The sequence below is a fragment of the Microbacterium sp. ARD31 genome (assembly GCF_031844425.1).
The window spans coordinates 55,537-110,747 of record NZ_JAUZVE010000024.1 but is presented as its reverse complement, the minus strand read 5'-3'; the positions used below and the strand labels follow the sequence as shown (position 1 = coordinate 110,747).

Here is a 55,211-nt window from a genome sequence, read left to right as displayed (position 1 = left end):
CCTGTCGACCACGTCGGAGTACTTCGCGTTGACCACCCGCCGCTTGAGCTTGAGGGTCGGGGTGAGCTCCTCGGACTCCGCCGTCCACTCGTGGGGGAGCAGCTCCCACGCCTTGACCTGCTCGGGGCGCGAGAGCCGCTCGTTGGCGGCGTCGACGGCCGCCTGCGCCATGGCGCGGATCTGGGGCTTGGTGGACAGGTCGGCGAGGTCGGTGAACTCGATGCCCATCTTGGCCGCCACGAGCGGGGCGATCTCCCCGTCCAGGGTGAGGATCGCGACGACGTAGGCCTGGTTGTCGCCGATCGCCATCGCGTGGCCGACGATCGGGGACTCCTTGAGGTAGTTCTCGATGTTCGACGGCGCGATGTTCTTGCCCGCGGAGGTGATGATCAGCTCCTTCTTGCGGTCGACCACGGAGTAGAAGCCGTCCTCGTCGACCGTGCCGATGTCGCCGGTGTGGATCCACCCGTCGTCGTCGATCAGCGCGCGCGTGGCGGACTCCTGGCGGTGGTAGCCGGGGGTGTTCACCGGTCCGCGGCACAGGATCTCGTTGTCCTCGCCGAGGCGCACCTCGATGCCGGGGTTGGGCCGCCCGACGGTGCCGAGCTTGAAGTGGCCGGGACCGTTGGAGGTGAAGGCGCCGGTCGTCTCGGTCATGCCGTAGACGTCGTAGACCTGCAGGCCGAGCCCGCCCATGAACTTGGCGACCTCGACGGGCATCGGCGCGGCCGCGCTCGCGGCCCACGTCACCTGGTCGAGGCCGAGCAGCAGCCGCAGGAAACCGAGGATCGCCTCGTCGGCCCTGGCATAGGCCTCCTCCACCTCCGGCGTCATCTCGTTGCCGTACTCGTGCGCCTGGGTCCAGGCCAGACCGGCCGCCATGGCGTCCTGGACGAGCTTGTGGTTGGCCGGGTCCGGGTCCTCGGCCAACTTCGCGGAGATGCCGGTCTTGATCTTCTCCCACACCCGCGGGACGCCGAAGAAGGCGGTCGGGTGGACCTCGCCGAGCGCGCCGAGCAGCCCCGCCGGGTCGGGGATCGCGTGCACGTGGTTGCCCAGGAACGGCGGACCGTACGTCGCCAGCACCCGCTCGGCGATGTGTGCCAGGGGAAGGTAGCTGATCGTGCGCTGCTGGCCGCGCAGCCCGGCCGCGTCGAGCGTGGACACCGCTTCGTACATGACGTTGTGGTGGGTCAGCACGACACCCTTGGGGTTGCCGGTCGTGCCGGAGGTGTAGAGGTAGGTGGCCGGCAGGTCGGGGGTGATCTGCTCCATGCGCGCCTCGACGCCGGAGGTGTCGGACCCCCGGGCGAGGAAGTCCTCCCACGTCATCGCGCGCCCGTCGTCGACGCGGTCGGCGTCGGTGAACATCACGACGTGGCGGATCGAGTCGACCTCGGCCAGCGCGCGCTCCCAGCGGCGGTAGCGGTCGTGGTCCTCGAGGATCACCACGACCGGGCGGGACTCGCCGGCGATGAACGCGACCTGGTCCTGCGCGAGGGTGTTGTAGATCGACATCGGCACCGCAGCGGCCGCCATCGAGCCGTAGTCGGCGAGCGTGTGCGCGGTGCGGTTGGACGCCATCAGCGCCACCGGGTCGCCCTTCTCCACGCCGAGGTCGATCAGCGCGGCCGCGACCTGCTGGGTGCGCTCCCACGTCTCGGCCCAGGTGATCGTCGACCAGGTCTCGCCCTCGGGCACGTCGAAGCGGTCGGAGAAGGCGGGATGGTCGCCGAACCTCTCGGCCGCCTGCCGCACGGTCGCCGGCATGTGCAGGCCGAGGATGCGGGCCTCGTACTCCTCGCGTGCTGCCGCGACCTCGGCAGGGATCTCGTACGCCATCTGGGGTCTCCTACCTCTTCGCCCATGCTCGGTCATGTGGCGGGGGTCACATCATGGCGGCGCGGGGGACCGATGGCTAGGTCCGCCGCGCGCAACCCGGCACGCGTGGGGTGGCTAGGGTCGGAGCGTGTACAGCGACTACGAGAAGTGCGCGGTGTGCGGCTCCGAGGTCCGGCTGCGGCCCCACCCGGGCACGTCGGGCGTCACCGACGGGCCGGCCGGACCGGCGGACGGCGTCCTGGGCGGGGGCGACCCGACCGTCGACCTGCGCGAGTGCACCAACGACGACTGCCCCACGCGGCAGCCCGGCGGACCCGAGGCCTGACGCCCGGGCACCTAGCCCCGGGGCGGGAGGCGGTGCAGGGTGACGTCGTGCACCGCGCCGTCGTACGTCGTCGCGGTCATGTAGGTGCAGTGCGGCTGCCGCCGGCGATCGGTGGGCGAGCCGGGGTTCAGCAGCCGGAGGCCCGAGCCGGCCGTGGTGTCCCACGGGATGTGGCTGTGGCCGAACACCAGCACGTCGAGGTCCGGGTACGCCGCGGCCATCCGCTCCTCCCGACCCTTCGCCTGGCCCGTCTCGTGCACCACGCCGATCCGCACGCCGTCGAGCTCGACCCGCGCGACCTCGGGCAGCCGCTCTCGCAGGGCGCCGTGGTCGTTGTTGCCGTGCACGCCGACCAGCCGCTGTGACCGCGACTCGAGCTCGTCGAGGAGCCGGACGTCGACCCAGTCCCCGGCGTGGACGACGACGTCGGCCTCCTCGACCGCCGCCCACACCTCCGCGGGCAGGTCCTTGGCCCGCTTGGGCAGGTGCGTGTCGGCCAGGAGGAGCAGGCGGGTCGGCATGGGGGCCAGTCAACTCCACGGCCGCGAGCCGGTGTCGCGCGACTTCGGTCGATCCCGGCTCGTGCCGGGTCCGCCGGTGCCACACTGGCCCGGCACCGGGCCGACCGTCCCAGAAGGAGCCGACCATGCCGCTGCCCGCCGACGAGGTCCACCTCCACGACCTCGCCCACGTCGCGTGGCTGCAGGAGCACGGCGACGCCGAGCTGTGGCACGTCGCGGCGATGAGCGCGTTGACGTACGGCGACCCGCACGGCTTCGCCCTCTGGGTCGTCCAGCAGGACGACGTCGACCGGGCGACTGCGGGCTACCTCTTCCTGGGCAGGTACGGCCCGGAGTGGCTGAGCGGCCGCCCGGTGCTCGGTGGCGAGGGCCTCGCCGGCGACGACCTCGTCGCGGTGTTCGAGGCGATCTGCCGCGGCAGCGCGACCCGTGGCTTCACACGGGACGAGCTCGGGCTCGACCCGGGCTTCGAGACGCCACGGCGGGAGTGCCTCGCGGTGGTCGACGAGGGAAGGATGGCCCCGGGGATGGTGGCTCCCACCGCTCTGGTGGCCACGCCCTTCCCCGCACCGCGTCAGCTGGGCTACTCCATCGAGGACGGCGCCATCTTCGAGGCCTGAGGCTCGCCGCGTAGGTTCGGGGCATGGCCCCTGACGAGCACACGACCGACGACATGGTCGCCGAGGCGTCCCTCCAGCTGTGGGCGGCGGCCCAGACCGACTTCGACCCGTTCGAGGTGCCGTCCGAGGAGTGGCCGGCCGAGACCGTGCCGGTGCGTGACGCCGACATCGCCGTCGACACGCGCCTGGACCTCGACGACGTCCGCGCCTCGCTCGACCGGCTCGACGGCGTGAAGGTCGTCGTCGGACGTGAGGCCGGCACGTGGAGCGTGCTCCGCACGATCCCCGACGACACGCCGCTCTAGGAGGAGAGCGCCGCCAGGTCGCGCTCGGCGTAGAGCCGGTGCTCCCACTCCTCGTTGAGGACGACCTTCAGGCAGTCGGCGACGGTCAGCGAGTCAGCCTCCGCCATGAACGGCGTCGCGCTGGTGACGTGGCGGTCCAGCCCGTCGTCGTCGAGGTCGGCCAGCACCTCGGCGACGGTCGCCCGGCGGCGGGCCCGCAGCTCGAGCACCTCGTCGAGGGTGGGACGTACGTCGCGGTCCCACGGCACGCCGTCGACGGCCGGCGCCTCGTCCCACGGCAGGTCCAGCGGGTGCCACGGCGACGGGTCGGCGAGCACGACCCCGGAGACCCAGCAGGCGTGGGCGAAGCCGAGGTGGCGCAGGGTCTCGATGAAGGACCACTCGCCGTCGACCTGCTCGTGCAGCCTGGCGGCCGGCAGCTCGCGGGCGCGGGCGACCGTGGACCCCCACAACCGATCGACGGTCTCGAACGCCGTCCGGAAGCCGTCGGCGTCGCTCGGCCGCATGAGGGCACGCTCGGGATGGCGACGGTCGAGCTCGGCCTCGACGAGGGGCACCACGTCGACGCCGTTGACCACGACCCGCCCGAGCTCGCCGTGGATCTCGAGGTCGGGCGCCTCCACACCGGTCATCCGCACGCCGTCGAGCCAGGCGGCCCGCACCCGCAGCCCGCTGAGGTCGGCGTCGTGGATCGTGGCGTCGCGGAGCCGGACCCGCCGGAACGTCGACCCGCTGAGGTCCTGCTCGATGAAGTCGGTCATGGAGCCCACCGTAGGGACGGTTGCGGACGATCCGCGACCGCTTCGCGCCTCACCAGGTGAGCTCGATCTCCACCTCGTTGGAGTCGCCCAGCTCGACCTCGACCTTGAGAGCGACCTGCTCGGGCACCGCGACCGTGATGCGGCCGCCGTCGCGCACGAACTCGACGGAGTTGTGCTTGGCCAGCGAGTCGGCGAGGGCGCGCAGCCGGGCGGCGGCCTCCTCGCGGCTCATCGTGCGGGTCTCGTCCATCTCGAAGAGGTCCATGGAGTCTCCTGGTCGGGGATCGGCCGCGGCTGCGTCCGCGCCTCGAACCTAGCCAGCGGCTGGGAATCGGGGGCTGCCCACTGTCGGCCGCCCGTGGGACGCTGGCCGCGTGACCGACACCCACCGCCACACCCTCGACGTCCCGGGGGCGACGCTCAGCTATGCGGTCCGCGGCGACCTCTCCGCCGCCACGGCCGGCTCCCCGCCGCTCGTGCTGTGCGGCTCGCCCATGGACAGCACCGGCTTCGCCAGCCTCGCCGACCGCATCCCCGACCGGGTGCTGGTGCTGGTCGACCCGCGCAACACCGGGCACAGCCTGCGCCAGGACCCCACGGCGGCGGTGACGCCCGAGGAGCACGCCGCCGACCTGCATGCCCTCGTGGAGGCGCTCGGGTCCGGCCCGGTCGACGTCTTCGCGTCGTCCGGCGCGGCCGTGAACTTCCTCTTCCTCGTCGCCGCGCACCCCGGCGACGTACGCACGCTGGTGGCGCACGAGCCACCGATGGCCGGGCTGCTGCCCGACGCCGACGCGATCGCCGCCGTCTGCGACGAGATGGTCGCGACCTACGACGCATCCGGCGTCGGTCCGGCGATGGCGCGCTTCATCGGCCTGGTGATGCACCGCGGCCCGGTGGGCGACGAGTACCGCGCCGCACCGCCTCCCGACCCGGCGATGTTCGGCATGCCGACGGGGGACGACGGCTCCCGCGAGGACCCGCTCATGGCCAACCTCCGCGGCGGCGGCGTCACCCGCGTCCCGGACCTCGACGCCGTGCGCGCCGCCCCCACCCGCGTGGTGGTCGGGGTCGGCGAGGAGTCCGGCGGCCCGGAGGACGGCGAGATAGCCGGCCGCGCGGCACACGCGGTCGCGGCCGCGCTCGGGCAGCAGCCGGTCGTGTTCCCCGGCGGACACAACGGCTTCCTCGGCGGCGAGTTCGGCCAGACCGGGAAGCCCGACGAGTTCGCCCAGCGACTGCTCGCGGTGCTGGTCGGTTGATCAGAGACCGAGCATCCGGCCGATGATCTCCTTCTGGATCTCGGTGGTGCCGCCGTAGATCGTCTGGATCCGCGAGTCCGTGTACGCCTTGGAGATGGGGTACTCGTTCATGTAGCCGTAGCCGCCGTGCAGCTGCACGCCCGCGTCGACCACGCGCTTCTGCAGCTCGGTGGTCCACCACTTCGCCATCGACGCCAGCGCGGTGTCGACCTCGCCGGCGTTGAGCCGCAGCACGCAGTCGTTGATGAAGACGCGGGCGATGTGGGCCTCGGTCGCCATCTCGGCGAGCACGAAGCGGTTGTGCTGGAACTTCCCGATCGGCCTGCCGAAGGCCTCGCGCTCCTTGGCGTACGCCAGGCACAGGTCGAGGACGTGCTCGACCGCCGCGACGGCGATGCAGCCGATGGAGATCCGCTCCTGGGGCAGGTTCTCCATCAGCGAGATGAAGCCGGAGCCCTCGGCGCCGAGCAGGTTCTCCTTCGGGACCCGGACGTCGGTGAACGACAGCTCGGCGGTGTCCTGGGCGTGCAGGCCCATCTTGTCGAGGTTGCGGCCGCGCTCGAAGCCCTCCATCCCGCGCTCGACGACGAGCAGCGAGATGCCCTGGTGGCCCGCCTCCGGGTTCGTCCGGCAGACCACGATGACCAGGTCGGACAGGATGCCGTTGGAGATGAAGGTCTTCGAGCCGTTGAGGACGTAGTGGTCGCCGGCGTCGACCGCGGTCGTCCGGATGCCCTGGAGGTCCGACCCGGCGCCCGGCTCGGTCATCGCGATGGCGGTGACGATGTCGCCCGACACGCAGCCGGGGAGCCACCGCTGCTTCTGCTCCTCGGTGCCGAGGGAGGAGATGTAGGGGACGATGATGTCGGTGTGCACGGCGAACCCGGGGCCCGAGGCGCCCGCGCGGGCGGACTCCTCGGCGAGCACCATGTTGTAGCGGAAGTCCTTGATGCCCGGCCCCCCGTAGGCCTCGTCGACGTCGAAGCACAGCAGCCCGCGCTCGCCGGCCTTGCGCCAGATCTCGCGGTCGACGATCCCGTCGGCCTCCCACTTCTCGTGGTAGGGCGCGACCTCCTTGTCGAAGAAGGCGCGGGCGACGGCGCGGAAGTCCTCGTGCTCCTGCTCGAGGATGCTGGGGCGCTCAGGCATGGGGTCGGCTCCTGTCGACGGGGTGGTCCCGTGGGGTGAGGTGGCGCGCCGGTGTCGCACCTACCGTGGATGGATGGGTCTGATCAGCACGTCCGTCCGCGCGACGCACCTCGTCACCAACGCTGCCTGGTTCGGCGGCTCGCTGTTCGGCGCCGTCGGGTTGAACCCGGCGTCGCGCGAGCCCGACACCGAGCGTGAGCGGGTCGAGGTCTCGGGCACGGGGTGGGAGCGCTGGGGTCCGGTGCAGGGTGCGGCCATCGCGCTGCACCTGCTCAGCGGCCTCGCGATCACCGCCGACAACCGCAACCGGGTGGCGGGCCACGCGCCGACGACGGCCACCACGGTGGCCAAGACGCTCCTGACCGGCGCGGCCGTCGCGTCCAGCGCGGCGGCGTACGCCTACGGCCAGCGGCTCGGCGACGCCTCCGGCGAGGACGGTCATCCGAAGAACCCCCAGGTCGCCGAGGACGCCCGCAGCAAGCTGGCCTGGCTGCAGTGGGCCACCCCGGCGCTCACGGGAGCCGTCCTCGTGCTGGACGCGCAGCTCGGCGAGCAGCAGCGCGGCGCCGCCGGCCTGCTCGACCGCCCCTGGTGACCGCTCAGGCATGGTGCCTCTTCTCCGTGCTGGGACGGGCGCGCGCCACGGCCCGCGCCGCGACGTAGGCGGGCTCGCGGAGGGCGGCGACGAAGGGGTACTGCTCGACCCCCGCCAGTGGACGGGCGACGGGGTCGAAGCGGTCGAGGGTGTCGGCCTCGGACCAGACGACGTCGAGCCGGCCGAGCCGCTCCCACGGGCCGGCGCCGCGCGAGACCTCGACGGCGTACGACGTCGGGGGCAGGCCGTCCGCCCCGCCGTCCAGCGGGCTCAGGCCGAAGGTCACTGCGCGGCCACGGGCCCGCACGGGCAGGAGCGTCGTCAGCCGGCCGAAGCGGCGCGGCGGGCGCAGGGTGAGCAGGTAACGGCTCCAGGGGTGCTCGCCCGTGCTGGCGAACAGCAGGTCGGCGTCGTCGCCGTCCGGGGCGGCGGCCGGCAGGCGGAGGGCGAGCCCCTCGATGTCGGGCCATCCCTGCGGCAGTCCCATCGCGCGCGACCAGCGGACCCGGCACGGCTGCGGACCGGGCGTGTCGAGCGCGGGGACGCCGAGGCCGGGCGCGTGCTCGGACAGGGTGAGCCGACCGGCGCCGTGGTGGCCGTCGGGGTGGAGCGCCTTGTCGCGGCGCAGCAACCCGGTCACCGCCGCTGCTGCGGCGAGGGCCAGCCCGGGAGCGAGACCGGTGAGGCGGCGGACGGGGACGAGGTGCGGGGTCATGGTCTCCACTACCCCGTCGCCTCCCGCGGCACACGGTTGAGCGCGTCGAGCATCGACTCGGGTCCGAGGTCCTCGAGCCGGTAGCCGTGGGGGTAGGTCGTCGGCCGGTGCCGGTACGCCGTGCGGCGCGGTGGCGTGAACAGCAGGAGCCGGCCACGCAGGCGCAGGCCGGCCCGGACCGCGCGCACGAACCACGCGGGCTGCCTCGGCAGGCCGAGCGCCTCGCGCAACGGCTCGTCCATCACGGCGATGGTGACCCGGCGCACCAGCGGTCGCAGCGGGGGAGGGGCGACCTCCTCGGCGATGCGGATCGACGACTCGGCGAGCCGGGTGGCGGCCGGGGTGTGGGCGAAGTGCCGACGTTCGTGGTCGACGAGCAGCGCGAGGTAGCCGTCGTACGTCGTAGGGAGGTCCTTGAGGCCCATCAGCTCGCCGAACCGCGTGGTCACCTTCGCGATCGCGGCCAGCTCGTGGGGGTCGAGCCGGCGCCAGCCGTAGGCCTCGATCCAGCGGACCGGGCCGACGATCGTGGTGGCCAGGACGTAGGCGAAGTCCTCGGCGGCGATGTCGTAGTGGCCGTGGATGCGGTTGAGCCGGCGCACGGCCGCGTGCGAGCGCGGCGAGTCGATGCCGTCGAGCGTCGCCTCGTCGCCGATGAGGATGGTGTCGTCGTAGCGCTTGACACCGTGGTCGGCGAACTCCTGGGTGCGATCGAGCAGCTCGGCGATGGAGGGCACGCCGTAGTCGCGCATGAAGGCGATGCCGGTGCCCTGGACGTAGTCCCAGGGGAACTCGTGGCGCGCGGTCAGCCGGAGGATCTCGTCGTGGTCGACCTCCGGGTCCAGCGACTGGATCCGGCGCAGGTTGGCGAAGCGACCCGGCGCGTGCACGAGGCTCAGGACACCCATTCCCTGACCTGCGCCACGGTGGCTGCGGGGTCCTCGGACACGGGCGTGATGTTGAGGTCGGTGACGCCGGCCTCGCGGAAGGCCGCGATGCGCTCCTTGACGTACGACGCCGGGCCCACGAGGTTGGCGGCCTCCAGCCACTCGGTCGGGACGAGCGCCTCGGCCTCCTTCTTCTTGCCGGAGAGGTAGAGGTCCTGGATCTCCTCGGCCTCCTTCTCGTAGCCGTAGGCGCGGGCCACGTCGTTGTAGAAGTTCTTGCCCTTGGCGCCCATGCCGCCGACGTAGAGCGCGAAGATCGGCCGCGCGAAGTCGAGCAGCGCCTTCGTGTCGGGGCCCTCGCCGATCGCGACCATGCCGCCGGCCATCACCTGGAGCGGCTCGAGGCCCTCCTGCCGCTTGGCGTTGCCCGTCGCGAGCGCGTCGCCCCACACGAGGTGGGCCCGCTCGGGGTGGAAGAGGTGCGGGATCCAGCCGTCGGCGATCTCGGCGGTCTGCTCGACGTTCTTCGGGCCGAGGGCGGCGATCCAGATCGGGATGGTGTCGCGCTCCGGCTTCGTCAGCAGCTTCAGCGGCTTCCCCAGTCCGGTGACCGCCCCGTCGTCCTTCGTCAGCGGGAGGTGGAAGACCCCGTCGGCCGACAGCGGCTCGCGCTTGAGACCGCTGCGGATGATCTCGACGACCTCGGCGGTGCGGGCCATCGGCTTGGAGTAGGGGACGCCGTGGAAGCCCTCGATCACCTGCGGGCCGCTGACGCCGATGCCGAGGATCGCGCGGCCGCCGCTGACGTTGTCGAGGCCGGCCGCGGTCTGCAGCAGCGCGCCGGGCGTGCGGGAGTAGATGTTGAGGATCCCCGAACCGATCTTCACGGTCTCGGTCTTCGCCGCGAGGTAGCCCATCAGCGTGGGGGAGTCGAAGCCGTACGCCTCCGCGACCCACACGCTGTCGAGGCCCGCCTTCTCCAGGGCGACCACCTGGTCGGCCGCGTTGCGGGGGTTGCCGTCGTACATCAGCAGGGTGGCGAGACGCATGCCGCAATCGTGACAGTTTCACTGTCACGATGGCAAGAGGCCCAGATCGCGTCGGCGTCGTCGGCCGACAGCTCGAAGAAGCCGAAGCGGATCCTGCTGGTCGGCAGATGGTCCTTCACCTCGGCCAGGGGGATCGGCTCGACCTCGCGCAGCTCCGCGGCCCGCCGCCACCCGCCCTCGATCACGGCGCTGGGTTCCGGCTCCTCCCCGGACACCTCCCCGGCGAACGTGATCGCGCGAAGCGGCTCGCCCTTCGGGTACGTGGTGGTGGGGGAGTAGACCAGCACCCGGTCGCCGGCCGACATCCGCGCCACGGGCGCCCGCTTGCCGTGGTTGGCCATCACGAACCCCTCAGCCTGCCCTCGGCGGGCGTGGTCACGAGAGGCGACGAGGACCCAGGTGCGTGTCATGCCTCCGACGCTAGGGCGGGGGTGCGACAACACGTGTCCGCGACGTACCCCCGTCTCGTCACGCGCCGAGCATGTAGCCCCGGGGGCAGCGACGGAAGACTCGCCACCGAACCGTGCGGCTACTCGACCGCCTTCGCGGCCCCGTGCCAGGACTCCCAGAGCGCGGCGTAGGAGCCGCCGGCGGCGACGAGGTCATCGTGCGAGCCGAGCTCGGAGATCACGCCGTCCTCGACGACCGCCACGCGGTCGGCGTCGTGGGCGGAGAACAGCCGGTGCGCGATGGCGATGACCGTCCGCCCCTCCAGCACGGCCGCGAGCGAGCGCTCGAGGTGCCGGGCGGCGCGCGGGTCGATGAGCGAGGTGGCCTCGTCGAGCACCAGGGTGTGCGGGTCGGCCAGCACGAGGCGGGCGAGCGCGACCTGCTGTGCTTGGGCGGGCGTGAGCGAGCGGCCGCCGGAGCCGACGACCGTGTCGAGCCCCTCGGGCAGCGCGTCCACCCACTCGAGCGCGTCGACGGCCGCTAGGGCGGAGCGGACCGCGTCGTCCGACGAGCCCGGTCGGGCCAGCACGACGTTCTCCCGCAGGCTGCCGACGAAGACGTGGTGCTCCTGCGTGACGAGCGCGACGTGCCCGCGCAGGTCGTCGAGGGGCAGCTCGACCAGGCCGACGTCGCCGACCGTGACCCGTCCCGTGCGCGGCGGGTGGATGCCGGCGAGGAGGCGGCCGAGCGTCGACTTGCCGGCGCCGGACGGGCCGACCATGGCGATCCGCTCCCCGACGCCGACGTCGAGGTCCACCCCGTGCAGCACGTCGCGGCCCTCGACGTAGGAGAACCGGACGTCCTCGGCGTCGAGCTTCTCGTCGACCGGCACCGCGCCGCTGACCGAACGGTCGTCCGCGACCTCTGCCACGCCGAGCAGCCGCGCCAGCGAGGCCGCGCCCATCTGCAGCTCGTCGAGGATCGACACGATGCGGTCGACGGGGTCGATGAGCATCTGGACGTAGAGCGTCGCCGCGGTCACCTCGGCCAGCGACACGTCGCCGCGGGTGTAGAGCCAGCCGCCGAACAGCAGCGTCCCCACCACCGGCAGCAGGTAGGCGACCTCCATCGAGGGGAAGAACACCGTGCGCAGCCGCAGCGTGTAGCGCTCCGCCTCGAAGGACGCGCGGCAGTCGGCGTCGGAGCGGGCCACCCGGTCGCTGCCGAGGCCCAGCGCCTCGACCGTGCGGGCGCCCTCGACGGTCTCCGCGAGCGTGGTCGTGATCTGGCTGTACGACGCCGACTCGCGCTCGTAGCCCGGCCGGGCCCGGCGGAGGTACCAGCGCAGGCCGGTGACCAGGGGCGGCAGTGCGAGCAGGCACGGGAGGAACACCCACCAGCCGACCGACAGCGCGGCTGCGAAGACCAGCACGGCGGTGACCACGGCGATCGTCCACTCGGGCAGCGCCCAGCGCACCGACCAGCTGAGCTGGTCGACGTCGCGGCTGGTGCGGGTCAGCAGGTCGCCGGACCCGGCCGACTCGACCGTCCCGACCGGGAGCGCGAGCGCGTTGCCGACGAAGTCCTCGCGCAGCTCCGCCAGCACCTCCTCGCCGAGGGCCTGCGAGAGGTAGCGCGCGTAGCGGGTCAGCACCGTCTGGAGGAGCAGGAAGCCCGCCAGCGCGATCGCCGTGCGGTCGACGTGGGAGACGCTGGTGCCGTCCTCGACCGCCTGCACCAGGCCGCCGAGCAGGCGTGGCGCGGCGAGGCCGGCCGTGGCGGCCAGGACGTGGAGGGCGAGCGCGGACCAGAGCATCCGCGGGTGGCGACGGGCGAGGTCGCGGGCGTAGCGGCGTACGGCGGCGGGGCCCGCGACGGGCAGGCGCGTGGTGCTCACGTCGCTCACGAGGCCTCCTCGACGTCACGGGTGACCACGGCCCGGTAGCCGGCGTGGGTCTCGAGCAGCTCGGCGTGCGTGCCGGTCGCGACGACCGACCCGTCGACCAGTAGCGCGACCTCGTCGACCGCGTCGAGCAGGAGCGGGCTGACGGTGGTGAGGACGGTCGTCCGTCCCGCCCGGTGGGCGCGCAGGCGTGCGGCGATGCGGGCCTCGGTGTGGGCATCGACCGCGGACGTGGGCTCCACCAGCACCAGGACCTCCGGGTCGCTGGTCAGCACGCGGGCCAGCACCAGGCGCTGGCGCTGGCCGCCGGAGAACGACCGCCCGCGCTCGGCCACGACCGTGTCGAGGCCGTCGGGCAGCCCCTCCAGGACGTCCTCGGCGGAGGCGGTGTGCAGGGCCTCCCGCACCCCGCCGCGGCGACCGACGTCGAGTCCCGCGCCGAGCGGGCCGCTGAAGAGCAGGCTGCTCGTGTCGGACACCACGATCCGGCGTCGCACCTCGTCCAGCGGCAGCGCCGTGAGGGGTACGCCGCCGAGGGTGACGTCGTCGTCGACCGAGGCCGCGGCGAGGCCGAGGCGGTCGGCGAGCAGCGCCGAGTCGTCGGGCCGGTCGCTGACGATCGCCACCATCCGGCCGGGCTCGACCCGCAGGCCGGATCGGGCGTCGGCGAGGACGCTGCCGGCGGGAGGAGGTGCCTGCGGGTGCGGGGGATCGGTGACGTCGGGCTCCAGGGCGAGCACCAGGCACACCCGCCGGGCCGCGACCTGGGCCCGGATGGCCTTGTTGGCGAACTCGGTCGCCGTGCGCAGCGGCATCATCAGGAAGGCGGCGTAGCCGTAGAACGCGACCAGCTCGCCGGGCGTGATCGCGCCGGACACGGCGGCCCGGGCGCCGAGCCACACCACGAGCACCACGAAGATGCCGGGGAGCAGCACCTGGAGCGCGTCGAGCACGGACTGGATGCGGGCCACGCGCACGCCCGCGGTCCGGGTGCTCTGCGACTCGCGGCGGTAGCGGTCGAGGAAGACCTGCTCGCCGCCGATGCCGCGCAGCACGCGAAGCCCGCCGACGATGTCGCTGGCGGTGTTGGCCAGCTCGCCCATCAGGTGGCGCTGGTGGGCGCTGCGCGCCTGCAGGGGCTTGAGCAGCGGGCCGACGGCGAGCACCAGCAGCGGCACGCCGACGAGCACCACCAAGCCGAGGGTCACCGACGTGGTCAGCAGCAGCACCGCGACCATCAGGAACGAGACGATCGCGCCGGTGAAGCGGGCCGTGATGTCCATCAGGCCGCCGAGGTGCGACAGGTCGCTGGTGCCGATCGCCACCACCTCGCCGGTCGACACCTTGCGCGGCAGCGTGCCGCCCAGGCGAACGGTCTGGCGGGTCACCAGCTGGACGGTGCGGTAGGCCGCGATGAGCCAGTTGGTGACCGCGAAGCGGTGGCGCATGATCCCGCTGACCGCCTGGACGAGTCCGACGGCGAGCATGACGCCCGTCCAGAGCACCAGCTGGGAGGTGTCCTTGGCGGCGACGCCGAGGTCGATCGCGCGTCCGAGGACGGCCGGCATCACCGCCTGTGCGGCGCCCCACAGGATGCCGAAGGCCATGCCCCCGGCGAGCGTGCGCCACTGCTGCCGGGCCATCCAGAGCAGGAAGCGGCGGGGTGTGCGGTGGTCCGCCACTCCGGGATCGGGGACGGGGAGGCTGCGCACCGGGTGATCCTAGGTTCGGCCCGCGGGCGCGACGAATCCTTTTCGGACGGCTGCTCACCGGCCGAGGCCGGGCACCACCTCGGCGCCGGGCACGTCGGCCAGCAGGCGGCCCGGCACCAGCAGCTTCGACCGGCGCACACCGCTGCCGACCACGACGACGGGCTCGTCGAGCAGCGCGTCGTGGACCAGCACCCGCCAACCCGACGGCAGGCCGAACGGGGTGATCCCGCCGTGCTCCATGCCGGTCTCGTCGACCGCTCGGTCCATCGGCAGGAACGAGCACTTGCGGACGTCGAGCATCCGGCGCACGAGCGTGTTCACGTCCGCGCGGGTGTCGGCGCGCACGACGCACGCCGCGACCCGCTCCTCGCCCGCCCGCGTGCCGGCGACGACCACGCAGTTGCCGCCCGCGGTCATCGGGACGTCGTAGGCCTCGCTCATCGCCGCCGTGTCGGCGAGGGCCGGATCGATCTCGACGACCGCGACCTCCGCCGCGCCCGGCCACGACGCCAGTGCGGCGGCGACCGGGGGCGCGACCTTGTCGGGGTGCTCGGTCGCGGGCAGCGAGGTCAGCGAGGGGAAGGAGGGGAGCGTCACGCGGCCATCATGCGCCATTCACCGAGGTGTCACCCCGCGGTCCCGCGGGCCGTGCACGGTGGGGTCATGACGGTGACCCGCGAGGCGCTGGGCACGGCCCCGTCGTTGGTCCTCACGCCCGCCGTGGTTGCGCACCGCGGCGCCAGCGGGCACCGTCCCGAGCACACCCTCGAGGCCTACCGGACCGCCATCCGGATGGGCGTCGACGACATCGAGCTGGACCTCGTCTCCACGCGCGACGGGGTCCTCGTGGCCCGGCACGACCTCGAGCTCAGCACGACGACCGACGTGGCGTCGCGTGCCGGGCTCGGCCACCTCCGCCGCACCCGCACCGTCGACGGGGTGGCCCAGTGCGGGTGGTTCGTGCAGGACCTCACGCTGTCCGAGCTGAAGACCCTCGCCACCCGCGAGCGGATGCCGGTCACCCGTCCCGGCAACACGGCGTACGACGGTGCCGAGGGCGTCCCGACGCTCACCGAGGTGCTGGCCATGGTCGGCGCCGAGTCTCTCCGGCGGGGCCGTCCGGTCGGTGTGCTGCTCGAGCTCAAGCACGCCGCCCACCACGACGCCGCCGGCCTGCCGCTCGACGTCCCGCTCCTGCGCGACCTGGCCCGCCACGGCCTCGACCACCCGTGGGCGCGCGTGGTCCTCATGTCGTTCGAGGCCCCGGTCCTGCGGCGGCTGGCCGCGCGCACCCGCCTGCCGATCATGCAGCTGCTCGAGGCGGGCGAGCGGGTCACCGACGAGCTGCTGGACGGGATCGACGAGTACGCCGACGGCATCGGCCCCCACAAGTCCCTCGTGCTGCCCCGCGACGCGGGCGGAGCCATCGGCGAGCCCTCGGCGCTGGTCCGTGCGGCGCACCGGCGCGGCCTCACCGTGCACGCCTGGACGGTGCGCGCGGAAAACCGCTACCTGCCGAGCAACCTCCGCCACGGCGAGGCCCCCGACGCGCTCGGGGACATGGCGGCGGAGGTCCGCGCGCTGCTCGCTGCCGGCGTCGACGGGGTCATCACCGACCACCCGGAGGCGGCGCTCGCGGCGCTGCGCGAGGTGCGCCCTTCCGGATGACAGGCGCGGCCGCGCACCGGCGTACGCTCGGCCCGTGACGCACGCCACGGACCGCTCGCACGCCCTCCTCGCCCGCATCCGCGCGTCCGTGATCGGCGACGACCAGGTGATGCAGGGCCCCTACGGCCCGCGCCGGGTGACGTACGCCGACTACACCGCATCGGGCCGCAGCCTCACCTTCATCGAGGACTTCATCCGCGCCGAGGTGCTCCCGGCCTACGCCAACACCCACACCGAGGCCAGCGGCACCGGCCTCCAGACCACCCGGCTGCGCGAGGACGCCCGACGGATCATCCGCGACGCCGTGGGCGGCGACGAGGAGACCGTCGTGGTGTTCTGCGGCTCCGGCAGCACGGCCGCGATCGACAAGCTGATCGGCATCCTCGGCCTGCGGGTGCCGTGCGCCCTCGAGGACCGCTACCACCTGACCTCGCTGATCCCGGCGGACCAGCGGCCGGTGGTGTTCATCGGTCCCTTCGAGCACCACTCCAACGAGGTCAGCTGGCGCGAGACCATCGCCGACGTCGTCACCATCCACGAGGACGCCGACGGCCGGGTCTCCCTCGACCACTTGCGCGAGGAGCTCGAGCGCCACGCCGACCGGCCGCTGAAGATCGGCTCGTTCTCCGCGGCCTCCAACGTCACCGGCATCGTCACCGACACCGAGGGCGTGGCCGACCTGCTCCACGAGCACGGCGCCCTCAGCTTTTGGGACTTCGCCGCGTGCGCGCCCTACGTCGACATCGAGATGTACGGCCCGGGCCGCTCGCACAAGGACGCCATCTTCATCAGCCCGCACAAGTTCATCGGTGGCCCCGGCACGCCGGGCGTGCTCGTCGTGCGCCGCGAGCTGATGGCCAACCGGGTGCCGGTCGTGCCCGGCGGCGGCACGGTGATGTACGTCAACCCCACCGAGCACCGCTACCTCGACGACCGGGCCCACCGCGAGGAGGGCGGCACGCCGGCGATCGTGGAGTCGATCCGCGCCGGGCTGGTCTTCCAGCTCAAGCAGGCCGTCGGCGTGGAGACCATCCAGGCCCACGAGGAGGAGCTGCTCCAGCGGGCGGTGGCGGCCTGGGTCGCCGAGCCCACCATCCAGATCCTCGGCAACCTCGACTCCCAGAGGCTCTCGATCGTCTCCTTCGTCGTGAAGGCGCCCGACGGGACCTACCTCCACCACAACTTCGTGGTCGCGCTGCTCAACGACCTCTTCGGCATCCAGACCCGCGGCGGCTGCTCCTGCGCCGGGCCCTACGGCCACCGGCTGCTCGACATCGACCTCGACCGCAGCCACCAGTTCGAGGCGCAGATCGCGACCGGGTGCGAAGGCATCAAGCCCGGCTGGGTGCGGGTGAACTTCAACTACTTCGTCGACGAGGAGGTCTTCACCTACGTCGTGGAGGCGGTCCGCCTCGTCGCCCGCGAGGGCTGGCGGCTGCTCGGCGACTACCGCTTCGACCCGCTGACCGGGCTGTGGCACCACCGCACCGGCCCGGTGGAGCCGCCGCTGCGCCTCGCCGACGTGTCGTACGCCGACGACGGTGCGATGACCTACCCCCGGCACCCGACGACGGCCCCCGTCTCGGTGCTCCGGGAGCACCTCGACGAGGCCCGCGCGATCATGGCCGCGGCCACGCCGCCGGACTGGTCCGACGCCGCGCACCTCGACGCCGACTTCGACGAGCTCCGCTGGTTCGCGCTGCCGGCCGGCTCGCTCAGCAGCTAGCGGGCGGTCCGGCGCGAGGGCCACACCGTGGCCGCGAGCCCGGCGGCTCCCGCGGCGAGCCACGGGATCGGCAGCAGCCAGCGCAGCTCGTCGGTCTCGACGACGTCGCCCTGGACCAGCGCCCACACCAGCACCATGCCGGCGAAGGCGACGCCCATCACGAGCTGGCCGATGTTGACCGGGTGGAGGCCGGACGGCTTCTCCGGCGCGTCCAGCGGCCCGACCATCGACTCGTCGTAGTGGGTGACCGTGTCGTCGGGCCCGTAGATGTCGGTGTCCCAGCCGGGATCCCGGTCGGTGTCGCGGGTGCTGTCGTAGGTGTTGTCGTTCTCGCTCATCGGGGGCTCCTCAGGCGGCTTCGCGGACGATGACCTCGCCCGCGACCAGGTCGATGTTGATGGACATGTCGGGCGCGCCGGCGCCGCCGTCGCGGAAGCCGTCGACGGTGATGTCGAAGCCGTCGCCGCGCTGGTCGAAGACCCGGCTGTCGCCGGCCACGACCTCGGTCGTGACGTCGACGTCCATGCCGTCGGGGACGACGACCTCCACCCGTCCGCCGACGCCGTCGATGCGGACCTCGCGGCCGTCCAGGTCGTCGACGTCGGTCACCGCGGACAGGTCGAGGCGGAACTCGCCGCCCCCGAAGTCGTAGGTGTCCTCGACCGCGGCGGCGGAGGTCGGGACGAACGTGTGGTGGTCCTCGGGGAACTGGTCGCCGATGGTGGCGCCCGCCGTGGCCAGGGCGGCCACCAGGCCGAGGGCGATCAGGCCGCCGGCGCGGCCCCAGAACGAGCCGACGACCAGCATCAGCGCGATGATCCCGAGCGCGAGCGCCGGGTAGGCGCTGTCGGTCACCGAGGCGCCCGCCAGGTCGACGACGCCGAGCACGCCCTCGGCGAGCGCGACCAGGGCCAGGGTGAAGAAGAACAGGAGCGGGCCGCGCTTGCGGGGGTTGCGCGGCCGGCGCGGCTCCCGGGTGTAGCTCGTGGGCGGCGCCCAGCCCTGCATGGTGTGACCGTAGGACTGCTCGTAGGACTGCTCGTAGGACTGGTCGACCGGCGGGACGTCGGTGACGCCCGGACCGGGGACGGGACCGGCGTACCCGTAGCCGCTCGTGGGGGCCGACTTCTGCTTGCGGTTGAGGAACCACACGACCAGCGCGGCGAGGACGGCCAGCGGCCACGGGAACCAGAAGGCGCCGGCCCAGTCGCCGAACGCGCAGAGCACGGCGAGGACGCCGACACCGGCGAGGGCGAGCGTCCGGCTGCGCTCGTCGAGCCCGAGCGGCTCGTCGTTCGTGCCCTCCTCGGGCACCAGCACCCAGGCGCCGACGTAGGCCAGCAGCCCGGCGCCGCCGAAGAACACCGCGACCACCAGCGCGACCCGCACGATGATCGGGTCGATGTCGAAGTGGCGGGCGAGCCCGCCGGCGACGCCGGCGATGTGGCGGTCGGTCACGCTGCGACGGAGGCGGCCGAGGTCCTTCATCTCCTCACGGCTGACGCGGGGACCGGGAGCACCGCTCGGCGGCGGGGGCTGCTCGGTGGGGGTGGAGGGGCTGGGGTTGTCCATGGCTCCACTCTCGTCCGCCGCGGGCCTCCGGACCATCGGGGACAGCCCTGATTCGCCTCCGCGGCGCAGGGGAGCGGCTCAGGGTCGGGTCGGGGTCGATCCTCATGGTCCGGCGCGTGCCTGCCTGCGACGATGGAGGCACGATGAGCGACACCACCCCCCGCGCCACCCCCGCGCCGGCTCCCGCCCCGACCTGGCGTGCCGCCCAGCCGCGGCGCGCCTACCGCGACCTCTCCGCACCGGTCGCAGGCGGCGTCGCGTCCGGGCTCGCGGCGCACCTCGCGGTGCCGGTGCTGTGGGTGCGGGTGTTCTTCGTCGCCACCGCCCTGCTGGGTGGCTTCGGGCTCATGCTCTACGCCGGGCTGTGGGTCTTCCTGCCCGCCGACCAGGGCTTCGAGGTCAGCGCCCCCGGCCTGGAGAGCGCCACCCGCACCGGAAAGCGTCCCGGACGCCGGTCTCGGCTGCGCGACGCCGGGCCGGCGATCGCCATCGGCGCGCTGCTGTTCGGCGTCGTGCTCGGCTTCGAGGGCATCTTCGGCCAGGGCGCGCTCTTCTGGCCCGTCGTCCTCGGCATCGCCGGCATCGGCCTGCTGTGGCGGCAGGCCGACGAGGCGCAGCGCGAGCGCTGGATCGACTCCTCGGGCCGCATCGACCCCTTCCGCGCGGTCTTCGGCAACGGTGGCTGGGCGGCGTACACCCGCTTCGCGGCGGGTCTCGGGCTGATCCTGACCGCCCTGATCGTCTTCGCGGTCGCGGCGGGGAAGGCGACGTTCGCGGTGCCGGTGCTGGTCGCCGGGCTGCTCGGCCTGGTCGGCCTGGCGATCGTCGTGGGCCCGTGGGCGATGCGGCTGATCGACGACCTCGGCGCCGAGCGCGCCGAGCGGGTCCGCACCCAGGAGCGGGCCGACATGGCCGCCCACCTGCACGACTCGGTGCTGCAGACGCTCGCGCTGATCCAGAAGAACGCGCACGACTCGACCACCGTCGCCCGGCTCGCGCGGTCGCAGGAGCGCGACCTGCGGCAGTGGCTGTTCGAGGCCGACACCGCCGACGCGACGACGCTCGCCGGCGCCCTGAAGGAGATGGCCGCCGACGTCGAGGCCCAGCACCCCGTCGTGGTCGACGTGGTCACCGTCGGCGACTGCGACCTCGACGAGTCGCTGCGGCCCGTGGTGCTCGCCGCCCGGGAGGCGGTGGTGAACGTCGCCAAGCATGCCGGCACCCAGCGCGCCGACGTCTACGCCGAGACGACCGCCGGGGCCGTCGACGTCTTCGTCCGCGACCGGGGCGAAGGCTTCGACGTCGCCGGCGTCGCCGCCGACCGGCAGGGCGTCCGGAGCAGCATCGTGGACCGGATGGCCCGCCACGGCGGCAGTGCGGACGTACGCTCTGCTCCCGGCGAGGGCACCGAGGTGCGCCTCCACATGCCCCGAAGCCAGGCACGATCCCACTCGCAGACCCCCGACGAGGAGAACCGATGAGCCAGACGAGTCCGAGCGGCGCCGTGCGGGTCGTCCTGGTGGACGACCACGCCATGTTCCGGGCCGGTGTCCGGGCCGAGCTGGCGGCCAGCGGTGCCGGGGTGGTCGAGGTCGTGGGTGAAGCCGCCGACGCCGACGCCGCCGTCACCGTCGTCCACGAGCTCCAGCCGCAGGTCGTCCTCCTCGACGTGCACCTGCCCGGCGGCGGCGGCGTCGAGGTGATGCGCCGCCACCCCTCGCCCGACACGCTCTACCTCGCCCTGTCGGTCTCCGACGCCGCCGAGGACGTCATCGGCACCATCCGCGGCGGCGCCCGCGGCTACGTCACCAAGACGATCACCGGGCCTGAGCTGGTCGACGCCATCACCCGCGTCGCGGGCGGGGACGCGGTGTTCTCGCCCCGGCTCGCCGGCTTCGTGCTCGACGCGTTCGCCGGGTCGATCGACGTCGCCGCCGTCGACGAGGACCTCGACCGGCTGACCGAGCGCGAGCGCGAGGTGATGCGCCTGATCGCCCGCGGCTACGCCTACAAGGAGGTCGCCAAGGAGCTCTTCATCTCGGTGAAGACGGTGGAGACCCACATGTCGTCCGTGCTCCGCAAGCTCCAGCTCTCCAGCCGCCACGAGCTGACGAAGTGGGCCTCGGACCGCCGCCTGCTCTGACGCGATCGTTCCTCCCATTCCCCCCAGGGGTGGTGGTTGTTTGACAACTCCCCGGGCCAGACGGTGGGGTCGGGGGATGGCTGACACCGCGACCGTCCCCCGTCCGGACGAGGAGGACAGCGAGCTCAAGCGGTCCATCACCGGCGGCCTCCTCTTCTTCTACACCCTCGGCGACGTGCTCGGCTCGGGCATCTACGTCCTCATCGGGCTCGTCGCCGCCGCAGTCGGCGGTGCCTTCTGGCTCGCCTTCGCACTCGGCGTGACGGTCGCCGCGATCACCGGAGCGGCGTACGCCGAGCTGGTGACGAAGTACCCCCGCGCCGCCGGTGCCTCGCTCTACGTCAACAAGGCCTTCGGCAACCGCGCGCTGACCTTCCTGGTCACCGTGTCGTTCCTCGCGGCCAGCATGGCGGCCTCCGGCTCCCTCGCGACCGGCTTCGCGTCGTACTTCGCCGAGCTGTGGTCCGGTCCGCCGGCGTTGCTCGTGTCGCTCGTCTTCGTCGCCCTGCTCGTCGTCGTCAACTACGTCGGCATCACCGAGTCGGTCGTCATGAACATGCTGATGACCTTCGTCGAGGCCGCCGGCCTCGTCATCATCATGGTGATCGGCATCGTCCACGTCGCCAACGGTGACGCGGACTTCGGCGTGCTCACCAGCATCGACACCGGCGGCGACTACAGCAGCCCCGCGCTCGCGGTCCTGGCCGGCATCTCCTTCTCCTTCTTCGCGATGACGGGCTTCGAGAACACCGTGAACGTCGCCGAGGAGACCGTCGACCCCTACAAGGCGTTCCCGCGGTCCCTCGTCGGCGGCATGCTCGTCGCCGGCCTGGTCTACGTCCTGGTGTCCATGGCGGCCGCCCTCACCGTGCCCACCGACACGCTCGCGGAGTCCGACGCCGCGCTGCTCGAGGTCGTCAAGGCCGGGATCCTGCCGTTCTCCACCGACCTGATGACGACGCTGTTCTCGATCATCGCGCTGGTCGCCATCACCAACACCACGCTCGTCACGATCGTCACCCAGCCGCGGATCCTCTACGGCATGGCCCGTGAGGACGTCGTGCCGGGCGTCTTCGCCAAGATCCACGCGACCCGGCGCAGCCCGTGGGTCGGGCTGCTCTTCAGCGGCACGGTCGTCGGCCTGCTGCTGGTCGTCGGCACCCTGCTCACCGAGGCCGGCGGCGGCATCGACCTCGTCGGCCGGCTCGCCACCGTCACGGTCGTGCTCCTGCTCGCCATCTACGCCCTCGTGATCGTGGCGTGCCTGATGCTGCGCGGGCACGACGAGCACGACGAGATCTTCCGTGCGAACACCCCGCTGCTGCTGGTGGGCCTGGTCGGCAACCTCGCGATCCTCGGGTTCACGGTCTTCGACGACCCCACCTCGCTGCTGTGGTGCGCGGCGCTGCTCGCGATCGGCGGCCTGCTCTTCCTGGCGGAGTACTTCTTCGGCAACAAGGGCACCGGGGACCGCACGCCCGACCTCGACGACACGACCACCACCGGATCCCAGGAGGCCTGATGCACGTCATCGTCGCCACGGACGGCTCGCGGCAGTCGCTGGCCGCGGCCAAGCACCTCAAGTCCTTCGCCGACCCCGCCAAGATCACCGAGGTCTCGGTGGTGGCGGTCATCCGCCCCCTCGCCTCCGTGGCCTTCGCCGACGACCTGTCGGAGGGCAGGCTCGACGGCTCCTTCCGCGACGCGGCCCAGGGCGCGGTGGACACCATCGCAGCGGTCTTCGAGGGCTGGGGTCCCAAGGTCAACAAGCGCATCCGCAGCGGCTCGGCGGCCAACGAGATCATCAAGGCCGCCAAGCAGTACGACGCCGGGCTGGTCGTCGTGGCCGCCGGCGGCCGCGGGCTCAGCGACAGCGTGCTGGTGGGCAGCACCGCCCAGCGGGTGCAGCACTACGCACCCTGCCCGGTGCTCGTCGTACGACCGGCGCCGCGCAAGTCGCGCAAGGGCTGAGCCCGGCCGTCCGCAGCGGGTCACTAGGGTGTCCGCCATGGAGACCCTGCGGCTGGTGCTGCTGTTCGTACACATCCTCGGCTACGCCGCCCTGCTCGGCGGCCTGCTGGTCCAGGTGCGCGACGAGACCAAGGCGGTCAACCCGCTGATGCGCGACGGCAGCGGCACGGCGTTCCTCGCCGGCCTGCTGCTCGTCGGCGTGCTCGAGAGCCTGGGGTCGCCCGACCACGCAAAGATCGGCGTGAAGTTCGCCATCGGCCTGGTCATCCTGGTGCTGGTGATGGCGAACATGCGCAAGCCCAGCATCCCGCAGGGCCTCTACCTCGGCCTGCTCGTGCTGACGGTGGCCAACATCGCGGTGGCCGTGTTCTGGTCGCCGGTCCACGCCTGAGCGCCGCCTGATCCACAGCCGACGGCGGCCGTGCCCGCTGTCGCACCCGCCGCATAGGCTGGGGCCGACATGAGTCCCACAGATGCACCGGCCGACCAGGCCCTCTTCGAGCACCACGACAGCCCTCTCCTCGAGGGCCTCAACGAGCCCCAGCGCGCGGCCGTGACCCACGCCGGCCCGCCGCTGCTGGTCGTCGCGGGCGCCGGCTCCGGCAAGACCCGCGTGCTCACCCGCCGGATCGCCTGGCTGATCAACGAGCGCAAGGCCCACCCGGGGTCGATCCTCGCGATCACCTTCACCAACAAGGCCGCGGCCGAGATGAAGGAGCGTGTCGAGGAGCTCGTCGGCAAGCGGGCGCGGATCATGTGGGTCTCGACCTTCCACTCCGCCTGCGTGCGGATCCTGCGCAAGGAGATCGACCGGGTCGGCTTCAAGTCGAACTTTTCGATCTACGACGCGGCCGACTCCAAGCGGCTGATGACGATCGTGCTGCGCGACCTCGAGCTCGACCCCAAGCGGTACCAGCCCAACGCGGTGCTGCACTGGGTCTCCGACCAGAAGAACGAGCTGCGCGACCCGGAGGACGCCGCCAAGGAGGCGCGCAACTCCTTCGAGGAGGCCTACGCCAAGGCGTTCGCCAGCTACCAGCGCCGGCTGCGCGAGGCCAACGCGCTCGACTTCGACGACCTCATCATGACCACGGTGCACCTGCTCCAGGCGTTCCCCGACGTCCGCGAGAACTACCGGCGGCGGTTCCGTCACGTCCTCGTCGACGAGTACCAGGACACCAACCACGCCCAGTACAGCCTCATCCAGCAGCTGTGCGGCACGTCCTTCGAGATCGGCACCGCCGACGAGGGGCACCAGGAGGTCGAGCCGAGCGAGCTGATGGTGGTGGGTGACGCCGACCAGTCGATCTATGCGTTCCGGGGCGCCGACATCCGCAACATCCTCGACTTCGAGCAGGACTTCCCCGACGCGACGACGATCCTGCTCGAGCAGAACTACCGCTCGACCCAGACCATCCTCAGCGCGGCCAACTCCGTCATCGGCAACAACCGCGGACGCAAGCCCAAGCGGTTGTGGACCGACGCGGGGGAGGGGGAGCGGATCGTCGGCTACGTCTCCGACGACGAGCACGACGAGGCCCGGTTCGTCAGCGAGGAGATCGACAAGCTGGTCGACTCGGCCGGGATCAAGCCCGCCGACGTCGCGGTCTTCTACCGCACCAACGCCCAGTCCCGCGTCTTCGAGGAGGTGTTCATCCGCACCGGCCAGCCCTACAAGGTAGTCGGCGGGGTGCGCTTCTACGAGCGCCGCGAGGTGCGTGACGCGCTCGCCTACCTCCGGATGCTGGTGAACACCGCCGACGAGATCTCGCTGCGCCGGGTGCTGAACACCCCGAAGCGGGGCATCGGCGACCGCGCCGAGGCGTGCGTCGCGGCGCTGGCCGACCGCGACCGGATCACGTTCTGGGAGGCGCTGACGCGCGCGGCCGACGCCCCCGGCCTGGCGACCCGGAGCCTGAAGAACATCGAGGCCTTCGTCGCGATGATCCAGGAGCTCCAGTCGATGGTCGAGGCCGACGAGCGGCCCGACGTGATCCTGGAGTCGGTCCTGGAGCGCTCCGGCTACCTCGCCGAGCTCGAGGCCAGCGACGACCCCCAGGACGGCACCCGCGTGGAGAACCTCGCCGAGCTCGTCGCCGTGGCGCGCGAGTTCGCCGAGGACCCGCAGCCCGGGCCGAGCGCCGACCCGGCCGACGTCGAGGCCGGCACGGTCGCGGTCGGGCTGGGTGACTTCCTGGAGCGGGTCGCCCTGGTGGCCGACGCCGACCAGATCCCCGACGCACCCGACGGCGACGACTCGGGCGTGGTCACCTTGATGACCCTCCACACCGCCAAGGGCCTCGAGTTCCCGGTGGTCTTCCTGACCGGTCTCGAGGACGGCGTCTTCCCGCACCAGCGCTCACTGGGCGACCAGCCCGAGCTCGAGGAGGAGCGCCGGCTCGCCTACGTCGGCCTCACCCGCGCCCAGCAGCGGCTCTACGTCTCCCGCGCGCTCGTCCGCTCCGCCTGGGGGGCGCCCGCCCACAACCCCGCCAGCCGCTTCCTCGACGAGCTGCCGGTCGACCTCGTCGACTGGCGTCGTACGGCGGCCGAGCAGACCCGCTGGGGACGGGCCGACCTCACCGGTGGTGGGTCGTCGCGCCTGGGCACCCCCACCGAGGCCGGCCGACGCAACTTCACCTCGGCGGCGATGCGCGCCGACGCCGCGGCGAAGGCGAAGCCGGCCCGCGAGATCCCGAGCCTGGCCCCCGGCGACCGGGTGGTGCACGACTCGTTCGGCATGGGCACCGTGGTCGCCGTCGACGGGGTGGCGGAGAAGTCGGTCGCCTCGATCGACTTCGGCTCCGAGGGCGTCAAGCGGCTGCTCCTGCGCTACGCCCCGGTCGAGAAGCTGTAGCAGGGGCCGGCCGACGCGCTCCGCGCGTCGGTCAGGGAACGATGCCGTGCTCGACGAAGGCCTGGAACGGGTCGACCGGGCCGGCGCCGCCGGGACGGACCTCGAGGTGGAGGTGCGAGCCGGTGACGTTGCCGGTGGCGCCGACGGTGCCGATGACCTCGCCGCCGGTGACGCGGTCGCCGACGGAGACGTAGATGTTGGTCTGGTGGCAGAACCAGATCTCGGTGCCGTCGTCGAGGGTGACCACGGTCTTGTTGCCGTAGGCGCCGTCGTACCCGGTGGAGGTCACGGTGCCGTTGGCGACCGCCATGATCGGGTCACCGCTGTTGGCGTTGAAGTCGAGACCGGTGTGGTAGCTGGCCCAGAGGCCGTACTGGCCGAAGGTCGCGGTGATGCCGTAGCTGGCGAGGGGGAGAACCCACTTGTTCTCCTTGATCTTCGCCGCCTGCTTCTCCGCGGCCTTGCGCATCTCCTCGAGCTTGGCGGCGCGCTCGGCCATCTGCTTCTCGGCCAGCGCGACGAGCTCGGGGTCGGTCTCCTCCGCGCTGACGTCGGAGTCGCGGGAGTAGTCCCGGCTGACGACCTCACCGCGGCGCGCCAGGGCGGTGCCGGCGGCGCCGACGGCCCGGCTGGCGTCGAGGGATGCACCGGAGGAGGTCAGGGCGGTCGCCCCGGCGCCGGCGGTCACGGCGCCACCAGCGGAGATCGCGAGGACGGCGACACCTGCCACGAGGGGCAGCGACGGCAGGCTGCTGGCCACCGAGCGGCGCGGGGGCGGGGTGGCCCGACGCTTGCCGGTCGTGGGTGCAGCCGGTGCCGAGGTGGTGCGACGCCGAGGAGCGCGCTCCGCTCGGTGGTTGCCCATAGGGGTAGTTACCAATCTGCCGGGTCAGGGGGGTCGGGTCGGCAAGACCGCGCACGACTGTAACGGAAAGATCACGGGAAAGTGCAACCCTCGATCAAATTCGTCGTGGAAGCGCGGCCATTGGTCGTTATCCGGACGTCACCCGCGTGCCGCCTGGTAGCGGTCGAGCGCCTCGCGCCGCTCGTCGGCGTGGTCGACGATGCGAAGCGGGTAGTCCTGCTCGTAGCCGGTCTCGGACTTCCACGGCTCGTGCGCGGCCTTGCCCGGCAGGTGGGCGAGCTCGGGAACCCACCGTCGGACGTAGTCGCCGTCCGGGTCGAACTTGAGGCCCTGGGTGACCGGGTTGAAGACCCGGAAGTACGGCGACGCGTCGGTGCCGGTGCCGGCGACCCACTGCCAGCCGTGGTTGTTCGAGGCCACGTCGCCGTCGATGAGCAGGTCGAGGAAGTGCCGCGCCCCGACCGGCCACCACACGTGCAGGTCCTTGGTGAGGAAGGAGGCGGTGATCATCCGGACCCGGTTGTGCATCCACCCGATCTCGCGCAGCTGCCGCATCCCGGCGTCCACGATCGGGTAGCCGGTGGTGCCGGTGCGCCACGCCTCGATCGCGTCGGCCGGGTCGTCGTAGCGCATGCCCCTCAGCGCGGGCTTGAGGTCGGCCCACGCCGACGCGGGGTGGTGCCACAGCACGTCGGCGTAGAACTCCCGCCACGCCAGCTCGGCGGCGTAGGTGGAGGAGTGGTCGATGTCGGCCAGGAGCGAGCGGGGATGCAGCACCCCGAGGTGGAGGTACGGCGACAGGCGCGACGTGCCGTCGCGGTCGGGCCGGTTGCGCTCCGAGCGGTAGGACCCCAGTCCGTGCTCGCGGAACGACCGCCAGCGCCGGCGGGCCGCGTCCTCCCCGGGGCCCGGCAGGTCCACGGGCGCGTCGGCGACCGCCTTCTCGAGCATCTCGACGGCCCTCGCCTGCGAGTCGGCGGGCTCGAGGTCGGGGGAGCGCGGCGCCGCGGCGGGCGCGGGCCAGCCGTGCTCCCGCCAGGCCCGGGCGAAGGCGCTGAAGACCTGGTAGGGCTCCCCGCTCCCGTTGCGCACGCGACCGGGCCCGACGGCGTACGGCGAGCCGGTGGCGACGAGCTCGACGGCCTCGCCCACCGCACGGTCGCGGCGCACGCCGTAGGGGGTGGTCTCGGCCGAGACGTGCACGCGGCGCTCTCCCGCCACCTGCGGCACGACCTCGCGCGGGTCCCCGTGGCGGATGGTCAGCGGGATCCGCTCGGCGAGGGCCAGCACGTTGGCTGCCAGCCACGCCCTCCGGGACGGGCCTGCGCCGTCCCACAGCACCGGGTCGACGACGAACAGCCCCTGGACGGATCCCTCCTCCAGCGCGGCGAGGAGCGCCGGGTTGTCGCGCACCCGCAGGTCGCGCCGGAACCACATCACCGCCGAAGGGGGGCTGGAGCTCGAGGGGGCACTGGAAGGCATGCTCCTCAACGTAGCGCCGGGGTGACCACCACCACGCTCACCCGACCTCGTGCGACCCCGCGGGGGAGGTCTAGGGTGCCGAGAGGGAATCCCCGCCACTGTTCGCAAGACGAAAAGGACTGGTCACCTCGTGGACCTGATGGAATTTCAGGCGAAGGAGCTCTTCGCCAAGCATGGAGTCGCAACCACGCTGGGGGTCGTCGCCGAGACGCCCGAGGCTGCTCGGGCCGCCGCGGAGGAGATGGGCGGCGTCACCGTCATCAAGGCGCAGGTCAAGGCCGGTGGCCGTGGCAAGGCCGGTGGCGTGAAGATCGCCAAGACCGCCGACGAGGCCGAGTCCTACGCCCGCGACATCATCGGCATGGAGATCAAGGGCCTGCGCGTCAACCGCGTCCTGGTCACCCCGGCGACCCCACCGGTCGAGGAGTACTACTTCTCCTTCCTACTCGACCGCTCCAACCGGTCCCACCTGTGCATCGCGTCCGTCGAGGGTGGTGTGGAGATCGAGGAGGTCGCCAAGACCAACCCCGAGGCCGTGCGCCAGATCCCGATCAACGCGATCGAGGGCGTCACCCCGGAGAAGGCCGCCGAGATCGTCGACGACGCGAAGTTCCCTGCCGCGCTGCGGGACCAGGCCATCGAGATGGTCCAGAAGCTCTGGAAGGTCTACGTCGAGGAGGACGCCACCCTCGTCGAGGTCAACCCCCTCGCCCGTCTGGAGGGCGACAAGCTCGAGGCGCTCGACGGCAAGGTCTCCCTCGACGACAACGCCTCCGAGGTCCGCCACCCCGACCATGAGGAGTTCGTGATCCGCGAGGAGGCCGACCCGCTCGAGGCGAAGGCCAAGGACAAGGGCCTCAACTACGTCAAGCTCGACGGCCAGGTCGGCATCATCGGCAACGGCGCGGGCCTCGTGATGAGCACCCTCGACGTCGTCGCGTACGCCGGCGAGGCGCACGGCGGCGTGAAGCCGGCCAACTTCCTCGACATCGGCGGCGGTGCCAACGCCCAGGTGATGGCCGACGGCCTCGACGTGATCCTCAACGACGAGCAGGTCAAGAGCGTCTTCGTCAACGTCTTCGGTGGCATCACCGCGTGCGACGAGGTCGCCAACGGCATCAAGGGAGCGCTGGAGATCCTCGGCGACGAGGCCTCCAAGCCGCTGGTCGTCCGTCTCGACGGCAACAACGTCGAGGAGGGACGCCGCATCCTCGACGAGCTCAACCACCCGCTGGTCACCCAGGTCGACACGATGGACGGCGCGGCCGACAAGGCCGCCGAGCTCGCCCACCAGGCCTGAGAGAGAGAACTGAACAGATGTCTATCTACCTGAACTCCGACTCGAAGATCATCGTCCAGGGCATGACGGGCGGGATGGGTGCCAAGCACACCACCCTCATGGTCGAGTCCGGGGCCAACATCGTCGGCGGCGTCAACGCCCGCAAGGCCGGCACCACCGTCGAGCTCGGCGGCAAGGAGCTCCCCGTCTACGGGACCGTCGAGGAGGCGATGAAGGAGACCGGCGCCAACGTGTCCGTCGCCTTCGTGCCGCCCGCGTTCACCAAGGACGCCTGCATCGAGGCGATCGACGCCGAGATCCCGCTCCTCGTCGTCATCACCGAGGGCGTCCCGGTCCTCGACACCGCCGAGGTCGTGGCCTACCTCGAGGGCAAGTCCACCCGGATGATCGGCCCCAACTGCCCCGGCATCATCACCCCGGAGGAGTCGCTGGCCGGCATCACCCCGCACACCATCGCGGGCAAGGGCCCGGTCGGCCTGGTGTCGAAGTCGGGCACGCTGACCTACCAGATGATGTACGAGCTGAAGGACTACGGCTTCACCACCGCCATCGGCATCGGCGGCGACCCGATCATCGGCACCACGCACATCGACGCGCTCGAGGCCTTCGAGAACGACCCGGAGACCAAGGCGATCGTGATGATCGGCGAGATCGGCGGCGACGCCGAGGAGCGGGCCGCGGCCTACATCAAGGAGCACGTGACCAAGCCGGTCGTCGGCTACGTCGCCGGCTTCACCGCTCCCGAGGGCAAGACCATGGGCCACGCCGGCGCCATCGTCTCGGGCTCCTCGGGCACCGCGCAGGCCAAGAAGGAGGCCCTCGAGGCCGCCGGGGTCAAGGTCGGCAAGACGCCGTCGGAGACCGCTGCGCTGATGCGCGAGGTCCTGCAGGGCCTCTGAGGTCCCCGCTCAGTCCAGGCTCGACTCACGGCCCCGCAGGTCCTCCTGCGGGGCCGTGCTGGTCCTCGGCACCTGCACGGTGCCGCGGACCGGGTTTCGGGCGCTCCAGAGCACCTGCCAGACGACGTGCGCGCCGAGGAGGCGCACCGGCGCCGCGACCGACAGGCGGCGGCGCGGCGAGGGAAGCGTGGGACAGGCTGCACTGGACAGCGTGGCTGGAATCGACATTGTTCAACACCCCGTTTTCGTGAACGCACACATCGCCGGAAGGATCTGACCGGTGGTCTCGGTGACCCCGTCGGCCTGCTCGTCGAGCGATGCGAGCGAGCCCTCACCGTACGTCCCGACCAGCAGCCGGGCCGAGCCGACCCGGGTCACCTGGAAGACCGAGCTGCCGAGGCCGTCGGAGTAGGTCAGCCCGATCGTCACCGTGTCGTAGCCGGTGTCACGGTCGAGGACCGTCCACACCAGGTTGCCCTGCTCCTGGCACTCCGCCGCGGCGCGGCGCAGCACGGCCATCGGCGCCGTGGCCCGCTCCGCGTCGTCGTGCACGAACAGCTCGCGCCACTCGTGGTACTCCGGGCCCGACACCCCGGCGACCAGGCGCCGCAGGCCACCAGAGGTCTCGCGCTGCGGCCAGACGACGCGGCCGCACATCTCCAGCTCGCCGAGCCCGTCGCCGTCCGGCGAGGGTGGCGAGACCGTGTTGTCGGTGTTGTCGGCGTCGAAGCCCACCGCCAACGGGAAGTCGTCCGGGACCTCCGGGCCACGGGGCGTCGCGGTGGCGGACGCATCGGGCGCGGGCGAGGGGCTGCCCGAGCCGGTGCCCTCGGAGCCGAACAGCTCCATCGCCGCCACCGTCTCGCGCAGGGGGTCGACCGTGGCTTCGACGGCCCGCTGGACGTCCGGCTCGTCCCACTGCGCGTACGTCGACGTGACGAGGAGGGCCGCGCCCACCGGCACGACGTGGATCACCGTCGCGCCGCTGCCGGGCTCGCCGTCGAAGGTGTAGGTCTGCACCAGCGTGGTCGCAGGAGCCGGGCCGAACGGGGAGTCCCGCACCTCGGTGAGCGTCTCCTGGTCCCCGTCGGCGGTGACGGTGGGGCAGGTCAGCGGCAGGTCGGCGAACGACCGGGAGACCTGCGTGGCCTCGTCCGGGGTGCCGAGCAGCACCAGCTCACGCGTGTTGGCGGACTCGCCGCCGCTGTTGTCGGCGACGAGCCGGTCACGGACGCCGAGGCCGCGCAGGGGAGCGGTGCCGCACAGGGAGACGTCGCGCAGGCCGGTGCCGCTGCGTGAGGTGGGGATGGTGTCCTGCGGGCCGCCCATCCCGGCGGAGAGCGGGAAGTCGTCGGGGATCGCGGTCCCGGCGGGCTCGGTGGCGGCCCGGGCGGTGTCCGCGGCGCTGGTCGCGCGGTCGGCCGCCGGGTCGTCGCCCGACGTGCCCTCGCCGCAGCCGGCCAGGGCCAGCGAGCCGGCCAGGGCAGCGGTCAGGAGGGTGGAGCGGAGCCTCATGCCACCTGAGACACCACGGGAGGCGAAAAGGTTGCGTCAGCCCCGCGCGCGAAGGGTGGCGAGGCGTTCGAGCACCCGGCGAGAGAGGGCGACGAAGTCGTCGCGCGACATCGTCATGTTGCGCTGGGGGCTGAAGCCGAGTTGCGAGACCGCGGTGCCGTCGCGCACGATCGCCATGAGGAAGGGGAACGACTGCTTGTCGTTGAGCTCCATCGACAGCGCCCACGCGTGGAGGTCGGTGTCCTTCGTCGAGGACGACGCAAGCGGCGTCACCGTGGTGCCGAGGTTGGCCTGACCGCACTGTCGCACCCGCGTGCGGACCTGGTCCACGAACGTGTCGGCGGCCTTGGGCTTCATCGAGCCGACGACCTGGGTCAGGCCCAGCTGGTCCACGTTGCGCGTCTCCGGGAAGAGGAACGTGCGCGTCCTGGCCAGCCTGATGCCCTTGCCGGTGAAGGTGGTGTTGTCGCAGCGCGTCGAGGCGAAGTTCGTCCTGCTCGCCTTCTCGGGGTCGGTGCCGACCCACGGTCCTCGTACGGCGGAGACGGGCGGGAGGTCGACCACCGACAGCAGCCCGGGCAGCGCGCCGATGTCGAGCGGGGCCGTCGTGCGCGCTTGGGCACGGCCGGCGCACGTCGCCGCCCCGTCGCTGCCGCACAGCGCGTTCACCGCGGCCGCGAGCCCCCTGAGTGAGGCGGCGTCGCCGAGCGGGCGCCCGGTCGTGCGGACCGCGGTGGTCACCACCAGGCTGCCGGTGCGGGCCGTGCCCACGGCGATGGTGGCCGGGGTCTTCCCCCACGTGCGGAGCCGGAACTGGCGCGCCTCGTCGCCCACCCGCTTCACGTCGCTGGTGCGGAGGAGCTGCGTGCGAGGGTCGGCGCAGCTGGCGAACCACAGCGACGCCGCCTCGAAGCTGTCGGCGGCCTGCTCCTCGTTGCGCGAGCGCTCGACGATCTGCACCGCCGTCGCCCGGACCCGCGTGACGCGCTGCTTGCGGGTGCGCTTGCGGTCGCCCTTGCCCACGGTCTTCCTCACCACCTCGGTGGCGGACCCCTCCCACGTGCGGGCCAGCGCGGCCAGGCCGTCGGGGTCGGAGAAGCGCTCGCGCTGGCAGGGGGCGACCAGCCCGTCGCCGGCGAGGTTGTCGCTGGTGCTGGTCTCGTCCCACTCGAGCCCGGAACCGAACCGGGCGACCTGCGCGGACGACAGCAGAGCCGCCTCGTCGATCACTGCCTCGCCGACACCGCCGGTGTCGGGGTCGCTGAGGTCGATGCCGCTGGTGGCCTTCTCCTCGCTGAGGCTGGTCGGCTGCGCACCCGACCCGCTGGCCACGAGCGAGCCGGAGACGAGCAGGGCCGTGGTGGCCACCGCCGCCCCGATCACGGTGTGCGTACGACGACGCGCCGCCCCCGATCGGCGTACGACGCTGGCGCGGGGCCAGCGGGTCTCGGCGAGCGGCTGCGCGAGGTCCTGCAGCAGGCGCTGGACCTCGGTGGTCGGCACGTCGCGGTTCAGCGAGAACTGGGAGGCGGCGGTCTGCAGCTCCCGCTCGGCGTCGGAGCGGGTGAGCCCCACGGACCGGGCGATGTCGTTGAGGCTCAGCGCCGAGAGCGCGTTCAGCACGAGCAGCTCGCGCTGGCGCGCGGACAGCTTCGACAGGGCGTCGAGGGTGCTGCGCGCCTCCGGGTCGAGCGACTTGTCGCGGTGCCAGATGCGGGCGGTGTGCCGGCGACGGGCCCGGCGGAACGCCAGCGGCCGCACGTAGGCGTCACGGTCCTCGAGGCCCTCGACCTTGCGCCAGTGGTGCCAGGCGACGACGAAGGCGTCCCGCACGGCAGCCCGGGCCGCCGGTGCGTCACCGGTCAGGGCGAAGGCCTCGTGCAGGAGACGCGTGCGGGTCTCGACGTAGTAGGCGTCGAAGGTCTCGGGGCTCCTCATGACCGCTCCACGGTACGGGAGAGCCGTGCACGGCGTACAACTTCCCCCAGGGACGGGCGACCGGCGGCGTGGGAGCGAGATCCCGGCACCGGGTCGGGTGATGATGCTCGGGCCATGACGTCGCTGCTCACCCGACCGGACCACGCCCGGGCCGATGCTGCCCGGCCGCGTCCGCTGGTGCTGATCGCGACCCTCGGCGGCGTGCTCGCCGCGCTCGGCCCGCTGGTGGTGCTGGCGGCCGTCGGCATCATCGGCTGGTTCGCCACGGACGCCGGTGTCCACGGCGCCCCCCGCGACGGCATGCGGGTCGGTGCGCTGGTCTGGCTGGCCGGCCACGGCTCCGGCTTCACCGTCCTGGGCGCGCGGGTGACGATCGTGCCCCTCGGCGTCACGGCCGTCGCCGTCTGGTCCATGTGGCGACTCGGCCACCGGGTCGGCGACTCGGTCTCCGGCCACGGCCCCGACGCCGACCGGATCTCCGACGGCGAGCGTGACTTCACCGTGCCGACCGCGATCGCGCTGTTCTTCGCCGGGTACGCCGTCGTGGCCGTCGTCGTCGCGTCCCTGGCCGCCGGCGCCACCGCCGACCCGTCGGTGCCCCGCGTGCTGGCCTGGACGTTCGTGCTGACCGCGCTCGTCGCCGCGCCGGCGATCGCCGTGGGCTCGGGGCGCGCGGCCATCTGGGCGGCGTTCACGCCGCCGACCGTGCGTGCCGGCGCGGCCGTCGCGGGTGCGGTGCTCAGCTCGTTCCTGGTGGTGTCGGCCCTGGTGTTCCTGGTGTCGTTCGCGCTGTCCTTCGACGAGGCCGCGACGATGACCTCGCGCCTGCACCCGAGCCCGTCGGAGGCCGGCCTCTACGCCCTCGCCAACGCGGCCTTCCTCCCCAACGCCGCCCTCTTCTCCGGTGCGTGGCTGCTGGGTCCCGGCTTCGCCGTGGGCGGGGCCACCCTGGTCTCGCCGGGGGCCGTGGTCCTCGGTCCGCTGCCGGTCGTGCCGCTGCTCGCCGCACTCCCGGCCGCCGGCACCCCCGCCGGCTGGGTCGGGGCCGCGATGGTGCTGCCCCCGCTGCTGTCCGCGGTCGCCGCCTTCCGTCGGCTGCGACGCCGGACCCTGCCGTGGGACCAGGTCGTCCTCGCCGGGTGCGGAGGCGGACTGGTGGCCGGCTTCGGCTTCGCCCTGCTCGCGGCGCGGGCCGGAGGTGCTGCCGGCCCGGGTCGGATGCGCTTCGTCGGCCCCTTCGTCCCCGACGTCCTGGTGCACGCCGTCACCGCCTGCGGGGTCGGTGCCCTGCTCGGCGCGTGCGCGGTGGTCCTGCTCGAGCGACGGGCGCGCCCGGTGCGCGACACCACCGCCGCAACCACCGAGGACTGAGCGTGGGCGCAGGGCATGCGCACGCGTCCGGGCCTGCCTCCCTCGGACCCGCGCCGAAGCGGCTGAGGCTGCTGGTCGCGCTGCTGGTCGTGCCCCTGGTGCTGGCGACCGTCGTCGGGCTGGTGGTCCTGTGGCCCGACGGCGACCTCGAGATCACCTCGCCCGGTGCCGACGTGCAGCGCGGCACCGCGACCGTGCAGGAGATCGTCCCGTGCCGCCGCGACGTGGCCGGGTGCCGGGCCGCGCGCGTCGACCTGCACAGCGGCCCCGGTGCGCCGGGCGAGGCCGTGGCCGTGCTGCCCTACGGCGACGGCGCGCCGGCGGTCGAGCCGGGCGACCGGATCGTGGTCACCTTTGTCGCCCAGGGCGAGGAGGGGGAGCAGTACGCCTTCCAGGACTTCGACCGCGGCCCACCGCTGCTGACGCTGACGGTGCTCTTCGCGCTCGGGGTGCTGGCGCTCTCGCGGTGGCGGGGGATCGGCTCCCTCGTGAGCCTGGCCTCCTCGCTCGTGCTGATCGCCGTGTTCACCCTGCCCGCGATCATGGAGGGCGCCCCGCCCCTGGCGGTGGCCGTCGTCAGCGCGGCGGCCATCATGGTCGTCACGCTCTACCTCTCCCACGGCTTCACGGTCCGCTCGACGGTCGCGATGCTCGGCACGCTCGTCTCCCTCACCGTCATCGCGGGGCTCGGCTGGGTCTTCACCACGGTCGGCCACTTCACCGGCCTGGTCGACGAGGGCAGCCAGTACATCTCCAGCATCGCCGCCCAGGTCGACCTCCAGGGCCTCCTGCTCGCGGGGCTGGTGATCGGCGCGCTCGGCGTGCTCGACGACGTCACCGTGACCCAGACGTGGGCGGTGTGGGAGCTCGCCGACCTGGACCCGGAGGCCAGCGCCCGGTCGCTGTTCGCGCGGGCCATGCGGATCGGCCGCTCGCACGTCGCCTCGACCGTGAACACGCTCGTGCTCGCCTACGTCGGGGCCACGTTGCCGCTGATGCTGGTCTTCTCGGCGCTCGAGCTGCCGTTCGGGATCGCGGTGAGCCAGGAGGTCGTGGCGCAGGAGGTCGTGCGCGGTCTCGTCGGTGGGCTCGGCATCATCGCCGCCGTGCCGGTGACCACCGCCATCGCGGCCCTGGTCGCCGCCCGGCTGGTGCGCGAGCGACGGACAGCGGGCGCGGCCGGGTCCCACCGCGCCTAGGATCAGGGCCGTGCCCGAGCAGTCCCGTCCCGCCCGTCTCGTCGTCCTGGTGTCCGGCTCCGGCACCAACCTGCAGGCCCTCCTCGACGCCTGCGCCGATCCGGCGTACGGCGCGCGGGTGGTCGCGGTCGGGGCGGACCGCGACGGCATCGAGGGCCTCGCGCGCGCCGATCGGGCGGGGGTCCCGACGTTCGTGCGGAAGGTGTCGGACTTCGAGACCCGCGAGGGGTGGGACACGTCCCTCGCCACGGTCGTCGAGCGCTTCGAGCCCGACCTCGTCGTCTCGGCCGGCTTCATGAAGCTCCTCTCGGACGACTTCCTCGCCCGCTTCCTCACCCTCAACACGCACCCGGCGCTCTGCCCGGCCTTCCCGGGGATGCACGGCCCGCGCGACGCCCTCGAGCACGGCGTGAAGGTCACCGGCGCCACGCTCTTCGTGGTCGACGGGGGCGTCGACACCGGTCCCATCGTGGCGCAGGTGCCCGTCGAGGTCGCCGAGGACGACGACGTCGCGTCGCTGCACGAGCGCATCAAGACCGCCGAGCGCGCGATGCTGGTCGACGCCGTGGGCCGGATCGCCCGCGAGGGGATCTCCGTCGAGGGCCGCCGGGTTCGCATCGGGGCCGTGGCTCGGTAGTCTTCGGGGCACACGACTGGCGCAGGTGGGCCACCACCGGGGAGTGACGCGCGAGGTGCATCGAACGCCTGGGTGCCCTCGACTCGAGAGCTACCGAGGAGTCCCGTGTCCCCTGCCGACCACCGCATCCCGATCCGCCGTGCCCTGGTGTCCGTCTACGACAAGGCCGGTCTTGACGACCTGGTCCGCGGCCTGCACGCGGCCGGCGTCGAGCTCGTGTCCACCGGCGGCTCCGCCGCGCTGATCGAGTCCCTCGGCCTGCCCGTCACCAAGGTGGAGGACCTCACCGGCTTCCCCGAGTGCCTCGACGGCCGGGTCAAGACGCTGCACCCGCGGGTGCACGCCGGCATCCTCGCGGACCGCCGCCTGGACTCCCACGTCCAGCAGCTGGCCGACCTCGGGGTCGAGCCGTTCGACCTGGTGGTCAGCAACCTCTACCCGTTCACCCAGACCGTGGCCTCCGGTGCGAGCCCGGACGAGTGCGTGGAGCAGATCGACATCGGCGGGCCCTCCATGGTCCGCGCCGCGGCCAAGAACCACCCGAGCGTCGCCATCGTCACCTCGCCCGCGGCGTACGACGTCGTGCTGGCCGCCGTGGCCGCGGGCGGCTTCACGCTGGCCGAGCGGCAGCGCCTCGCCGCGGAGGCGTTCGTCCACACCGCGACCTACGACGTGCACGTGGCGTCGTGGATGGGCAACGTGCTCACCGACACCGGCGACGGCACCGGCTTCCCCGCCTGGATGGGCGCGACGTGGGACAAGCAGGCGGTGCTGCGCTACGGCGAGAACCCGCACCAGGGCGCCGCCCTCTACACCAACGGCTTCCTGCCCGGCGGGCCCGGCCTCGCCCAGGCCGTGCAGCACCACGGCAAGGAGATGTCCTACAACAACTACGTCGACGCCGACGCGGCCCGCCGCGCGGCGTACGACTTCGACGAGCCCGCCGTCGCGATCATCAAGCACGCCAACCCCTGCGGCATCGCCGTCGCGACCGACGTCGCCACCGCCCACCGCAAGGCCCACGAGTGCGACCCCGTCAGCGCCTTCGGCGGCGTGATCGCCACCAACGTGCCGGTGTCGGTGGCCATGGCCGAGCAGGTGGCCGAGATCTTCACCGAGGTGATCGTGGCTCCCGGCTACGAGGACGGCGCGATCGAGGCGCTGCAGGCCAAGAAGTACATCCGCGTCCTCGAGTGCGCGCCGCTGGCCCGCGGCGGCGGCGAGACGCGCGCGGTCTCCGGTGGCCTGCTGGTGCAGGAGCGCGACGTGATCTCGGCCGAGGGCGACGACCCGTCGACCTGGACGCTCGCCACCGGCGAGGCGGCCTCCGACGACGTGCTGGCCGACCTGGCCTTCGCGTGGCGTGCGTGCCGCGCGGTGAAGTCCAACGCGATCCTGCTCGCCGCCGACGGCGCGTCCGTCGGCGTCGGCATGGGCCAGGTCAACCGGGTCGACTCCTGCCGGCTCGCCGTTGAGCGGGCGGGGGACCGGGTGACCTCCGCGGTCGCCGCGTCGGACGCCTTCTTCCCGTTCGCCGACGGCCCGCAGATCCTCATCGACGCCGGGGTGAGGGCCATCGTCCAGCCGGGCGGGTCGGTCCGCGACGCCGAGGTCGTCGCGGCCTGCGAGGCCGCCGGCGTGACGATGTACCTCACCGGCACGCGGCACTTCTTCCACTAGGAAGCGCGCCAGCGATGTTATCTTGACGTCAAGATAACTCTCAGGGGGTACGACGACGTGCGCTGGTGGCAGCGGATCCTCCCGCCGACGAAGCTCGAGCGAGACCTGGTCTGGCAGTGCGTGCTGTCGGCCTTCGCGACGGGGACGTTCCTCACCGGGACGGCCGTCTACTTCACCCAGGTCGTCGGGCTGTCCGGCGCCGAGGTCGGCCTCGGCATGTCCATCGCGGCCGGCGTCACCCTGGTCCTCCAGCTGCCCATGGGGCGGCTGGCGGACCGGGTGGGCGCCAAGCCGCTGTGGGCGCTCGCCAGCGCGGTCGAGGCCGCGCTCTACCTCGCCTGGCCGCTGATCGGCGGCATGGTCACGTTCGTGCTGATGCTGAGCGTGCTGGCGATCTTCGAGACCGCCGGGCGCAACGCCCGCAACGTCTACCGGATCGCTGTGTTCCCGCGGGACGTGCGGGTGCGGGCGCTGGCCTACATGCGCGCCGCCCGCAACGTGGGCTACACGCTGGGTGCGGGCGCGAGCGGCGTGGCCCTGGGCCTCGGCCTCGACGCCGTACGGCTCATCCCGTTCGTCACCGGCGCCCTGCTCGTGCTCAACGCGCTGCTGATCGCGATGGTGCTGCCGGTGATCGCCCGGCCGCTCCCGGTCAGCGACGGCGACGACGCGGGCACGGTCGCACCACCGGCCTGGCGCAACCCCGGCTACGTCGTGCTGAGCGTGTGCAACGGCGTGCTGTCCTCCAACCAGGTGCTGCTCAACGTCGTGGTGCCGCTGTGGCTCGTCGAGCGCACCGACGCACCGCCGGCGCTGCTGGCGTGGCTGTTCGGCACGAACACCGTGCTGGCCGTCCTCCTGCAGGTGCGGGCGAGCCGAGTGGCCGACTCGGTCGACGGGTCGTTGCGCGCCGTGCGCTGGTCGGGGTGGGCCTTCATCGTGTCCTGCGGCCTCATCGCGTGGACCCACGAGACGGTCGGCTGGGTGTCCATCGTGCTCATCTGGATCGGCCACGTGACGATCACCGGTGCCGAGCTGTGGCAGTCCGCGGCCGACTGGTGCCTCACCAGCGAGCTCTCCGACCACCGCCGCCTCGGCGACTACCAGGGCGTGTGGGGACTGGGCTACCAGATCGAGCCGATCGTCTTCCCCGCGCTCTACACCTGGCTCGCGCTCCAGGTCGGCACTCCCGGCTGGATCGTGATCGCGCTCATCGGTGTCACGGCCGCCGCGGTCGCCCACCCGGCGGCGCGCGCGGCCGAGCGGCACCTCGTGCGGATCGGGGCCCCGGTCGGCGCCTAGACTCCCTGCCGTGACGGCACAGACCCTGGACGGCGCAGCCACCCTCAACACGATCAAGTCCGAGCTCGCCCAGCGCGTGGCCGCGCTGAAGGAGCGGGGGGTGACACCGGGCCTCGGCACGGTGCTGGTCGGCGACGACCCGGGGTCGCACTGGTACGTCGGCGCCAAGCACAAGGACTGCGCGGAGATCGGCATCACCTCCCTGCGGCGCGACCTGCCGGCCACGGCCACGCAGGCCGAGGTCGAGGCCGTCATCGACGAGCTGAACGCCGACGACGCCTGCACCGGCTTCATCGTGCAGCAGCCGACCGGCCTCGACGAGTTCGCCCTGCTCTCGCGGGTCGACCCCGACAAGGACGTCGACGGGCTGCACCCCACCAACCTCGGCAAGCTGGTGCTCGGTGAGGCCGGGCCCCTGCCCTGCACCCCGGTCGGCTCGATCGAGCTGCTGCGCCGCCACGGCGTCGAGATCGCCGGCGCCGAGGTCGTGGTCGTCGGTCGCGGCATCACCGTCGGTCGCCCCCTGGGCCTGCTGCTCACCCGCCGCTCGGAGAACGCCACCGTCACCCTCTGCCACACCGGCACGGTCGACCTCGCCTCGCACGTGCGCCGGGCCGACATCGTCGTCGCGGCGGCGGGCGTCCCCGGGATCATCACCGCCGACATGGTCAAGCCCGGGGCGGCCGTCCTCGACGTGGGCGTCTCGCGGGTGGACGGCAAGGTCACCGGCGACGTCGCCGACGACGTCTGGGAGGTGGCCGGCTGGGTCTCGCCCAACCCGAAGGGCGTCGGTCCGATGACGCGCGCGATGCTGCTCACCAACATCGTGGAGATCGCCGAGAAGTCCGTCCGGTCCTGACATGAGCGAGCCGGACCCCCGGGAGGCGCCCGAGCCGCGCCCGATCGAGCCGCCGGAGTCGGTCGAGCCGGTCTCCGCCGAGCCGGTCGACCCCGACGAGCCTCGCCGCTACCCCTCGACCATCGGCGGCGCCTTCTACCTGCTGGTGCTCGGCGTCGTCGCCGTGGCCCTCGTCGTCGTGGCGCTCGACGAGTGGCGCACGGGCATCCGGCTGATGGGCGGGGCGCTGGTCTTCGCGGCCCTCGTGCGCCTGGTCCTGCGCAGCCGCGACGCCGGCATGCTCGCCGTACGCCACAAGGTGCTGGACGCCGTCGTGCTGCTGGTGCTGGGCGGGGCGCTCATCTTTCTCGCGACGTCCATCCCGGACCAGCCCGGCTTCTGAACGCACGAGAGGCCGGACCCCGCAGGGCCCGGCCTCTCGTGAGCGCGGCCTGGATCAGATCAGGCCGAGCTCCGTGACGGCCTTGCGCTCGTCGTCGAGCTCCGCGGTGGAGGCGTCGATGCGACCGCGGGAGAAGTCGTCGATGTCGAGGCCCTCGACGATCGACCAGTCGCCGTCGGCGGTGGTGACGGGGAACGAGGAGATCAGCCCCTCGGGGACGCCGTACTCGCCACGGGAGACCACGGCCATCGAGACCCAGTCGTCCTGGGCCGAGCCGAACAGCCAGTCGCGCGCCGCGTCGATCGTGGCGGACGCGGCCGAGGCGGCCGAGGATGAGCCCCGGGCGTCGATGATCGCGGCGCCGCGCTTGGCGACGGTCGGGATGAAGTCGTTCTCGAGCCAGGCCTGGTCGCCCACGAGCTCGGCGGCGTTCTGGCCCTTGACCTTCGCGTGGAACAGGTCGGGGTACTGGGTGGCCGAGTGGTTGCCCCAGATCGTCATCTGGGTGATGTCGGTGACCTTCGCCCCCGTCTTGGCCGCGAGCTGCGAGATCGCGCGGTTGTGGTCGAGGCGGGTCAGCGCGGAGAAGCGCTCCTGCGGGATGTCGGGCGCGTTGCTCATCGCGATGAGCGCGTTGGTGTTGGCCGGGTTGCCGGTCACCCCGATGCGTACGTCGTCGGCGGCCACCGCGTTGAGGGCCTTGCCCTGCGCGGTGAAGATGGCGCCGTTGGCGGAGAGCAGGTCGCCGCGCTCCATGCCGGGACCGCGCGGGCGCGCGCCCACGAGGAGGGCCAGGTTCACGCCGTCGAAGATCTTCTCCGCGTCCGCACCGATCTCGACGCCGGCGAGGTTCGGGAACGCGCAGTCGTCGAGCTCCATGACGACGCCCTCGAGCGCCTTGAGGGCGGGCTCGATCTCGAGCAGGCGCAGCTCGATGGGCCGGTCCGCGGCGAGCGCGCCGCTGGCGAGGCGGAAGAGCAGGCTGTAGCCGATCTGGCCGGCGGCGCCGGTGACGGCCACCTTGAGAGGTTCGGAGGTCACGGTGGGGTACTCCTCGTGAGGCGGGACGTGGTGTCCCGCTGACGCTAGCAGCGCCGAGATGTCGCTCGGATGGTGGTCGGCGGCTGGCATGCTGGCGCCCATGCTGCGACACCTGACGACGGCCCTCGTGCTGGTCGTCGCACTGTCGGGCTGCGCCGGCATCGGCCAGCCCCAGCCCTACGACTCGGTGGGCATCAACGGCCTGGTCATCCCCACGCCGTCGCCCGACCCCGACGACTTCGTCGACGCGGTGGACAACGCGTGGCTCGCGCTCGAGCCGGGTGCCACCGCGCACTACGACGTGAGCGACGCGGGGCGGACGGTCGGCGCGGTCGACGCCGAGGTGCTCGCCGGCACCACGACGATCGCCGGCCTCAGCGCGACCGGCGTACGCACCACGACCGAGGTCGCGGGGGAGACGACCGTGGAGACGTCGTTCTACGCCCAGGACGTCGACGGCAACGTGTGGCTGGTCGCGGTCGACGCGGAGGTCGGCGGCTGGCGGGCGGGCGAGGCCGGGGCCGAGGCGGGGCTGGCGATGCCGGCCGAGCCGCGGCTCGGTGACGGGTGGCGGGCCTACGTCGTGCCGGGGCAGCCCGAGACGGCGGTGCGGGTCGAGGACCTGTCGCGCACGATGGTGCAGCTACGGCGCGAGGCCGGCACCACCACCCGCACCGTGTACGAGAAGGGCGCCGGCCTCGTCAGCGTCGAGGACCTCGACCAGGGCTGGGTGGCGACGCGCCGCTAGTCGGGGCGGCGGACCTGCGTCCGGCCGTCGTCATCGCCGTCAGGGTTGCCCCAGTGGCCGGGGGCGCTCTGTCCGGGCTGCGTCGGCTGCTGCGGGGGAGCACCCCACTGACCGGGCTGACCGGGCTGCTGCGGCTGCTGGGGAGCCGGCTGGCCCCACTGACCGGGCTGCTGCGGCGCCGCCTGCGGGGTGCTGTAGGGGTCGGGCTGAGGCTGCGACTGCTGCGGGTAGGGCTGGGGCTGGCCCCACTGCTGCTGCGGGGGAGCGCCCCAGGCGGAGCCGGGCTGGCCCCAGCCGCCCTGCTGGCCCTGGTTCCACTGCGCCTCGTAGTTGCCGGGGACCGGCTGGGCCTTGCGGCCGCCGCCGAAGGACAGGCCCGACCCGGCGACCGGGGCGGCGCCCTGGCCGAAGAGGACGGGATAGGTGAGCCCGGCGACGGCGGCTCCGAGCAGCGGCGCGACGACGAACAGCCAGAGCTGGACGATGGCGTCGGTGCCGGCGAAGACGCCGACGCCGATCGAGCGGGCCGGGTTCACCGAGGTGCCGGTGAGCGGGATGGCGACGAAGTGGATCATGGCCAGGGCCAGGCCGATGGCGAGCGGGCCGAGCGCGACGTTGACCTCGTTGCGCTCATCGGTGACCGCGAGGATGACCCAGAGGAAGACGGCGGTGAGCAGCGTCTCGAGCAGCAGGGCGGCCCACCACGCGAAGGGCGCGCTCGGGTGCTGGTCGCCGAAGAAGTTCTGCCCCATGTTGCCCTCGGCGCTGAAGCCCTCGAAGCCGTGGCTGATGCCGAACAGCGCGGTGCCGGCGAGCAGGCCGCCGACCAGCTGCGCGGCCATGTAGAGGCCGGCCTGGTTCCACGGGAGGCGGCCACCCAGGACCGCGCCGAGCGTGACGGCGGGGTTGAAGTGACCCCCGGAGACCCGGCCCACGGCGTAGGCCATGACGACGACGGTGAGGCCGAAGGTCAGCGCGATGGCGACCACGTTGCCGCCGTTGTAGATGGCTGCGCCGCACCCGAAGAACACGAGCACGAAGGTGCCGAGCAGCTCGGCGGTGAACTTCTGACCGGTGGTCGGTGTGTCCTGGACGATGTCGCTCATGACGAGCTGCTCCTCAAGGGTCGTGGGCCGTACCCCGCGTAGGCCACCGGAACTCTAGCCGCGTGCGGATGAGGGTGCGAGGGTAGGCGAGTCGCCACGTGATCACGCGTCAGGTATCTTGACGTCAAGAGTTATGCCCCCCGATCCACCAGACGATCACCCAGGAGCTGTCCTACCCATGGCCAAGATCATCTACACCCACACCGACGAGGCGCCGCTGCTCGCGACGTACTCGTTCCTCCCGATCATCGCCGCCTACGCGAAGACGGCTGGTGTCGACGTGGAGACCCGCGACATCTCGCTGGCGGGCCGGGTCATCGCGCAGTTCCCCGAGCGCCTCACCGACGAGCAGCGGCTCGACGACGCCCTGGCCGAGCTCGGCGAGCTGGCCACGAAGCCCGAGGCCAACATCATCAAGCTGCCCAACATCTCCGCCTCGATCCCGCAGCTCAAGGCGACCATCGCCGAGCTGCAGTCGCAGGGCTACGACCTCCCCGCCTATCCCGAGAACCCGCAGACCGACGAGGAGCGCGAGGTCCGCGCCCGCTACGACAAGGTCAAGGGCTCGGCGGTCAACCCGGTGCTGCGCGAGGGCAACTCCGACCGCCGCGCCCCCGCCTCGGTGAAGAACTACGCCAAGTCCCACCCGCACTCGATGGGTGCGTGGAGCAGCGACTCGAAGACCTCCGTCGCGACGATGGGCCACGACGACTTCCGCTCCAACGAGCTTTCCGTGGTCATCGACGGTGACGACACCCTGTCCATCGTGCACGTCGGCAGCGACGGCTCGGAGACGGTGCTCAAGGAGGGGCTCGCGGTCCTCGACGGCGAGGTCGTCGACGCCACCTTCATGAGCGCAGCGTCGCTCGACGAGTTCCTCGAGGAGCAGGTGGCGAGGGCCAAGGCCGACGGCGTGCTGTTCTCCGCCCACCTCAAAGCCACCATGATGAAGGTCTCCGACCCGATCATCTTCGGCCACGTGGTGCGCGCCTACTTCGCCGACGTCTTCGCCCAGTACGGCGAGCAGCTCGCCGCCGCGGGCCTGTCGGCCAACGACGGCCTCGGTGCCATCCTCGCCGGCCTGGACTCGGTCGAGAACGGTGCGGAGATCAAGGCCGCGTTCGAGAAGGGCCTGGCCGAGGGCCCGGCGCTCGCGATGGTCGACTCCGACCGCGGCATCACCAACCTGCACGTTCCCTCCGACGTCATCATCGACGCCTCGATGCCGGCGATGATCCGCACGTCCGGCCAGATGTGGAACGCCGACGGCGAGCAGCAGGACACCCTCGCGGTGATCCCGGACTCCTCCTACGCCGGCGTGTACCAGGCCACGATCGACGACTGCAAGGCCCACGGTGCCCTCGACCCCTCGACCATGGGCTCCGTGCCCAACGTCGGCCTGATGGCCAAGGCGGCCGAGGAGTACGGCTCGCACGACAAGACCTTCGAGATCCCGGCCGCCGGCCGGGTCGAGGTCCGCAACGCCTCCGGTGACGTGCTGATGTCGCACGACGTCGAGGCCGGCGACATCTGGCGCGCCTGCCAGACCAAGGACGCCTCGATCCGCGACTGGGTCAAGCTGGCGGTCACCCGTGCCCGGGCGAGCGCGACGCCGGCGGTGTTCTGGCTCGACGAGACGCGTGCGCACGACGCCAACCTCATCGGCCTGGTCCGGACGTACCTCGAGGAGCACGACACCGAGGGCCTGGACATCTCGATCATGGCGCCGGCCGAGGCGACGACGTACTCGCTGGAGCGGATCCGCAAGGGCGAGGACACCATCTCGGTGACCGGCAACGTGCTGCGCGACTACAACACCGACCTGTTCCCGATCCTCGAGCTCGGCACCAGCGCCAAGATGCTCTCGATCGTCCCGCTGATGAACGGCGGCGGCCTGTTCGAGACCGGCGCCGGCGGCTCGGCGCCCAAGCACGTGCAGCAGCTCGTCAAGGAGGACTACCTCCGCTGGGACAGCCTCGGCGAGTTCTTCGCCCTGGCCGCCTCGCTCGAGCACCTCGCCGGCTACGCCGACAACGAGCGGGCCCGCATCCTCGGCGACACCCTCGACAGGGCCACCGAGACGTTCCTCAACGAGGACCGGTCCCCGGGCCGCCGGCTCGGCACGATCGACAACCGTGGCTCGCACTTCTACCTCGCGCTCTACTGGGCCGAGGAGCTGGCGAAGCAGACCGAGGACGCCGAGCTGGCGAGCGCCTTCTCCTCGCTGGCCACCTCGCTGCGCGAGAACGAGCAGAAGATCGTCGACGAGCTGCTCGCCGTCCAGGGCAAGCCGGCCGACATCGGCGGCTACTTCCGCCCCGACGCCGAGAAGGCCGCCGCGGTGATGCGCCCGTCGGCCACGTTCAACGAGGCCATCGCCTCGCTCGGCTGACGCGACCCCCGTCACACGAGGGACCCCCGGGGAACAAACCCCGGGGGTCTCCTCTTGCCAGAGGTGATGACCACGACTGCCGCCAGCACGGACCTGACCGCCGACCCGGCCGACCTCGACGTCGCGTCGGTGACCGCCCGCCACTTCGGCCTGGCGGTCCTCGCGCTCGCCATGGGCGGCTTCGCGATCGGCACGACCGAGTTCGTCACGATGGGCCTGCTGCCGCAGATCTCCGACGGTGTCGGCGTCTCCATCCCCACGGGCGGCCACGTCATCTCGGCGTACGCCGTCGGGGTCGTGGTCGGCGCCCCGGTGCTGGCCTTCCTCGGCGCCCGGCTGCCGCGCCGGGCGCTGCTCGTCGCGCTGATGGCGGCCTTCGCGGTGGGCAACGGCCTGAGCGCGCTGGCCACCTCCTACGAGCAGCTGGTGCTCGCGCGGTTCGCCGCCGGGCTGCCGCACGGCGCGTACTTCGGCGTCGCCTCCCTGGTCGCGGCCAGCATGGCCCGACCGTCCCGCAAGGGCCGGGCGGTCTCGCAGGTGATGCTCGGCCTCTCGGTCGCCAACGTGCTCGGCGTCCCTGCCGCCACCGTCCTGGGGCAGGAGCTGGGGTGGCGGGCCGCCTTCTGGGCCGTCTCCGGCCTCGGCCTGCTGACGCTCGCCCTCGTCACCTGGTTCGTCCCCTCGTGCCCCGGCGACGCCGCGGCCAGCGGGCGCCGCGAGCTGTCCGCGTTCCGCGTCCCGCAGGTGTGGCTGACCCTGCTGGCCGGCGCCGTCGGCTTCGGCGGCATGTTCGCCGTCTACTCCTACATCGCGCCGGTCGTCACCGACGTCGCCGGGCTGGGGGAGCGGTCGGTGTCGGTCTACCTGCTCTCCTTCGGGCTGGGCATGGTCGCCGGCACGTGGGTGGCGGGCATCATGGCCGACTGGTCGATCTTCCGCTCGCTGATCATCGGCGGCAGCGGGATGGCGCTCGCCCTCCTCGGGTTCTGGCTCGCCGCGCCCCACGGCTGGGCGGCGCTGCCCTTCGCGTTCCTGATCACCACGCTGGGGTCGGTGCTGGTCATCAACCTGCAGCTGCGGCTGATGGACGTCGCCGGGGACGCGCAGACCCTCGGCGCCGCCATGAACCACGCCTCGCTCAACATCGCCAACGCGCTCGGCGCCTGGCTGGGCGGTGTCGTCATCGCGGCCGGCTGGGGTCTGCGGGCGCCGGCACTCGTGGGCGTGCTCCTGTCGCTGGCCGGCGTGGGGATCCTGCTTCTCTCGGCGTCCCTCCACGTCCGCGGGCGGCGCGTCGAGCGCTCCTGAGCCCCGTCGCAGGCAGGCTCGGTGTGCACGACATTTCCGATCATGTTGCGTGGAGTTAACACGGGCGGAACTCTTGCGTAGCGCGCGCTTGTAACGATCCAATCCAGGTGGGGCGGGCTGGCCGCCCCAGATCTTCCGGAGGGGGACGTCATGGATGAGAAGAAGATCGACCACGAGATGAGCCGCCGCCGTCAGCTGCACGACCGCAACGTGCACGACGTCGTCAGCCTCCTCGAGCGTCGCCAGGAGCTGCGCGGCATCTACCCGATGGCCGACCTGGTCGCGGAGAACGTCGGCTGGCTGGTCTGAGGCCCACCGCGGTCCCGGGCCGGGCTAGAGCAGCCAGCAGTTGCTGACCTGCGGCAGCCCCGCGAAGCGCGCCTCGAAGAACGGCAGCGCCTGCGCGACGTGGGGCACCATCCCGCCGACGTGGGCCGGCGCGAGGTTCGTCGAGAAGTGGACGTTGGCTCCCTTGCCGCACCACGACCGCGCCATCGCCCTGCCCACGCCGTAGGGGATGGTGTCGTCGAGCGCGGAGTGGGTGACCAGCACGGGGACGGTCGGCTTCACGGTGCCGATGCGCTGCGCCTCGATGATCGAGGCGAACGGCTCCTGCTCCATCAGCTCCGACATCGGACGGCCGTCGGCGCTGAGGTCCTGCGACCTCGTGAAGGCGTGGTCGAGCAGGTCGAAGACGCAGTCCTGCTCCACCCCGTCCATCGCGGCCCGCCCGGCCGTGTTGAGGTACGGCGACAGGTCGAGGTCGTAGCTCGCGGCCAGGCCGCGCAGCGCGAAGAAGGCGAAGGCGGAGAACAGCCCGCCGTCGAGGTTCGTCGCGACGCGCGCCAGGTCGGCCGGCACCGCGCCCACGACCGCGCCCCTGAGCCGCAGCTCCGGGGCGTAGGTCGGGGCCAGCTCCACCGCAGACGCCGCGGCCCCGCCGCCCTGCGAGTAGCCCATCAGCCCCACCGGGCTCGCGGCGCTCAGGCCGGTGCCCTCGAGGCGCTGTGCGGCGCGGACGGCGTCGAGGGTGGCGCGGCCCTGCGCGACCCGGTCCATGTAGGTGTGCACCCCGGCGGTGCCGAGGCCCTCGTAGTCGGGCATCGCGACGGCGTACCCGCGCTGGAGCAGGCCCTCGATGCCGATGCCCTCGTACTCGATGCCCTCCGAGAACAGCCGCGACGGTGCGCAGCGGTCGGCCATGCCCTGGGTGCCCGGTGCGTAGCCGATGACCGGCCGGGAGCCGACGCCGACCCACGGCGCCTTCGGCACCAGCACCGTCCCGGAGGCTGCGATCGCACGGCCGGTGCGGTTGGTCGTGCGGTAGAGGACCCGGTTCGCGTTGCGGACCAGGCTCGTCGCGTCGAGCGGGTCGAGCAGGAAGTCCACCTTCTCGCTGCGGATCACCGCACCGTTGGTGCCGGGCAGCGTCGCCGGCGCTTCGTAGAACGCCGGGCGAGGCGGTTCGGCGACGACGGCAGACGCCGGCGTCGCGCTGAGTGAGGCGACGGACACGGCGAGACTGGCGAGGACGGCGAGCAGCGCGGCGGTGCTGCGCCGGCGCGAGGACGTGGACTCCATCGGTGGTTCCCTCCCTGGGGCCGGACCCGGACCGGCCGATGCGAGGGAACCTACTCGTGAGTCACATCACTGCGCAGTGTGACGTCGGTCACACCCCGTAGGTCATGCCCATCGCCGCGCGGACCTCGTCGAGGGTGGCGTCGGCGACCTCGTTGGCGCGGGCGTTGCCGCGGCGGAGGGCGTCCTCGAGGTAGCCCGGGTCGGCCTCGAGCTCGGCCCGCCGGGCGCGCAGCGGCGCGAGCTCGGTGTTGATCGCGTCGGTGAGCCGGCTCTTGAGGGCGCCGCCGCCCCCGTCGCCGATCTCGTCGGCGACGGTGGCCGGGTCGGTGCCCTCGCACAGCGAGATCAAGGTGAGCAGGTTGGCGACCTCGGGACGGTTGTCGGGGTCGTAGGTGATGACCCGGTCGCTGTCGGTCTTGGCGCCCTTGAGCTTCTTGGCGGTCTCGTCGGCGCTCATCCGCAGCTCGACGACGTTGCCCTTGGACTTGCTCATCTTCGTGCCGTCGGTGCCGAGGATCAGCGGCGCCTCGGACAGCAGCGCACCCGGCTCCGGGAAGACCGGCGCGTAGCGGTCGTTGAAGCGGCGCGCCACGACGCGGGTCTGCTCGAGGTGGGGGAGCTGGTCGCGGCCCACGGGCACCACGTTGGCCTTGCAGAACAGGATGTCCGCGGCCTGGTGGACCGGGTAGGTGAGCAGCAGCCCGCCGATCGAGGTGATCCCGGCCGACTTGGCCTCGTCCTTCACGGTGGGGTTGCGCTGCAGCTCGGCCACGCTCACCAGGCTCAGGAACGGCAGCATGAGCTGGTTGAGCGCCGGGACCGACGAGTGGGTGAAGATCGTGGCCTTCTCCGGGTCGAGGCCGGCCGCGACGTTGTCGAGCAGCAGGTTGCGCACGTTGCCGGCGATGTCGCCGGCGACCTCGCGGTCGGTGATCACCTGGTAGTCCGCGATCAGCTGCCAAATCTCCGCGCCGCTGTCCTGCAACCGGAGGCGGTTGCGGATCGATCCGAAGTAGTGGCCGATGTGCAGCGCGCCGGTGGGACGGTCCCCGGTCAGCATCCTCAGGGAGCCCGGATCGGTCGCCATCTGCTCCTCGATGGCGTCGCTGCGCGCCTGGGCGGCGCGGAAGGTGTCACTCACGCCACGAATCCTTTCACGGGGCGCGTCGGGGCCGCGATCGGGTTCTGATCGCGTTCTGTAGGGTCTCTGGGGTGCCGACCATCGGAGTAGCCATCGCGATCCCGGAGCCCTGGGCGAGCGAGCTGCAGGACTACCGCACCTCGGTGGGCGACACGACCGCGACGCACATCCCGACGCACATCACGCTCATCCCCCCGACCGAGGTGGAGGACGCCGACCTCGGTGCGATCGACCGGCACCTCGAGGCCGCGGCAGCCTCGGTCCAGCCGTTCGGCATCCACCTGCGCGGCACCGGGACCTTCCGCCCGGTGTCACCGGTCGTCTTCGTGACCGTGGCCGAGGGCATCTCGCAGTGCGAGGTGCTGGCCGGCGCCGTGCGCCGGGGCCCGCTCGCCATCGACCTGCACTTCCCCTACCACCCGCACGTCACCATCGCCCACCACCTCGACGACGCCACGCTCGACCGCGCCTTCGAGGAGCTCGCGGCCTTCGAGTGCCGGTTCGCGGTCGAGTCCTTCAGCCTCTACGTCCACGACGACGACGACGGCTGGCAGCCCACCCACGAGTTCGCGCTGGGGTGACGATGTCGATCGTCTCCGGGGCCAAGGAGCGCCTCACCCGCCTGCGCCGCCGCCGTACGGTCGTCGACCACGCCCTGCGCACGGTCCAGCACTACGGGACGGTCAACGGCAACGGCCTGGCGGCCGCGGTCACCTACTTCGCGTTCTTGTCCTTCTTCCCGATCCTGGCGCTCTCCTTCGCGATCTTCGGCCAGGTCGCCAAGGTCTACTCCGACGCCGAGGACACCCTCGTCGACGCGGCGAACTCGGTGCTCCCGGGACTCGTCGGCGGGGAGAACGGCGTCAGCCTCGACACGCTGCAGTCGGCCGCCCCGGGGATCTTCAGCATCGGCATCCTGCTCACGCTCTACTCAGGGCTCGGCTGGCTGTCCGGGATGCGCGAGGCACTGATGACGGTGTTCGAGGAGCCGCCGCGCGAGCAGCCGGGCTTCGTCTCGGGCAAGCTGCGCGACATCCTGGCGTTGCTGGCGCTCGGGTCCGTGCTGATCGTCAGCGTCGCCGTCTCGGGGGTGGCGACCAAGCTGCTCACGCCGATCCTGGAGGCGCTGCAGCTCGGGACGGTCGCAGGCGTCTTCCTGGCGGTGCTCGCCGTCGCCCTCGGCCTGGCGGCCAACACGCTGCTCTTCTTCGCGTTCTTCCGGCTCCTCGCCGCGCCCGACGTGCCGTCGCGCGCGCTGTGGTCCGGCGCGCTGCTCGGCGCGGTGGCCTTCGAGCTGCTCAAGCAGCTCTCGACCTTCCTGCTGAAGTTCACCGCGAACTCCGAGGCCTTCCAGGCCTTCGGCATCGCTCTGATCCTGCTGGTGTGGATCAACTACTTCTCGCGCGTGGTGGTGTACGCCGCCGCCTGGGCGCACACCTCGCCGGAGGCGCGCGCCGCCCGCGAGGCGCGGCTGGTCGAGGACCAGACGGTCGAGGGACCCCAGATCGACCTCGTCGCGGCAGCGGGCGTCGTACGCCCCGAGCCGAGCGGGACGGCGGGGCCGTCGGGGAAGGCGGCGTTCGCCGCGGGCGCGGCGTCGATGCTCGGCCTGGTCGCGGTGCTGCGCCGCCGCCGGGACTGACGGCGCTCAGCCGCCCTTCTTGTCCAGCCTGCGCCGCAGCTTCTGGTTGCGCTCGCGCACCTGCGCGTTCTGCTCGTTGAGCCGCACGATCTCGCGCTGCGCCTCCTCCAGCGCCTGAGCCATGAGCGTGAACTCCTCGTGGCGGCCCTGGATGAAGTCCTCGAGGTCGCGCACCCGACGCTCACGCGGGTCCTCGGTGATGGTGGAGGAGTTGGTGACGATCGGCAGCTCGTCGGGCCACTTGCCGGCGAGCATCGCCTCGGAGTGGTGGTAGCTCTCGTCGAGCACGTGGTAGAGCGAGTTGTGGTGGCACGGCAGGTCGAGCACGGCCGTCCAGCCGCCCGCGCGGTGCACCTGCATGGCGAGGTCGGTGCCGTAGAGGTGCCAGCCGACGCGGGGCTCGACGCGCAGGTCGGTGTCGCGGGGGAGGACCAGCACCAGCTCGTCGAGGCCGTCGACCGCCGCCGGGAGGGGGCGCTCCATGCGCAGCAGGTGGTCGCGGTCCACGGCGTGGCCGACGTGCTCGCGCCCGCCCTCGCGGTAGCGCACGCCGAACGGGCCGGCCAGCGACGGCGGGGTGCCCGCGTCGGCGGAGGCCAGCTCCCACTGGCGGTGCAGCCGTGCCGGCCACCACGAGGGGATGAAGATGTCCTGCTGGATGAGGACGACGAGGTCGTGCTCGGCTGCGTGGAGGCCGCGGTTGAGGCCCTCGGCGGCGCTGGTCATGCCGCGGTAGGTCAGCAGCTGGTGGGGTGTGCCCGGCCCGAGGGCGGGCGAGGCGAGCAGGTTGTTGGCCAGCTGGAGGTCGTCGTTGACGCACGCCACGAAGGTGACCGGTCGCTGCTCGGCGACCGGGACGGCGAGGTCGGCCTCGACATCGGCCACGACGTCCGCGACGAGCACGTAGGCCTCGACGCCGAGGTGGCGCGCGGCCCGCTCCGGGTCGACGCGCAGGTGCTGCATGAGCGGAGCGGCCGCGTCGAGCAGTTCGGGGTCGACCGGGGTGGACACGGTGTCCACGACGTCGGCGGAGAAGCCCGCCTCGAGGAGCAGCTTGTAGGCGGTGGCGTAGCCGTGGACGTGCTGCGGGGACGCGGCGGCGTACGAGCCGGGCTGGGCGGGGTCGTTGCGCAGGAGCTGCACCAGCGCGTCGTGGGAGGTGGCGTTGAGGGTGCCGCACACCACCCGGGCGCCGGGTGGCAGCGAGGCCCGCACTCCGCGCAGCTCGGCGAGCGGGTCGTCGCAGGAGCTGAGCGGGCGCGGGAGCGCGGTCGCGCCCAGCTCGCCGGCGACCCGCTCGACCGCCTCCTGGAGCCGGGCGACCACGCCCTCCGCGCCCGCCTGCACGTCAGTGCCCGTGCTTGATGGCCGTGCGCAGGTCCTTGTTGAGCTGAGAGATCACGTCGAGCGGGATCTCCTTGGGGCAGGCGGCGGTGCACTCACCGATGTTCGTGCAGCCACCGAAGCCCTCGTGGTCGTGCTGGGCGACCATGTTGACGACGCGCTCGTCGCGCTCGGGCTGGCCCTGGGGGAGCAGGCCGAGGTGGGTGATCTTGGCACCCATGAACAGCGACGCGGAGCCGTTGGGGCAGGCCGCCACGCAGGCGCCGCAGCCGATGCAGGTCGCGACGTTGAAGGCGCGGTCGGCGTCGTCCTTGGGGACCGGGACCGAGTGGGCCTCCGGGGCGGAGCCGGTGTTGACCGAGATGAAGCCACCCTGCTGGATGATCCGGTCGAAGGCGCCACGGTCGACCACGAGGTCCTTCACGACCGGGAACGCGTCGGAGCGCCACGGCTCGATCGTGATCGTCTCGCCGTCGCTGAACGAGCGCATGTGCAGCTGGCAGGTCGTGGTGACCTCCGGGCCGTGCGCCTCGCCGTTGATCATCAGGCCACACATGCCGCAGATGCCCTCGCGGCAGTCGGAGTCGAACGCGATCGGCTCCTCGCCCTGGGCGTTGAGCTGCTCGTTGAGCACGTCGAGCATCTCCAGGAACGACATGTCGGGCGACACGTCGGCCAGCTGGTAGGTGTGCATCGCGCCCGGGGTGACGGCGTCCGGCTGGCGCCAGATCTTGAGCGTCAGGTTCATCACTTGTAGCTCCGCTGCTTCATCTCGATGGCCGTGTAGACCAGGTCTTCCTTGTGCAGGATCGGCGCGGCGTCCTCGCCCGCCCACTCCCACGCGGACACGTAGGCGAACTCCTCGTCGTGGCGCAGCGCCTCGCCGTCCTCGGTCTGCGACTCGCCGCGGAAGTGGCCGCCGCAGGACTCGCGGCGGTTGAGGGCGTCGATGCACATGAGCTCGCCCAGCTCGAAGAAGTCGGCGACGCGGCCGGCCTTCTCCAGCGACTGGTTGAGCGTCTCGGCGCCGCCGAGGACCTTCACGTTGCGGTAGAAGTCCTCCTTGAGCGAGCGGATCAGGTCGATGGCCTTCTTCAGGCCGGTCTCCGTCCGCTCCATGCCGCAGTACTCCCACATGATGTTGCCGAGCTCGCGGTGGTAGGAGTCCACGCTGCGCTCGCCGTTGACCGTGAGGAAGTGCTCGATCCGCGTCCTCACCGACTCGCGCGCCTCGACGACGGCCGGGTGGTCCTCGGCGACCGGCTCGAAGGGGCCGTCGGCGAGGTAGTCGCGGATCGTGTGCGGGAGGACGAAGTACCCGTCGGCCAGGCCCTGCATCAGCGCCGAGGCGCCGAGGCGGTTGGCGCCGTGGTCGGAGAAGTTGGCCTCGCCGGTCACGAACAGGCCCGGGATCGTGGACTGGAGGTCGTAGTCGACCCACAGGCCGCCCATGACGTAGTGGACCGCGGGGTAGATGCGCATCGGCACCGAGTACGGGTCCTCCCC

At 72.4% G+C, this 55,211-nt stretch carries 54 protein-coding genes (2 of these 54 only partly in view); 28 read left to right on the top strand and 26 right to left on the bottom strand.

Features of this window, described 5'->3' with window-relative positions; all coding sequences use genetic code 11:
- Window positions 1-1,842: the 5' portion of an AMP-dependent synthetase/ligase gene (locus Q9S36_RS34345; RefSeq protein ID WP_311289282.1), read on the bottom strand. 27 nt of this gene lie to the left of the window's left edge; only the first 1,842 of its 1,869 coding nucleotides appear in the window; it begins with the start codon at window positions 1,840-1,842; the stop codon falls past the left edge of the window.
- Between the two features lie 127 nt (window positions 1,843-1,969).
- On the opposite strand from Q9S36_RS34345, the gene Q9S36_RS34340 reads away from it, so the two are divergent.
- Window positions 1,970-2,167 carry a hypothetical protein gene (locus tag Q9S36_RS34340; protein ID WP_311289281.1) on the top strand — a complete coding sequence of 66 codons (198 nt, stop codon included), beginning with the start codon at window positions 1,970-1,972 and terminating at the stop codon, window positions 2,165-2,167.
- An 11-nt stretch (window positions 2,168-2,178) separates the two neighbouring features.
- Here the strand turns inward: Q9S36_RS34340 and Q9S36_RS34335 are convergent, their stop codons facing one another.
- Window positions 2,179-2,688 (bottom strand): metallophosphoesterase, encoded by a 510-nt coding sequence (locus Q9S36_RS34335; protein ID WP_311289280.1) that lies wholly within the window; start codon window positions 2,686-2,688, stop codon window positions 2,179-2,181.
- A gap of 125 nt (window positions 2,689-2,813) precedes the next feature.
- On the opposite strand from Q9S36_RS34335, the gene Q9S36_RS34330 reads away from it, so the two are divergent.
- Complete coding sequence (locus Q9S36_RS34330) at window positions 2,814-3,308, top strand: hypothetical protein (RefSeq protein ID WP_311289279.1); 495 nt, start codon at window positions 2,814-2,816, stop codon at window positions 3,306-3,308.
- 23 nt (window positions 3,309-3,331) lie between these two features.
- On the top strand, window positions 3,332-3,613 hold the full coding sequence (locus tag Q9S36_RS34325; RefSeq protein WP_311289278.1) for a hypothetical protein: 282 nt from the start codon (window positions 3,332-3,334) through the stop codon (window positions 3,611-3,613).
- On the opposite strand, the gene Q9S36_RS34320 is transcribed toward Q9S36_RS34325, so the two are convergent.
- Entirely contained in the window at window positions 3,610-4,374 is a 765-nt protein-coding gene (locus Q9S36_RS34320) for a DinB family protein (protein ID WP_311289277.1), read from the bottom strand. The two genes, Q9S36_RS34325 and Q9S36_RS34320, sit on opposite strands and share 4 nt — an antisense overlap.
- A gap of 49 nt (window positions 4,375-4,423) precedes the next feature.
- Window positions 4,424-4,639: an amphi-Trp domain-containing protein gene (locus Q9S36_RS34315; RefSeq protein ID WP_311289276.1), complete on the bottom strand. Its 216-nt coding sequence runs from the start codon at window positions 4,637-4,639 to the stop codon at window positions 4,424-4,426.
- Window positions 4,640-4,748: 109 nt separating this feature from the next.
- Between Q9S36_RS34315 and Q9S36_RS34310 the strand changes: the two genes are divergently transcribed.
- Complete coding sequence (locus Q9S36_RS34310; protein WP_311289275.1) at window positions 4,749-5,636, top strand: alpha/beta hydrolase; 888 nt, start codon at window positions 4,749-4,751, stop codon at window positions 5,634-5,636.
- On the opposite strand, the gene Q9S36_RS34305 is transcribed toward Q9S36_RS34310, so the two are convergent.
- A complete protein-coding gene (locus tag Q9S36_RS34305; RefSeq protein ID WP_311289274.1) occupies window positions 5,637-6,785 on the bottom strand; it encodes an acyl-CoA dehydrogenase family protein in 1,149 nt (382 codons plus the stop codon).
- 73 nt (window positions 6,786-6,858) lie between these two features.
- On the opposite strand from Q9S36_RS34305, the gene Q9S36_RS34300 reads away from it, so the two are divergent.
- Window positions 6,859-7,380, top strand: coding sequence for a hypothetical protein (locus tag Q9S36_RS34300; RefSeq protein ID WP_311289273.1), 522 nt, complete (start codon window positions 6,859-6,861; stop codon window positions 7,378-7,380).
- A gap of 4 nt (window positions 7,381-7,384) precedes the next feature.
- On the opposite strand, the gene Q9S36_RS34295 is transcribed toward Q9S36_RS34300, so the two are convergent.
- From Q9S36_RS34295 to Q9S36_RS34265, 7 genes are all read right to left on the bottom strand, one after another.
- Entirely contained in the window at window positions 7,385-8,095 is a 711-nt protein-coding gene (locus tag Q9S36_RS34295) for a phosphodiesterase (protein ID WP_311289272.1), read from the bottom strand.
- Between the two features lie 8 nt (window positions 8,096-8,103).
- Window positions 8,104-9,003 (bottom strand): oxygenase MpaB family protein, encoded by a 900-nt coding sequence (locus tag Q9S36_RS34290; RefSeq protein WP_311289271.1) that lies wholly within the window; start codon window positions 9,001-9,003, stop codon window positions 8,104-8,106.
- Complete coding sequence (locus tag Q9S36_RS34285; RefSeq protein WP_311289270.1) at window positions 8,991-10,031, bottom strand: LLM class F420-dependent oxidoreductase; 1,041 nt, start codon at window positions 10,029-10,031, stop codon at window positions 8,991-8,993. The genes Q9S36_RS34290 and Q9S36_RS34285 overlap by 13 nt, the downstream gene beginning before the upstream one ends.
- Window positions 10,010-10,441 carry an EVE domain-containing protein gene (locus Q9S36_RS34280; protein ID WP_311289269.1) on the bottom strand — a complete coding sequence of 144 codons (432 nt, stop codon included), beginning with the start codon at window positions 10,439-10,441 and terminating at the stop codon, window positions 10,010-10,012. Before Q9S36_RS34280 ends, Q9S36_RS34285 begins: the two co-directional genes overlap by 22 nt.
- Before the next feature lie 119 nt (window positions 10,442-10,560).
- Window positions 10,561-12,327, bottom strand: a complete 1,767-nt coding sequence (locus Q9S36_RS34275) for an ABC transporter ATP-binding protein (protein ID WP_311289268.1) — start codon at window positions 12,325-12,327, stop codon at window positions 10,561-10,563.
- A complete protein-coding gene (locus Q9S36_RS34270) occupies window positions 12,324-14,036 on the bottom strand; it encodes an ABC transporter ATP-binding protein (RefSeq protein WP_311289267.1) in 1,713 nt (570 codons plus the stop codon). The genes Q9S36_RS34275 and Q9S36_RS34270 overlap by 4 nt, the downstream gene beginning before the upstream one ends.
- A 54-nt stretch (window positions 14,037-14,090) precedes the next feature.
- On the bottom strand, window positions 14,091-14,651 hold the full coding sequence (locus Q9S36_RS34265; RefSeq protein ID WP_396653897.1) for a YbaK/EbsC family protein: 561 nt from the start codon (window positions 14,649-14,651) through the stop codon (window positions 14,091-14,093).
- Between the two features lie 48 nt (window positions 14,652-14,699).
- Between Q9S36_RS34265 and Q9S36_RS34260 the strand changes: the two genes are divergently transcribed.
- Entirely contained in the window at window positions 14,700-15,704 is a 1,005-nt protein-coding gene (locus Q9S36_RS34260) for a glycerophosphodiester phosphodiesterase family protein (protein WP_311289265.1), read from the top strand.
- A gap of 34 nt (window positions 15,705-15,738) precedes the next feature.
- Window positions 15,739-17,430: an aminotransferase class V-fold PLP-dependent enzyme gene (locus Q9S36_RS34255; RefSeq protein ID WP_311289264.1), complete on the top strand. Its 1,692-nt coding sequence runs from the start codon at window positions 15,739-15,741 to the stop codon at window positions 17,428-17,430.
- Here the strand turns inward: Q9S36_RS34255 and Q9S36_RS34250 are convergent.
- Together Q9S36_RS34250 and Q9S36_RS34245 are read right to left on the bottom strand one after the other, a co-directional pair.
- Window positions 17,427-17,768, bottom strand: coding sequence for a hypothetical protein (locus Q9S36_RS34250; protein WP_311289263.1), 342 nt, complete (start codon window positions 17,766-17,768; stop codon window positions 17,427-17,429). The two genes, Q9S36_RS34255 and Q9S36_RS34250, sit on opposite strands and share 4 nt — an antisense overlap.
- A 10-nt stretch (window positions 17,769-17,778) precedes the next feature.
- A complete protein-coding gene (locus Q9S36_RS34245; RefSeq protein ID WP_311289262.1) occupies window positions 17,779-19,002 on the bottom strand; it encodes a PspC domain-containing protein in 1,224 nt (407 codons plus the stop codon).
- 143 nt (window positions 19,003-19,145) lie between these two features.
- Here Q9S36_RS34245 and Q9S36_RS34240 point away from each other — a divergent pair, with 143 nt between their 5' ends.
- The 6 genes from Q9S36_RS34240 (at window position 19,146) to pcrA (ending at window position 25,973) form a co-directional block, all read left to right on the top strand.
- Complete coding sequence (locus Q9S36_RS34240) at window positions 19,146-20,483, top strand: PspC domain-containing protein (protein WP_311289261.1); 1,338 nt, start codon at window positions 19,146-19,148, stop codon at window positions 20,481-20,483.
- The gene (locus tag Q9S36_RS34235; RefSeq protein ID WP_311289260.1) at window positions 20,480-21,145 is read left to right on the top strand and encodes a response regulator transcription factor; all 666 of its coding nucleotides are present in this window, start codon (window positions 20,480-20,482) and stop codon (window positions 21,143-21,145) included. Before Q9S36_RS34240 ends, Q9S36_RS34235 begins: the two co-directional genes overlap by 4 nt.
- Before the next feature lie 76 nt (window positions 21,146-21,221).
- Window positions 21,222-22,667: an APC family permease gene (locus Q9S36_RS34230; RefSeq protein WP_311289259.1), complete on the top strand. Its 1,446-nt coding sequence runs from the start codon at window positions 21,222-21,224 to the stop codon at window positions 22,665-22,667.
- The gene (locus Q9S36_RS34225) at window positions 22,667-23,116 is read left to right on the top strand and encodes a universal stress protein (RefSeq protein ID WP_311289258.1); all 450 of its coding nucleotides are present in this window, start codon (window positions 22,667-22,669) and stop codon (window positions 23,114-23,116) included. Before Q9S36_RS34230 ends, Q9S36_RS34225 begins: the two co-directional genes overlap by 1 nt.
- Before the next feature lie 37 nt (window positions 23,117-23,153).
- Window positions 23,154-23,507, top strand: a complete 354-nt coding sequence (locus Q9S36_RS34220; RefSeq protein WP_311289257.1) for a hypothetical protein — start codon at window positions 23,154-23,156, stop codon at window positions 23,505-23,507.
- Window positions 23,508-23,576: 69 nt separating this feature from the next.
- On the top strand, window positions 23,577-25,973 hold the full coding sequence (pcrA, locus tag Q9S36_RS34215) for a DNA helicase PcrA (RefSeq protein ID WP_311289256.1): 2,397 nt from the start codon (window positions 23,577-23,579) through the stop codon (window positions 25,971-25,973).
- Between the two features lie 31 nt (window positions 25,974-26,004).
- Here the strand turns inward: pcrA and Q9S36_RS34210 are convergent, their stop codons facing one another.
- Window positions 26,005-26,838 (bottom strand): M23 family metallopeptidase, encoded by an 834-nt coding sequence (locus tag Q9S36_RS34210; RefSeq protein WP_311289255.1) that lies wholly within the window; start codon window positions 26,836-26,838, stop codon window positions 26,005-26,007.
- Window positions 26,839-26,976: 138 nt separating this feature from the next.
- The gene (locus Q9S36_RS34205) at window positions 26,977-28,320 is read right to left on the bottom strand and encodes a deoxyribodipyrimidine photo-lyase (RefSeq protein ID WP_311289254.1); all 1,344 of its coding nucleotides are present in this window, start codon (window positions 28,318-28,320) and stop codon (window positions 26,977-26,979) included.
- Window positions 28,321-28,450: 130 nt separating this feature from the next.
- Between Q9S36_RS34205 and sucC the strand changes: the two genes are divergently transcribed.
- Both sucC and sucD read left to right on the top strand, forming a co-directional pair.
- A complete protein-coding gene (gene sucC, locus Q9S36_RS34200; protein ID WP_311289253.1) occupies window positions 28,451-29,620 on the top strand; it encodes an ADP-forming succinate--CoA ligase subunit beta in 1,170 nt (389 codons plus the stop codon).
- Between the two features lie 17 nt (window positions 29,621-29,637).
- A complete protein-coding gene (gene sucD, locus Q9S36_RS34195) occupies window positions 29,638-30,519 on the top strand; it encodes a succinate--CoA ligase subunit alpha (RefSeq protein ID WP_311289252.1) in 882 nt (293 codons plus the stop codon).
- A gap of 9 nt (window positions 30,520-30,528) precedes the next feature.
- Here sucD and Q9S36_RS34190 read toward each other — a convergent pair whose 3' ends face one another.
- Genes Q9S36_RS34190 through Q9S36_RS34180 form a run of 3 tightly spaced genes read right to left on the bottom strand, consistent with a single transcriptional unit; the run spans window position 30,529 to window position 33,972 of the window.
- Window positions 30,529-30,747: a hypothetical protein gene (locus Q9S36_RS34190; RefSeq protein ID WP_311289251.1), complete on the bottom strand. Its 219-nt coding sequence runs from the start codon at window positions 30,745-30,747 to the stop codon at window positions 30,529-30,531.
- Between the two features lie 3 nt (window positions 30,748-30,750).
- Entirely contained in the window at window positions 30,751-32,034 is a 1,284-nt protein-coding gene (locus Q9S36_RS34185) for a hypothetical protein (protein ID WP_311289250.1), read from the bottom strand.
- Between the two features lie 36 nt (window positions 32,035-32,070).
- Window positions 32,071-33,972, bottom strand: a complete 1,902-nt coding sequence (locus Q9S36_RS34180; RefSeq protein ID WP_311289249.1) for a hypothetical protein — start codon at window positions 33,970-33,972, stop codon at window positions 32,071-32,073.
- A gap of 114 nt (window positions 33,973-34,086) precedes the next feature.
- On the opposite strand from Q9S36_RS34180, the gene Q9S36_RS34175 reads away from it, so the two are divergent.
- From Q9S36_RS34175 to Q9S36_RS34145, 7 genes are all read left to right on the top strand, one after another.
- Window positions 34,087-35,343, top strand: coding sequence for a DUF6350 family protein (locus Q9S36_RS34175; RefSeq protein WP_311289248.1), 1,257 nt, complete (start codon window positions 34,087-34,089; stop codon window positions 35,341-35,343).
- 2 nt (window positions 35,344-35,345) lie between these two features.
- Complete coding sequence (locus Q9S36_RS34170; RefSeq protein WP_311289247.1) at window positions 35,346-36,542, top strand: YibE/F family protein; 1,197 nt, start codon at window positions 35,346-35,348, stop codon at window positions 36,540-36,542.
- 10 nt (window positions 36,543-36,552) lie between these two features.
- The gene (purN, locus tag Q9S36_RS34165; protein ID WP_311289246.1) at window positions 36,553-37,179 is read left to right on the top strand and encodes a phosphoribosylglycinamide formyltransferase; all 627 of its coding nucleotides are present in this window, start codon (window positions 36,553-36,555) and stop codon (window positions 37,177-37,179) included.
- Between the two features lie 105 nt (window positions 37,180-37,284).
- Window positions 37,285-38,859: a bifunctional phosphoribosylaminoimidazolecarboxamide formyltransferase/IMP cyclohydrolase gene (gene purH / locus Q9S36_RS34160; protein WP_311289245.1), complete on the top strand. Its 1,575-nt coding sequence runs from the start codon at window positions 37,285-37,287 to the stop codon at window positions 38,857-38,859.
- A 57-nt stretch (window positions 38,860-38,916) separates the two neighbouring features.
- Complete coding sequence (locus Q9S36_RS34155) at window positions 38,917-40,161, top strand: MFS transporter (RefSeq protein ID WP_311289244.1); 1,245 nt, start codon at window positions 38,917-38,919, stop codon at window positions 40,159-40,161.
- A gap of 10 nt (window positions 40,162-40,171) precedes the next feature.
- Window positions 40,172-41,020: a bifunctional methylenetetrahydrofolate dehydrogenase/methenyltetrahydrofolate cyclohydrolase gene (locus Q9S36_RS34150; protein ID WP_311289243.1), complete on the top strand. Its 849-nt coding sequence runs from the start codon at window positions 40,172-40,174 to the stop codon at window positions 41,018-41,020.
- 1 nt (window position 41,021) lies between these two features.
- Window positions 41,022-41,402, top strand: coding sequence for a DUF3017 domain-containing protein (locus Q9S36_RS34145; RefSeq protein WP_311289242.1), 381 nt, complete (start codon window positions 41,022-41,024; stop codon window positions 41,400-41,402).
- Window positions 41,403-41,456: 54 nt separating this feature from the next.
- Here Q9S36_RS34145 and Q9S36_RS34140 read toward each other — a convergent pair whose 3' ends face one another.
- Complete coding sequence (locus Q9S36_RS34140) at window positions 41,457-42,443, bottom strand: malate dehydrogenase (protein ID WP_311289241.1); 987 nt, start codon at window positions 42,441-42,443, stop codon at window positions 41,457-41,459.
- Between the two features lie 100 nt (window positions 42,444-42,543).
- Between Q9S36_RS34140 and Q9S36_RS34135 the strand changes: the two genes are divergently transcribed.
- The gene (locus tag Q9S36_RS34135) at window positions 42,544-43,191 is read left to right on the top strand and encodes a hypothetical protein (protein ID WP_311289240.1); all 648 of its coding nucleotides are present in this window, start codon (window positions 42,544-42,546) and stop codon (window positions 43,189-43,191) included.
- Here the strand turns inward: Q9S36_RS34135 and Q9S36_RS34130 are convergent.
- Window positions 43,188-44,297 carry an aquaporin gene (locus Q9S36_RS34130; protein WP_311289239.1) on the bottom strand — a complete coding sequence of 370 codons (1,110 nt, stop codon included), beginning with the start codon at window positions 44,295-44,297 and terminating at the stop codon, window positions 43,188-43,190. The two genes, Q9S36_RS34135 and Q9S36_RS34130, sit on opposite strands and share 4 nt — an antisense overlap.
- A gap of 178 nt (window positions 44,298-44,475) precedes the next feature.
- On the opposite strand from Q9S36_RS34130, the gene Q9S36_RS34125 reads away from it, so the two are divergent.
- The 3 genes from Q9S36_RS34125 (at window position 44,476) to Q9S36_RS34115 (ending at window position 48,306) form a co-directional block, all read left to right on the top strand.
- Complete coding sequence (locus Q9S36_RS34125; protein WP_311289238.1) at window positions 44,476-46,689, top strand: NADP-dependent isocitrate dehydrogenase; 2,214 nt, start codon at window positions 44,476-44,478, stop codon at window positions 46,687-46,689.
- Window positions 46,690-46,755: 66 nt separating this feature from the next.
- Window positions 46,756-47,997, top strand: coding sequence for an MFS transporter (locus tag Q9S36_RS34120; RefSeq protein WP_311289237.1), 1,242 nt, complete (start codon window positions 46,756-46,758; stop codon window positions 47,995-47,997).
- 150 nt (window positions 47,998-48,147) lie between these two features.
- Complete coding sequence (locus tag Q9S36_RS34115; protein ID WP_311289236.1) at window positions 48,148-48,306, top strand: hypothetical protein; 159 nt, start codon at window positions 48,148-48,150, stop codon at window positions 48,304-48,306.
- Between the two features lie 24 nt (window positions 48,307-48,330).
- Here Q9S36_RS34115 and Q9S36_RS34110 read toward each other — a convergent pair whose 3' ends face one another.
- Window positions 48,331-49,578: a lipase family protein gene (locus Q9S36_RS34110; protein WP_311289235.1), complete on the bottom strand. Its 1,248-nt coding sequence runs from the start codon at window positions 49,576-49,578 to the stop codon at window positions 48,331-48,333.
- Between the two features lie 88 nt (window positions 49,579-49,666).
- Window positions 49,667-50,665 (bottom strand): tryptophan--tRNA ligase, encoded by a 999-nt coding sequence (trpS, locus tag Q9S36_RS34105; RefSeq protein ID WP_311289297.1) that lies wholly within the window; start codon window positions 50,663-50,665, stop codon window positions 49,667-49,669.
- 125 nt (window positions 50,666-50,790) lie between these two features.
- On the opposite strand from trpS, the gene Q9S36_RS34100 reads away from it, so the two are divergent.
- Entirely contained in the window at window positions 50,791-51,300 is a 510-nt protein-coding gene (locus Q9S36_RS34100; RefSeq protein WP_311289234.1) for a 2'-5' RNA ligase family protein, read from the top strand.
- A 2-nt stretch (window positions 51,301-51,302) separates the two neighbouring features.
- A complete protein-coding gene (locus Q9S36_RS34095) occupies window positions 51,303-52,361 on the top strand; it encodes a YhjD/YihY/BrkB family envelope integrity protein (protein WP_311289233.1) in 1,059 nt (352 codons plus the stop codon).
- A gap of 6 nt (window positions 52,362-52,367) precedes the next feature.
- Here Q9S36_RS34095 and Q9S36_RS34090 read toward each other — a convergent pair whose 3' ends face one another.
- The 3 genes in view from Q9S36_RS34090 to Q9S36_RS34080 are tightly spaced (at most 1 nt apart) and all read right to left on the bottom strand, a layout consistent with a single transcriptional unit that may run on beyond the window.
- A complete protein-coding gene (locus tag Q9S36_RS34090) occupies window positions 52,368-53,708 on the bottom strand; it encodes a hypothetical protein (protein ID WP_311289232.1) in 1,341 nt (446 codons plus the stop codon).
- A gap of 1 nt (window position 53,709) precedes the next feature.
- Window positions 53,710-54,453, bottom strand: coding sequence for a succinate dehydrogenase/fumarate reductase iron-sulfur subunit (locus Q9S36_RS34085; RefSeq protein WP_311289231.1), 744 nt, complete (start codon window positions 54,451-54,453; stop codon window positions 53,710-53,712).
- Window positions 54,453-55,211: the 3' end of a fumarate reductase/succinate dehydrogenase flavoprotein subunit gene (locus Q9S36_RS34080; RefSeq protein WP_396653899.1), read on the bottom strand. The gene runs 1,263 nt beyond the window's last position; only the last 759 of its 2,022 coding nucleotides appear in the window; its start codon lies beyond the right edge, outside the window; it ends in the stop codon at window positions 54,453-54,455. Before Q9S36_RS34080 ends, Q9S36_RS34085 begins: the two co-directional genes overlap by 1 nt.

Excerpts from the sequence above, each read along its gene's own strand:
- Q9S36_RS34260 (WP_311289265.1), top strand. The coding sequence starts at position 14,700 with ATGACGGTGACCCGCGAGGCGCTGGGCACGGCCCCGTCGTTGGTCCTC.
- Q9S36_RS34300 (WP_311289273.1), top strand. The coding sequence starts at position 6,859 with ATGGGTCTGATCAGCACGTCCGTCCGCGCGACGCACCTCGTCACCAAC.
- Q9S36_RS34185 (WP_311289250.1), bottom strand. The coding sequence starts at position 32,034 with ATGAGGCTCCGCTCCACCCTCCTGACCGCTGCCCTGGCCGGCTCGCTG.
- Q9S36_RS34180 (WP_311289249.1), bottom strand. The coding sequence starts at position 33,972 with ATGAGGAGCCCCGAGACCTTCGACGCCTACTACGTCGAGACCCGCACG.
- Q9S36_RS34125 (WP_311289238.1), top strand. The coding sequence starts at position 44,476 with ATGGCCAAGATCATCTACACCCACACCGACGAGGCGCCGCTGCTCGCG.
- Q9S36_RS34190 (WP_311289251.1), bottom strand. The coding sequence starts at position 30,747 with ATGTCGATTCCAGCCACGCTGTCCAGTGCAGCCTGTCCCACGCTTCCC.
- Q9S36_RS34120 (WP_311289237.1), top strand. The coding sequence starts at position 46,756 with ATGACCACGACTGCCGCCAGCACGGACCTGACCGCCGACCCGGCCGAC.
- Q9S36_RS34335 (WP_311289280.1), bottom strand. The coding sequence starts at position 2,688 with ATGCCGACCCGCCTGCTCCTCCTGGCCGACACGCACCTGCCCAAGCGG.
- Q9S36_RS34230 (WP_311289259.1), top strand. The coding sequence starts at position 21,222 with ATGGCTGACACCGCGACCGTCCCCCGTCCGGACGAGGAGGACAGCGAG.
- Q9S36_RS34265 (WP_396653897.1), bottom strand. The coding sequence starts at position 14,651 with ATGGCGCATGATGGCCGCGTGACGCTCCCCTCCTTCCCCTCGCTGACC.
- Q9S36_RS34280 (WP_311289269.1), bottom strand. The coding sequence starts at position 10,441 with ATGACACGCACCTGGGTCCTCGTCGCCTCTCGTGACCACGCCCGCCGA.
- Q9S36_RS34290 (WP_311289271.1), bottom strand. The coding sequence starts at position 9,003 with ATGGGTGTCCTGAGCCTCGTGCACGCGCCGGGTCGCTTCGCCAACCTG.
- Q9S36_RS34240 (WP_311289261.1), top strand. The coding sequence starts at position 19,146 with ATGAGCGACACCACCCCCCGCGCCACCCCCGCGCCGGCTCCCGCCCCG.
- pcrA (WP_311289256.1), top strand. The coding sequence starts at position 23,577 with ATGAGTCCCACAGATGCACCGGCCGACCAGGCCCTCTTCGAGCACCAC.
- Q9S36_RS34135 (WP_311289240.1), top strand. The coding sequence starts at position 42,544 with ATGCTGCGACACCTGACGACGGCCCTCGTGCTGGTCGTCGCACTGTCG.
- Q9S36_RS34130 (WP_311289239.1), bottom strand. The coding sequence starts at position 44,297 with ATGAGCGACATCGTCCAGGACACACCGACCACCGGTCAGAAGTTCACC.
- Q9S36_RS34115 (WP_311289236.1), top strand. The coding sequence starts at position 48,148 with ATGGATGAGAAGAAGATCGACCACGAGATGAGCCGCCGCCGTCAGCTG.
- Q9S36_RS34330 (WP_311289279.1), top strand. The coding sequence starts at position 2,814 with ATGCCGCTGCCCGCCGACGAGGTCCACCTCCACGACCTCGCCCACGTC.
- Q9S36_RS34285 (WP_311289270.1), bottom strand. The coding sequence starts at position 10,031 with ATGCGTCTCGCCACCCTGCTGATGTACGACGGCAACCCCCGCAACGCG.
- Q9S36_RS34220 (WP_311289257.1), top strand. The coding sequence starts at position 23,154 with ATGGAGACCCTGCGGCTGGTGCTGCTGTTCGTACACATCCTCGGCTAC.
- Q9S36_RS34085 (WP_311289231.1), bottom strand. The coding sequence starts at position 54,453 with ATGAACCTGACGCTCAAGATCTGGCGCCAGCCGGACGCCGTCACCCCG.
- Q9S36_RS34325 (WP_311289278.1), top strand. The coding sequence starts at position 3,332 with ATGGCCCCTGACGAGCACACGACCGACGACATGGTCGCCGAGGCGTCC.
- Q9S36_RS34225 (WP_311289258.1), top strand. The coding sequence starts at position 22,667 with ATGCACGTCATCGTCGCCACGGACGGCTCGCGGCAGTCGCTGGCCGCG.
- Q9S36_RS34295 (WP_311289272.1), bottom strand. The coding sequence starts at position 8,095 with ATGACCCCGCACCTCGTCCCCGTCCGCCGCCTCACCGGTCTCGCTCCC.
- sucD (WP_311289252.1), top strand. The coding sequence starts at position 29,638 with ATGTCTATCTACCTGAACTCCGACTCGAAGATCATCGTCCAGGGCATG.
- Q9S36_RS34110 (WP_311289235.1), bottom strand. The coding sequence starts at position 49,578 with ATGGAGTCCACGTCCTCGCGCCGGCGCAGCACCGCCGCGCTGCTCGCC.
- Q9S36_RS34235 (WP_311289260.1), top strand. The coding sequence starts at position 20,480 with ATGAGCCAGACGAGTCCGAGCGGCGCCGTGCGGGTCGTCCTGGTGGAC.
- trpS (WP_311289297.1), bottom strand. The coding sequence starts at position 50,665 with ATGGCGACCGATCCGGGCTCCCTGAGGATGCTGACCGGGGACCGTCCC.
- Q9S36_RS34305 (WP_311289274.1), bottom strand. The coding sequence starts at position 6,785 with ATGCCTGAGCGCCCCAGCATCCTCGAGCAGGAGCACGAGGACTTCCGC.
- Q9S36_RS34315 (WP_311289276.1), bottom strand. The coding sequence starts at position 4,639 with ATGGACCTCTTCGAGATGGACGAGACCCGCACGATGAGCCGCGAGGAG.
- Q9S36_RS34320 (WP_311289277.1), bottom strand. The coding sequence starts at position 4,374 with ATGACCGACTTCATCGAGCAGGACCTCAGCGGGTCGACGTTCCGGCGG.
- Q9S36_RS34175 (WP_311289248.1), top strand. The coding sequence starts at position 34,087 with ATGACGTCGCTGCTCACCCGACCGGACCACGCCCGGGCCGATGCTGCC.
- Q9S36_RS34095 (WP_311289233.1), top strand. The coding sequence starts at position 51,303 with ATGTCGATCGTCTCCGGGGCCAAGGAGCGCCTCACCCGCCTGCGCCGC.
- Q9S36_RS34205 (WP_311289254.1), bottom strand. The coding sequence starts at position 28,320 with ATGCCTTCCAGTGCCCCCTCGAGCTCCAGCCCCCCTTCGGCGGTGATG.
- Q9S36_RS34210 (WP_311289255.1), bottom strand. The coding sequence starts at position 26,838 with ATGGGCAACCACCGAGCGGAGCGCGCTCCTCGGCGTCGCACCACCTCG.
- Q9S36_RS34245 (WP_311289262.1), bottom strand. The coding sequence starts at position 19,002 with ATGGACAACCCCAGCCCCTCCACCCCCACCGAGCAGCCCCCGCCGCCG.
- Q9S36_RS34250 (WP_311289263.1), bottom strand. The coding sequence starts at position 17,768 with ATGAGCGAGAACGACAACACCTACGACAGCACCCGCGACACCGACCGG.
- Q9S36_RS34145 (WP_311289242.1), top strand. The coding sequence starts at position 41,022 with ATGAGCGAGCCGGACCCCCGGGAGGCGCCCGAGCCGCGCCCGATCGAG.